This window comes from Streptomyces spongiicola, assembly GCF_003122365.1.
In the GTDB taxonomy this organism is placed as follows: Bacteria; Actinomycetota; Actinomycetes; order Streptomycetales; family Streptomycetaceae; genus Streptomyces; species Streptomyces spongiicola.
Window position 1 is genome coordinate 1713691 of record NZ_CP029254.1, and the last position, 56981, is coordinate 1770671.

Genomic DNA, 56981 nt, shown 5'->3' on the forward strand with positions numbered 1-56981 from the left:
CGCGCGGGCGGCGAGATGCAGCTCCTCGAACCGCTCCACGAACTGTCGCCGGCCCGGACGGCCGGACCGCGACCCCGACATCCCGAGACCACGACCTCCAGGAGGACCGGATGAGTGTGCAGCAGGAGCAGGTGGCCGAACTCGTCGACATCGTCGAGTCGGTCCCGTCCAGGCAGCTGGAAGCGGCCGTGGCGCAGCGGGAAGGCGGCCTGGACGGGGCGCTCAAGCTGATATTCGAGCTGCTGGTGTCGGAGTTCAACCCCGTCAAGGCGAAGGGGGAGAAGGGCGTCTTCCAGTTCGACATCGCCTCCGCCGAGGGGCAGAAGCTCCACTACGTGCACGTGGAGGACGGCGTCTGCCGGACCGACAAGGGGCTGCACGGGAGTCCGGACATCACCATCGGGATCAGGTTCCCGGACATGCTGGCGATGGGTGTCGGCAAACTCCCCGGCGCCAAGGCGTTCCTGACCGGGAAGCTGAAGCTGCGCGGCAGCCCGCTGATGGGCACCAGGCTCGGCGAGTGGTTCGACCACCCGGAGGTGTGAGGAGGGGGAGACTCGGAACCGCCGCCGAACCCGAGGGCCCGGCGGCGGTCCGGTCCCGGACGGGCGGCGGCGGCCGGCGTCAGTCGACCCCCAGGACGGACATGTGAGCGATCGACAGCATGGCCTGTTCGTGGACGAGGGTCAGATACGCGTCCGGGTGCACGGGCCGCCGGCTGTTCTCGAGGTAGGGCTCCAGCCACGCGTCGGCGTCCTGGCCGAAGCAGCGGTCCGTCAGGTAGCCGACGACGTCATAGGGGTGGCCGTCGTATTGGATCACCCGGACCAGAGCGTCCACGTGCAGGAACAGCGCCGTGCGGACGATCGTCGCATGGTCGTCCGAGAGGAGCAGGGACGCCTTGCGGTTGGCGGTGGCGCGTGCCTGGGCCAGCTCCGCACCCGCCCCCGGGCGCAGCGGAAGGCGGAGGGCGACGGTGCCCGCCGCCGGCCGCTCGTCGGGGCTGTGCTGCTCCAGCACGGTCATGAGACTGCGGTGGAAGTGCCGCCGGAAGCCCTCGGGGGTCTCGGTGTCGCGCGGCTCGGCGAGATAGGGCAGGATGGCCCGCTCCGCCTCGTGCACCCCCTTCTGCACCGACATGTGACGGGCGACTCTGGCGGCGCTGACCCCGTCGTGGTGGATCACCCTGACCAGGGTGTCCCCCTGGACGAACAGGCCGGTACCCAGGAGCATCCCGACGGTCTCACCCGCTTCGTCCCTGATCACCGGTGAATCGACCCGGGTGAAGTTGTGCGGCGAGAAGACCTCGGTCAGCTCGTCCTCATGTCCGGGGCGGACGCGGTAGGTGATGGCGTCCAATGGCATGGCGGTTCCTCCTCGGGAACGTCGGCTGGACTTCAGGGGGTGGCGAGCACCGCGACCGTGACCGCGGTGAGGGCGAGTCCGGCGAGCGCCGTGCGCAGTCGGTGCCAGGCGCGCCACCGGGGCCTCGGGTCCTGCCAGGGGCCGTTCTCGCCGAGAGCGCTCAGCGAGCGGTTGATCGGCACGTTCCCGAGGTGCGAGACCGCCTGGACCCCGACGAGCAGTACGGAGGCCAGCGGGAACAGTGCCCGGCCCGGCCCCTCGGCGAGCCAGCCGAGCGCGAGTCCGCAGAGGGTCACGACGTTGACCAGGATCGGCATCAGCGGGTGGTAGCCCCTGCCCAGCAGGGCATGGGCCCGCAGGTACTCGGCACGCCCCATCGCCGACATGGCGGGCGCCACGCTGACCAGGACGGCCACGAAGATCCCCGTGACGGTCCCTGTCCCGATCAGCACGACCCCGCTCAGCACTTCCTCAAGCATCACGACTCCCAATCCAGGTTGGATGTGCACGCCACGTTGCCGCCGCCTGCTCGATTCGCTGTGGAGGGGCGCTCGACGGCCTGCGCGGCCGCGCGGCCGGCCGGCTGCCCGCCGGGCTCCCCGCGGAGTCGTCCCCCGGTGGTCGAGCCGTCTTCGAGTCCGCTTCGACCTGCTGCTCCGACAGTCGGGGCAGTGGTCCCGCCGCGACGTGCGGCGGGAGGTCCGGGAAGGTGGATCGTGGTGGAACCGGTGCAGATACTGATGCCCGCGGCGCTGCTCGCAGGCGGTCTCGCGGCCGGGGGCCTCGCCGTCTCCGTGCTCGCGGCACCCCTGTTCACCACGCTGTCCACCGGGATGTACGTCCCGGTGCACAAGGGGCTCGTCACCCGGTTCGACCCGTTCATGCCCATCTCGCTGCTCAGCTGCCTGCTGTGCGACGTTGCCCTGGCCGCCACCGCCCCGGTGACCGCCGTACGGCTGCTCGCGGCTCTGGGGGCACTGCTGCTGGCCGCCGCCATGACCGTGTCGCTCACCAAGAACGTGCCGATCAACCGCTGGCTGTCGACGCTCGACCCGCAGCGGCTGCCCGCGGACTTCGAGCGCCTGGACCCGCGCGAGCGCTGGATCCGCTGGAACCGCGTCCGGGGCGCGCTCGCCGTCGCGGCGCTGCTGGCGAACGTCGCCTGCACCGCCGTACTCCTCTGACGCTCCATCCCCCGTCCCCCGTCCCCCATCCCCCGACCCCCGACCCCCGGCCTGAAAGAAGGTGTGGACACCATGACCGTGGACACCGTGACCGGTGTGGTGGGCCCGGCGATCACCGCCGCGCTGCCGCCGCACGTACGGCTTCTGCTGCTGACGGACGGCAAACGGATATCCCGGGTGCTGCACGTGCTCGCCGAACTGGGCATCGCCGACGAACTGGCCGGCGGCCCGCTCACGGTGCCGGAACTGGCCGAGCGGACCGGCACCCACGGAGACTCCCTGGGCCGCGTGCTGCGCGTCGCCGCCGCCTTCGGGGTGTTCGCCGAGCGGCCGGACGGAAGGTACACCCTCAACGACGTCGGCGAGGCCCTGCGCTCCGACGTGCCCGGCAGCCAGCGGGACATGGTGCTCTACAACGGCGACGAGATGCTGTGGCGCTCCTACGGCCAGCTGATGCACACGGTGCGCACCGGGCAGCCGGCCTTCGAGGCCGCCTACGGGCACGGGTTCTTCGAGCACCTGGAACAGGACCCTCGGGCCGGAGCCCTGTTCGACCGGGCGATGACCGGGATGAGCAGGGCCACGGCCCGGATGCTGCTCGACGGCTTCGACTTCGGGCGCTTCGGCCGGATCGCCGACGTCGGCGGCGGCCGGGGCTGGTTCCTCGCCGAACTCCTCGGGCGCCACCCGCGGATGCGCGGCACTCTCGTCGACCGCCCGGCGGTGGTGGAGGAGGCGCACAGGCTGTTCGACGAGGCGGGAGTCACGGACCGCGTGGAGGTGGTACCCGGTGACTTCTTCGGCGAGCTGCCGCGGGGCCGCGACGCCTATGTCCTGAAGGCGGTGCTGCACGACTGGGACGACGAGCGGGCTGCCGCGATCCTCGGCCGGGTCCGCGAGGCCCTCGCCGGCCGCCCCGAAGGGCGCCTGCTGGTCTGCGAGTTCCTGGTCGGCCCGGCCAACGAATGGGACCGGGGGAAGCTCCTCGATCTGGACATGCTCATCCGCTTCGGCGGACGCGAGCGCTCGGAGGAGCAGTGGCGGGCGCTGCTCGCGACCGCCGGCTTCGAGCTGGTGAACGAGCCGGTCGCCGGGCGCTGGGCGGTTCTCGAATGCCGCCCCGTCCCGGGGACCCGCTGAACGGAACCGGCGAAGCGGCGAAGCGACGAAGCGACGAAGCGACCGAGCAACGAACCGGCGAAGCGACGGGCTCGACGTGCCCGGCCGGCCTGAAGGGCCCCAAGGGCCCGGCTGGCCTGGCCGGGGCCCGCGGACCCCGGGAACGGGACGGACCTGCACCCGCGACCACGGTCGCGAGAAGACGGAGGATTGGCATGGAACTCCAACTGGTCGGCAAGAACGCGCTGGTCACCGGCGGAAGCCGAGGTATCGGGCGGGCGGTCGTGCTGGCGCTGGCCAAGGCCGGCGCCACCGTGGTGACCTGCTACCGGCAGGACGGCGAGGCGGTGGACAGCCTCAACCGCGAACTGAAGGAGATCGGCGGCGAGCACGCGCTGGTGCGCGCCGACGTGGGAACCGCGGAGGGAGCGGAACTGCTGCTGCGGGAGTGCCGGGACCGGTTCGAGTCGCTGGACGTACTGGTCAACAACGCGGGGGTCATCAGCCAGATACCCTTCGCCCAGCTGCCGTTCGAGGAGTGGGAGAGGGTGGTCACCACCAATCTCACCGGCCCCTTCATGGTGATCAGCAAGGCGCTCCCGCTGCTGCGCGAGGGCTCCTCGGTGATCAACATCGGATCCCGCGGCGCCATGGCGGGCATCCCGCTGCGCGGGCACTACACCGCGTCCAAGGCGGGCCTCGTCGGGCTCACCCGTTCGCTGTGCAAGGAACTCGGCGGCAAGGGCATCCGCTTCAACGTCGTCGCTCCCGGCGTCATCGACACCTCGGAGCCCGACGAACTCACCGACGAGCAGCGCGCGGCGTACAACGAGCGCTATCTGCGCATGATGGCGCTGGGGCGGTTCGGGCGCCCGGAGGAGATCGCGGGGGCGGTGCTGTTCCTCGCGAGCGAGCTGTCCACCTATGTCAACGGCGAGACCCTGCACGTCGACGGGGGTGTCTGAGGTGACCGAGCGGTCCGGAACGTTCCGGGTACTGCTGACCGTGCAGGTCAGACCGGGTATGGAGGCGGACTTCGAGAAGGTCTGGGCGGAGGGCGGCAAGGAGGTCACCGCCCAGCCGGCGAACCTGGGCCACACCCTGGCGCGCGGCGCCGGGGACGGTGAGGGCTCCGTCTACTACGTGGTGAGCGACTGGACGGACCGGGAGTCGTTCCTCGGCTTCGAGCGCAGCCCGGAGCATGTGCGGCACCGCGAGAAGCTGCACCCGTACCGCACGGGCGGTTCGCTCGCGACGATGCACCTGGTGGAGGTCGCGGGATGAGCGGGGCGCCGGGGCGGGTCCGGGTCCTGCTGTACCTGCGGGCCTCGCAGCAGGACGTGCCCGCGGTCGAGGAGGCGTACCACCGGATCAGCCGGGACCTCGCGGGAACCCCGGGCCTGCTGGGCAACGAGCTGCTGCGCGAGGTCACGGACCGGGGTGCCTACGCGGTGCTCAGCGAGTGGGAGAGCATGGCCGCCTTCCGCGGCTGGGAGGCCGGCTCGGCGCACCGCGGGACGACCTCCCCGCTGCGCCCCTACCAGGACTCCGAACGCCGCAGCCCCTTCGCCCTGTTCGAGGTGGGCGCGGAGTACTGACCCGGCACATCCGCCGGGCGCCCGGCAGCGCTGTGCCGTGGAGAGCGGTCGCTCTCCACGGCACAGCCGTCTGCGCGGTCTTCGGGCGTGCGCCCGGCGGGCGTCCGGCGGCACACGCCGGGGGGGCGCACACGGCCGAGGCGGCGCGCACACGGGGAGCCGGGCACCCGGCGACGGGCAGCCGGCGGCACGCCGGGCCGCGCACACGGCCGAGGCGACGGGCAGTCGGCGGCGGACGTCCGGCGACGGGCAGACGGGCCGCGCGCCCCCGGCGGCGGGGAGCCGGGCACCCGGCACCCCGGCCCCGGCCGCCCACGCACACACGGCGGCACGCCCGTAGACACACCTGTAGGCACACCCGGCAGGACGCGCCCGGCAGCCGGACGGCTACCCGGCCGCGCGCACACGGGAGCGGTCGCGTACCCGGCGTCCCGTCCCCGGCCGCACGCACACGGGAGCGGTCGCGTACCCGGCGTCCCGTCCCCGGCCGCACGCACGGCGGCGGGCACCCGGGGGCCGGAGGGGGCCGGCCGCCGGGTGCCCGCAGCGGCGCGCCGCGGACCGGCCGTCAGGGAAGGCGTACGACCTGGCCCGCGTAGACCAGTCCGGCGCCGAACCCGACGAGGAGTGCGAGGCCGCCGCTGGGCGCCCGGCCCGAGGACAGCAGTTCGTCCATCGCGAGGGGTATGGACGCCGCGGAGCTGTTGCCGCTGGCGGTGATGTCACGGGCGACCGCGGTCCGTTCGCCCAGCCCCAGCTCCCCGACGACGAAGTCGGTGATCAGCATGTTGGCCTGATGGGGGATGAAGGCGTCGAGCCGGTCGACGGTGACGCCCGCGAGGTCGAGCATCCGCCGGGTGGCGGGGACGAGTTCGGTCGTCGCCCAGCGGTAGACCTTCCAGCCCGCCATGGTGATGGCGGGCCGGTCGCCGGGCCGTACGCCGCTGCCGTCGTGCCAGGGCGAGGTCATCTTGAGGGCCGCGTTGCGGGATCCGTCGGCCCGCCACACCACGGGGCCGACGCCCGGTTCGTCCGACGGGCCGACGACCACCGCACCGGCGCCGTCGGCGAAGAGGAACGCGGTGTCCCGGTCCGAGTGGTCGAGGATGTCCGTCATCCGCTCCGCGCCGATCACCAGGACGTGGTCGGTGCGGGCCATCCGCACCAGGTCGCTCGCCAGCGCCAGCGCGTGGCAGAAGCCCGCACAGGCCGCCGAGACGTCGAAGGCGGCGGCCTCCCGGGCCCCCAGCCGGTGCGCGACCTCGACGGCCACGGCGGGCATCTGCTCCATCGAGGTGATGGTCGCCACGATGACCGCACCGATCCGGTCGGGGCCGACGCCCGCGGCGGCGAGTGCCTTCTCGGCGGCGGCGGTCGCCATCGCGGGCAGGGTCTCCTCCGGGGAGGCGTAGCGGCGGGAGCGTATGCCCGAGCGGCTCTCGATCCAGTCGGGGTCGAGGCCGGTGCGGTCGGCGATCTCGGCGTTGGGCACGGACCTCTCGGGTCGGTACGCACCGACTCCCAGGAGTCTGCTGTGACGCAGGACCCGGGTGTCCTGGATCGTGGTCGTCGTCATGGTGCCGGGGGTCCTTTCGGGGCGTTCGATCCGTATCGGGGGCCGTGTGCCGCGAGGGGTCAGCGGGCCGTGGTCCTGGCGGCGGCCGGATTCCGGCGGCCGCGGCGGGTGGGCCCCCAGGGCTTGTAGGTGGACACGGCCGTCATGAAGACGAGGCTGAGCAGGGCGAGGGCCGAGGCGCCGGACATGGACCAGCCGACGGTGTCCAGTTCGCCGCCGCGTACCGGGGCCTGCTCGTCGACCAGTTCGTTCGCCCTGAGGATCAGCTGGTGGATGACGGCGAAGCCGAGCAGCATGACGCCCATCGTGGTGAAGAACTTGACGGCGACCCATTTGCGTTGCAGCAGGCCCCACTTGGTACCGGCCCCCACGACGATCCCGGTGATGAGGGCGAACATGCTGGTCATTCCGAGGAAGATCTCGTCGAGCATGGACATGGTGCGGTACATCGCGGCCTGCTGCTCGGCGCTGCTCGTGGTGGCGCCGGCCACCGACATGGCGAACATCCCGGTCACCAGTCCCAGCCAGCCGACCGAGATGGCGACATGCGCGGTGAGGACCGCCTTGCGGAGGCGCTGCGAGATCATCCGGTCGCGGTCGCGGCCCTCCGCCATCCACCGGTTGACGGAGGGGACGTAGAGCAGGACGAGTCCGGCGACGGAGGGCACCAGGCTGGCGACGGCGAGGCTCGCCTGGAGCGGACCCACCAGCGGCCGCCCGCCGAGTCCCGCGAGGCCGAGGCCGGTGAAGAGCAGGCCCAGGGCGGTGAACACGGTGAGCATCACCCGGCCCCACTGGCGGCCCGCCCGCAGCATCTCGGCGAAGAAGCCGAACAGCGCGCAGAACGCGATGGTCAGCACCAGGTCGCCGGTGGTCGAGGCGCCGGCGACACCGGTCTCCACCTGGTGGGCGATCTCGAAGACGTTGCTCGCGATCGCGGCGAGTGTCGCCGCGATCACCATGGCGTAGGCCCAGCCGACGGCTGCCGGGGGGCGGGCGAGTGCCGCGGCCCCGGCACGGGTGGGGCGGGTGGCCCTGGCGGGCGGGCGGGCCTCGCCTGCCTCCCCGGCGGCTCGCAGCTGATCGGTCCGGTCTGTGGTGGTCACCGTCGCGCCTCCTCGTGGACAGGCGCGTGCGCCCCACGGCTGCGGGGCTCTGATGCGCCGTCGGTAGCGGGGTCATGGCGCGATCAGCGTCACCGGGCGGCCTCGAAGGCGGCTCGAAGGCCGGTGGACCGCCAACCGGCGTGTACGGATCAGACCGGGGCCGGCGTGTACGGGATCGGACAGATCGGCGGGTACGGGCTCAGCCCGGTCGGCGTGTACGGGCCCGGGCCCGGGCCGGGGTAAACGGGCCCAGGCGCGGTCGGCGTGTACGGGCCAGGGCGAACGGGCTCAGGCCCGGGCGTACGGGCTCAGGCCCGGTCGGCGTCGTCCAGGCAGTGCACGAACTTGGTGAGCAGCCGCGCGAAATCCCGCTGCTCCTCGCCGCTCCAGCCGTCGAGCACGGCGGAGTAGAAGCGCTGCCGGGTGATATGCGCCGCCGCCACGGCGTCCCGGCCGGCCGCGGTGAGTTCCAGGCAGCTGCGCCGGCCGTCCTCCTGTGAGGCGACCCGCCGGACGAAGCCGGACCTGACCGCGTCGGCGACGATCCGGCTGGCCCGCGACGGGTCGATGGCGAGCCGGTCCGCCACGAACCCCACGGTGACGTCCCGCCCGTCCTCGCCGGCGCCCTCGTCGACCGCGTCCACGACGGCGAGGGTGTTGAGGTCGACCGGCTCCGCCATGCCCCTGACGACGGGCCTGGCCAGGCTCCGCCGGGACTGCCTGCGGCGGATGCGGATCATCGCCAGCTCGACGGCGTCGAGCACGGCCGGGTCCGCGGCGCCGCTCTTCTCCGGGCCGCTCTTCTCCGGGCCGCTCTTCTCCGGGCCGCCCCGGGGACGGCTCCTCTTCTGGATCGGGTCTGAGGTGCTCACCTTTTCCAGGTTACCCGCATGTGACTGGACGGGACATTTCCGGGTGTGGCACCATTATGTGCGTGAGTCACGCATGTGTGACGGGCATGCATGACATGCGTGAGCGGACATGCGCAGTGGGCGCGGACGCCCGTGCGAGCTGAAGGAGGCCCGAGATGTCCACACTCCCCACCGTCCCCGCACGCGCCGGCAGCGGCGGCCCGGTGCGCGTCCGCGCTCTCGCCGTCGCCGGCGCCGTGCTGGCCGACGCACTGATCTGGCTGGTCGCCCACTCCGCCCTCGGAATCGACCTGAGGATTCCGGACGGCCCCGGCTCGACGACCACCAGCGAGCTCCTCCTCCCGGCCGTGATCATCGGGTCGGCGGTGGTCTCGCTGCTGGGATGGGGCCTGCTGGTGCTGCTCGAGCGGCTGACCGGTCGCGCCCCGGTCCTGTGGACCGGCGCCGCGTCGCTGGTGCTGGCCCTCTCGCTCTTCGCGCCGCTGTTCGGCGCGGGCCTGACCACCGGAAACCGGATCACCCTGGTGCTGCTGCACCTCACCGTCGGCGCCGTCCTGATCCCGGCCTTCCGCCGCGGTTCCGTGCCGGACCGAGGTCCGGTCCCGTGACGGAACCGGAGCCGGAAACGGTCCAGCGGCCCTCCACGCGGCTTCGAGCGCCCGGGGGGAGCTTTGCGGCCAGCGCAACCGACAGGCCATGGAAGGAGATCCCGAATGTGCGGCATCGCAGGCTGGGCCGGCCGCTGGGGCAGCCCGGTCCGGGAGGACCCCGGACTCGCCGAGGGCATGGCGCGGACGATGGCCTGCCGCGGCCCGGACGACCGGGGCATCCGGGCGGACCGGCACGCCACGCTGATCCACACCAGGCTGGCGGTCATCGACGCGGAAGGCGGCCGCCAGCCGATGGAGGCCGCTCCGGAGGCGGGACGGCAGGACGGCGAACCGCGGGCGGTGCTCGCCTACAACGGGGAGGTCTACAACTTCCGGGAGCTGCGCACCGAGCTGGCCGGCCTCGGACACCGCTTCCGCACCCGCAGCGACACCGAGGTGGTACTCCGGGCGTACCTGGAGTGGGGCGAGCGGTGCGTCGAGCGGCTGGAGGGCATGTTCGCCTTCGCCGTGTGGGACCCGGGCCGGCGCACGGTGCTGCTGGCCCGCGACCGCTTCGGCATCAAGCCGCTCTCCTACGCGCGGACCGCCGAGTGCCTGGTGTTCGGATCCGAACCGAAGACCCTGCTCGCCCACCCCGCCGTCCGCCCGGACGTCGACCTCGACGGCCTCCGGGTGCTCTTCTCCATGGCCCGCGCCCCCGGCGAGAGCGTCCACCGCGACATCCGCGACCTGCCGCCCGGTCACACCCTGACGTACGGGCCGGACGGCGAGGTGTCCCTGCGCCGCTACTGGCAGCTGGAGGCCCGCCCGCACGAGGACGGCCTCGACGGCACCGTACGGACGGTGCGCGAGCTGCTGGAGAGCAGCGTCGCCCGCGAGCTGGTCTCCGACGTGCCGCTGAGCGTGCTGCTCTCCGGCGGCCTCGACTCCAGCACCGTCGCCGCGCTCGCCGCCCGCGCCCTGGCCCGCGAGGGCGCCGGCCCGGTCCGCACCACGACCGTCACCTACAGCGGATACAGCGACAACTTCCAGCCCGATCTGGTGCGCAGCGCCCCCGACGCCCCGTACGCCCGGGCCGTCGCCGGGCACATCGGCGCCGACCACCTGGAGATCGAGCTGACCACGGCGGACCTGACCGCCCCGGCGGCGCGCCGCGCCGTGCTGCGCGCACAGGACGTCCCGGCCCCTTTCGGGGACATGGACACCTCCACGTACCAGGCGTTCGCGGGAGTGAGCCGCCACTCCAGGGTCGCGCTGACGGGCGAGAGCGCCGACGAGATCTTCGGCGGCTACAGCTGGGTGCACATCCCCGACCTGGCCGACGAGGAGCAGTTCCCCTGGGTCGCCTTCGAGCAGTGGCACCCGGGAACCCGCGCGGGCCTGGGGCGGGGGCTGCTGTCCGCGGACTTCGCGTCCCGCCTCGACATGCCCGCCTACTACGCGGAGCGCTACTCCCAGGCCATGGCGGGCATCCCCCGGCTGGCCGGCGAGGACCCGCAGGAGCGCCGTGCCCGGGAGGTGTGCCATCTCCACCTGACCCACTGGCTCCCCCGGCTGCTGGAGCGCAACGACCGGCTCAGCATGGCCTCGGGGCTGGAGGTGCGGGTTCCGTTCTGCGACCACCGGCTGGTCCAGTACGCGTACAACATCCCCTGGGAGATGAAGACCTTCGACGGCAGGGAGAAGAGCCTGCTGCGGGCGGCCGCCGCGGACCTGCTGCCCGAGCAGGTGCTGGAACGCCCCAAGGCCCCCTTCCCGGTGAGCCAGGACGCGACATACACCAAGGCCCTGCACCAGGAGTTCGCGGAGGTGCTGGCCGACCCGTCCTCGCCGGTGCTGCCGCTGCTGGACCTGGGGAAGGCGCGCCGGGTCACCGGTCCGGCGGGAGAGGCCGAGGCGCGGGACTGGCTGCACCGGATGAACGTGGAGATGGCCCTTCAGGTCAACCGCTGGCTCCTGGAGCACGGCGGCCGCGTGGAGCTGTGAGGGTCCGCCGGTACGCGGGCAGGGGGCGCCCGGTCAGCCACCCCCTGCCCGCCTCCGGTGCGGCGCCGCCGCACGCCCGGCCGGTACGGAACGGGTCAGGCCAGGGCACGCACCGGCGTCGTGCGCAGGGCCATCCGGAGCAGCGGCGGCAGCCGGTACCTGAAGAACCGCTCGGAGGACCCGTCGCGCACGAGATCCACCTCCAGGAGGAGGAACTCGAGCAGTTCCTCCAGCAGTTCCTCGGTGTCGTCCGCCTCCAGCCCCAGGATCCGGGACGCCTCCTCCACCGTCAGCGCGCCGTCCCCCTCGCAGGCCAGCTTGGCCAGCGTGTCGTACTGGCGGTGCCCCAACCCCCCGCAGCGCCGGAGCACATGGTGGAACGGGTGCGGCCGCTGGTGCGGGACCCCGGTGTGCCGGTCGCGGTTCATCCAGTCGACGAGCTGCCGCAGCGACCAGTGCGGCCGCAGCGCCAGCATGCCCACGGCCTCGACCATCGGGCCCGGCAGGCCGCCGAAGAGGTCGAGCACCCGGTGCAGGCACGCGCCGCCGCCCGGGAGCCGGTCCCGGCCCAGTGCGCCCAGGAAGAGTTCGTGCGACTGGTCTGGGCCGATCGGCAGCAGGTCCATGGACGTCCCGAACCCGCCGCCGTACAGGCGCCGGTAGCCGGCGGCCAGGACGGCCGAGCCGGCGTGCGCCGGCACCAGGTCGGTGACCTGGTGTGCCGCCGCCACGTCGTCGACGACGAGCAGCACCCGCCGCCCCGCGGTCCAGCACCGGAACATCCGGGCCCGGTCCGCCCGGCCCGCGGGCAGCTCGGAGCGCCGGTGGCCGACCGCCTGGAGCAGGTCGGCCAGCACCTCGTCGACTCCGCGCGGACCGGCGGGATCCCCGAAGGACACATAGAGCCGGCCGTCGGGGAAGACGTCGCCCAGGCGGTGGGCGAGGGCGACGGCGAAGGCCGTGGTGCCCACGCCGGGGGCACCCGCCACCGAGACGCACCGCGGGCGGTCCCGGCCCGCGGACTCCGTCAGCGCCCGGCGGGCCCGGGCGAGTTCGGCCTCCCGGCCGATCAGCGGGACGTCGGCGGGCAGGGTCACGGGAGGCTGCCCGGACGGCGGCCCCTGCACCGCCGTCCCCGCGGGGAGGTCGAGCCCGGGGTCGCCGGCCAGTACCTGCTGGTGCAGCCGCTGGAGCTCGGAACAGGGCTCCAGGCCCAGCTCCCGGCTGAGGACCTGGCGTATCCGCTGGAAGACCTCCAGCGCGTCCGGCCGCCGGCCAGCCCGGTAGAGCGCCAGCATGAGCTTGGCGTGCAGCCCCTCCCGGGTGGGGTTGTCCGCGGCCAGTGCGGTCAGCTCGCTGATCAGGCGGTGGTGGCGGCCGAGCAGCAGATCCGCGTCGATGCGCTCCTCCAGGACCTCGTAGCGCTGCTCCTCGAGCCGCAGGGCGTCGATGCCCGCGATCGGCCCCGGGGCCAGGTCACAGAGAGCGGGCCCCCGCCAGACGGCGAGGGCCCGATGAAGCGTGGCGGCGGCTTCGCTGACCGCTCCCTCCTCCATCGCTCGTCTGCCGCGGGTGGCGAGGTCGGCGAACCTCCGGCTGTCCAGACAGCCCTCGGGGACCGACAGCCGGTAGCCGCCGGGGGTGGTCAGCAGCGCTCCGAGGGGCGCGCCGGGGTCGGCACGCCCCGACTCGCTCAGCCCCGGCAGCTTGCGCAGTTGGTAGATGTACGTCTGGAGAGTGGTGGCCGCACTGGACGGCGGACGCTCTTCCCATAGTTCCTCGACCAGTTGATGCAGCGGAACCGTACTGTTGGCCCGCAGCGCGAGCAGGGCGAGGACCTGACGGACCTTCGGAGCGGACGGCGTGACGTGCGTGCCGTCGTGCACGACTTGCAGGGTTCCAAGTAACCCGATCTGCAGCACTGACCCTCCCGTGGATTGCATCTGATACGGCCTGATGCACGTCGTGAGCGTGAGGTCGATCACTTGACTTCTGCTTGAGCGGCACTCGACCGAAGGTGTCGATCATCGAGCGGTCACACAAATCCCCCGATGGAGAACGGTTTTCGCCGTTACCCTACAGAAGACATTCACATGCCGAAAGCATATGATTGCAAAGTCACCTTATCCTTCCCCAGGAGTGACCGATGACCGGACCCGCCGCCGGCCGTCCGCCGGGACAGGCCCCCGCCACCCCGCCACACGGTCCACTGCCACCCCGCTTCCCCCTCCTGCTCGGGTCCCTGCTGCTCACCAGCGCGATGTCGATGACGGACCAGTCGATCACCGCGACCGCCGGCCCCAGCCTCACCGCGGATCTGGGCGCGCTCGACCTGTACAGCTGGACCTTCACCTCGTACATGCTCACCTTCAGCGTGGCCATGCCCGTCTACGGCAAGCTCGGCGACCTCTTCGGCCGCCGGGCGGTCTACCTGTCGGCCGTCGTGGTCTTCCTCGCCGGATCGGCGGCCTGCGGTACGGCCGACTCCATGGGCCAGCTCATCGCCTTCCGCGCGCTTCAGGGGCTCGGCGGCGGAGGGCTCCAGGTGAGCGCGTTCGCCGTGCTCGGCGATCTGCTGCCGCCCCGGCAACGCGCCAGGTACCAGGGGTGGTTCGCGGCGGTCATGGTCGTCGCCAACCTCGCGGGCCCGCTCGTCGGCGGCGCCCTGACCGACCAGCTGGGCTGGCGGTGGATCTTCTACGTCAACATTCCGCTCGGCCTGCTCGCACTGGCCGGCATCCGGCTCCTGCTGCCCGGCACCACCGGCCCCCGCACGACCCGCCCGCGCGTCGACCACGCCGGTATCGCGCTCCTCGCCGGACTCATCGCCTGCCTGGTCCTCGCGACCGACCTGGCCGGCCGCCACGGGTGGGGCCGGCCGGCCGTCGTCGCACTCGGCGCCGGGGCACTCGTACTGGCCGCGGGATGGCTGCTCCGGGAGCGGTCGGCGGCCGAACCGGTCGTCCCCCTGAAACTGTTCGGGGACCGGACGTTCACGATCTGCACGGCGGTGGCCTTCACGGTCAGCTTCGCCTTCTTCGGCTGCGTCAACTTCGTACCGCTCTACCTCCGGACGGTGGCCGGGGTGAGCGCCTCGCGGATCGGACTCCTGTTCCTTCCCGCGATGCTCTGCATGGCGGCGGCGACCGTGGTGGCGGGGCAGGTCATCGCCAGGACGGGGCGGTACAAGTGGTTCCCGGTGGCCAGCACCGCGCTCGCCGCCGCTGCCGCCGCGTCCATGTCGCTGACCGCGGCGGACGGCGGGGCCGCGGCCATCGCCCTGCTGCTCGCCGTCATGGGCATCGGCGCCGGCCTCTCCGCCCAGGTGACCACGCTCGTCGCCCAGAGCACGGCGCCCAGGGAGCACATCGGGGTCAGCACCTCCACCGTGGGGCTCGCCCGGAACCTGGGCACGGCCTTCGGCGCCACGGTGTTCGGCTCGGTCCTCAACGCCCGGCTCGGAGCCGAAGCCGCCCGGCTGCTGCCGGCGGACACGGCGGACAGCGTCGTGGAGGGCACATGGGACCCGGCGCGGGCCGCCACCCTCGACCCCGGGACCGCCGGAGCGGTGGCGGAGGTCTACGGAAACGCGCTGTCGACCGTCTTCCTCTGCGCCGTGCCGGTGCTGCTGGCCGGTCTGGCGGCGGCGCTGCTGATGAAGGACGCCCGCCTGGAGGCCCGGGGGCCCGGCGGGCCGGGCGCGCCGGAGGGGCCGGAGGGGCCGGGCGGCTCCGGCCGATCCCTCGGGGAGGGCGGACCCGACGGGCCGCTGGTGGGAACCGGCCGCCCGGAATAACCCCCGAGCCGGGGTCGATCCGGCGGCGGCAGCCCTTCGGCCGTGAGCAGCGCCCCTCCGCCGGGCGCCGATCCCACGACAGCCCAGCCAGCCCAGCCAGCCCAGCGGATCCCGAGCCACCGCGGGCACCCTGCGACCCGGGGTACCCGCCACGGCCTGCCGGGCCACGAGGGTGGGCGGAGCACCGCGTCCTCCCCCGTGGCGCAGAACTCCGCCCGCCGCCCCGTACCGGTCAACCACCCCGTACCGGTCAACCACTTCGTGCCGGTCAACCACTTCGTGCCGGCGCCCTGTGCCGGTCAACCACCCCGTACCGACGCCCCGTACCGGTCAACCACCCCGTGCCGGTCAGCCGCCCCGTGCCGGTGAACCACTTCGTGCCGGCGCCCCGTACCGGTCAGCCGCCCCGTACCGGTCAGCCGCCCCGTGCCGGTCAGCCGCCCCGTGCCGGTCAGCCGCCCCGTGCCGGTGAACCACTTCGTGCCGGCGCCCCGTACCGGTCAGCCGCCCCGTGCCGGTGAACCACTTCGTGCCGGCGCCCCGTGCCGGTCAGCCGCCCCGTACCGGCGCGCCACCCGATACCGGCCCGGCAACGCCGCAGCGCTCCGGGCCGCCTTCGGCACCGGGCCGGGTCGGGCCGGGTCCGGAGCCGGGGTGTCCCGCACTCAGGGCGCACCCCCGGACGAACAGGCCGATCTGAGGTTAGGCTAACCTATCTTCGAATCTGCCCGATGGCCGAACCCGGCACGTCAGAAAGCGACTCCGCCATGCCCGATGCCAGAGCCGTAACCCTCACCCGCCGTGGACTGCTCGCCGCCGGAGGTGCCCTCGGGATCGGCGCCGCGCTCACCGCGTGCGGGGGCGGAAAGGACGCCGAGACGACTGCCGGAGCGACGTCCGGCCCCTGGCAGTTCAAGGACGACCGCGGCCAGGTCGCCAAGACCGAGGCCACGCCGGAGAACATCGTCGCCTTCACCGGCATGGCGGCCGCGCTCCACGACCTCGGCATCGAGGTGAAGGGCGTCTTCGGCCCCACGTACGTCGAGGACAAGGCCAAGGGCACCAGGACACCGGACGTCCAGGCGGGCGACCTCGACATCGACAAGGTCAAGGTCCTCGGCAACGTCTGGGGCGAGTTCAACGTCGAGCAGTACGCGGCGCTGGCGCCGGACGTGCTCATCACCGACATGTGGGAGAAGGGCTCCCTCTGGTACGTGCCGGACGAGTCCAAGGACAAGATCCTGAAGCTGGCCCCGAGCGTCGCCCTCTCGGCCGCCGACCAGACGATGCCGAAGGTCCTCCAGCGCCATGTCGAACTGGCCGAGTCCCTCGGCGCCGACGTCGGGACCAAGAAGATCACGGACGCCAAGGCCGCCTTCGAGAAGGCCGCGGCCCGGCTGCGCGCCGCCGCCAGGGCCAAGCCGGAGATCAGGGTGCTGGTCGGCTCCGCGAGCGCCGAGCTGTTCTACGTCTCCAGCCCGGCGCGGCCGACCGACACGCTGTACTTCAAGGAACTCGGCGTCAACTTCGTGACGCCGGGGAGCCTCGACGAGGGCGGCTGGTTCGAGGGCCTCAGCTGGGAGAACGTCGACAAGTACGAGGCCGACGTCATCATGATGGACAACCGCGCCTCGGCCCTCCAGCCCGACGCGCTGAAGTCCAAGCCGACCTGGGCCCAGCTGCCCGCCGTCAGGGCCGGCCAGGTCGTCCCGCGCGTCACCGAGCCGGTCTACTCGTACGAGAAGTGCACGCCGATCCTCGACGACCTGGCCCAGGCCATCGAGAACGCGAAGAAGGTCGCCTGACCCATGCCGGCAGCCGCGGCCGCACCGTTTCGCTTCTTCCCCCTCCAGGTCGTGCGGACGCGCCGGCTCGGCCCGTCGCTGATCCGGGTCACCTTCGGCGGGGGCGCCTCCCGGTCCGAAGGCCCCGGAGGGGAGGCCCTCCGGGCCTTCGCCTCCGGAGGGCGCGACCAGTCCCTCTCGCTCTTCCTGCCGCACCCGGGGCAGGAGGAGCCCGTCATCCCGCTCCCCGGGGAGCGGGACATGTACGCGCGCCTCGGCGCCTGGCGGGCGCTGCCGGAAGGCGAACGGGCCGTGATGCGCTCGTACACGGTCCGCGCACAGCGCCCCGACGCCGGTGAACACGGCGAGATCGACATCGACTTCGCGGTGCACGAGGACGGCGGCCCGGCGTGCCGCTGGGCGCAGCGGGCCTCCGCTGGAGACCGGGTGACGGTCCTCGGCCCGGCGGTCGCCGACAACACCGCGGTCCGCTTCCGGCTGCCCGGGGACGCCGACTCCGTGCTGATCTGGGCGGACGAGACGGCGCTGCCCGCCGCCTCGGCCGTCCTGGAGTGGCTGCCGCCCGGGATCCGCGCGCAGGTCTGGATCGAGGTGCCGCACGCCGGGGACCGTACGGAGTTCGCGACCGCGGCCGAGGCCGCGGTCACCTGGCTGGTGCGGGACGAGGGGGCGCCCCGGGCGGTGGAGGCCGTGCGCGCCGCCGAGTTCGCCGGTAGCTCACCGTATGCGTGGATCGCGGGCGAGTCGGGTTCGGTGAAGGCGCTGCGCCGGCATCTCGTCGGCGAGCGCGGACTCGACCGCCGCCGGGTCACGTTCGTCGGCTACTGGCGCAGGGGCCTCAGCGAGGACGCCCTGCGGGAGGCCCCCGACGACGGCGAGTAGACCCACAAGGCCCCACCGGCTCACGGCAGTCGGCCCCTGCGTCGGACTCTGCGTCGGCCAGGGCGGGTTGGCCGCGGCGCCGGCCGGCGCGGTTGGCGCGGTTGGCGCGGTTGGCGCGGTTGGCGCGGTTGGCGCGGTTGGCGGAGCCCACCGGGCGCCCCCGGCCGCCGCCTCCCCGTCGCCGTCGGCTGCGGCCCCGTCGCACCAGCGACGGGGCCGCAGCGCCGTGTGCCGCTTCCGCGGGCCCGCCGGGTGTGAGCCAACTCGCCCTCCCGTCCGTGCCGTAGGGGCCGACAGAAGCAGCACTTCAGGTTAGGCTAACCTAAGTTCCAGTCGCCCCACCGCCCGCCACCGCCCCCAGGGGCGGGCCCTGCCACGTCCCCGCACCGGGAGGACCACCACGATGCGCTCGCACCTGCTCAACGGCACAACGGCGGAGCACTACCGCAGCCTGGTGACCGAAGGAGTCGAGCGGGTGGCGGACAAACTCGCCACGACCACCCGGCCGTTCACCGGGATCTCCCCGGACGGGCTGGCCCCGGCGATCGCCGCGGTCGACCTCGACCAGCCGCTCGGCGACCCCTCCGCCGCGCTGGACGAACTGGAGCGGGTGTATCTGCGCGACGCGGTCTACTTCCACCATCCCCGCTACCTCGGCCACCTCAACTGCCCCGTGGTCATCCCCGCCCTGGTGGCCGAGGCGGTCCTCTCCGCCGTCAACTCCTCCCTGGACACCTGGGACCAGAGCGCCGGCGGCACGCTGATCGAGCGCAGGCTCGTCGACTGGACCACCGGGCGGATCGGCCTCGGCCCGGCCGCGGACGGCGTGTTCACCAGCGGGGGCAGCCAGTCCAACCTGCAGGCGCTGCTGCTCGCCCGCGAGGAGGTGAAGCCCGCTGACCGGGAGGACCTGTCGAAGCTGCGCGTCCTCGCCTCCGAGTGCAGCCACTTCAGCGTCCAGAAGTCCGCCGGCCTGCTGGGGCTCGCCCCGGACGCGGTGGTGTCCGTGCCCGTCGACCGGGACCGGCGGATGCAGACCGTCGCCCTCGCCGCCGAGCTGGACGGGTGCCGGCGCGCCGGACTGGCCCCCATGGCGGTCGTCGCCACCGCCGGCACCACCGACTTCGGGTCCATCGACCCGCTTCCCGAGATCGCCGCACTGTGCGAGGAGCACGGCGCCTGGATGCACGTCGACGCCGCCTACGGCTGCGGGCTCCTCGCCTCACCGACCCGCCGCGGGCTCCTGGAGGGCATCCAGCACGCCGACTCGGTGACCGTCGACTACCACAAGTCCTTCTTCCAGCCGGTGAGTTCGTCCGCCCTGCTGGTCCGCGACGGGGCCACGCTGCGGCATGCCACCCACCACGCCGACTACCTCAACCCCCGGCGCACGGTGGAGGAGGGGATTCCCAACCAGGTCGACAAGTCCCTCCAGACCACCCGCCGCTTCGACGCCCTCAAACTGTGGATGACCCTGCGCGTCATGGGCGCGGACGGAGTCGGCCGGCTCTTCGACGAGGTGTGCGACCTCGCCGCCGAGGGCTGGCGGCTGCTCGCCGCCGACCCCCGCTACGACGTCGTCGCCGAGCCCCGGCTGTCCACCCTGGTGTTCCGCTGCATCCCGGGGCGGGTCGCCTCCCCCGCGGAGATCGACCGCGCGAACCTGTACGCCCGCAAGGCCCTGTTCGCCTCCGGGGAGGCCGTCGTCGCCGGAACCAGGGTCGACGGCCGCCAGTACCTGAAGTTCACCCTGCTCAACCCCGAGACGACCGCGTCCGACATCGCCGCCGTCCTCGACCTCATAGCCGGCCACGCCGAGCAGTACCTGGGAGAGAACCTTGTCCACGCCTCCTGAGCACCGAGACATCCACGACTTCATCGGTATCGGGCTCGGTCCGTTCAACCTCGGCCTCGCCTGCCTCACCGAGCCCGTCGAGGAGCTGAACGGCCTCTTCCTCGAGTCCAAGCCGGACTTCGAGTGGCACTCCGGCATGTTCCTCGACGGCGCCCATCTGCAGACCCCGTTCATGTCGGACCTGGTCACCCTCGCCGACCCGACGTCGCCCTACTCCTTCCTCAACTACCTCAAGGAGCAGGGCCGGCTCTACTCCTTCTACATCCGCGAGAACTTCTACCCGCTGCGCACCGAGTACAACGACTACTGCCGCTGGGCCGCGGCGAAGCTGCGCAGCATCCGCTTCGGCACCACGGTCACCCGGGTCGAGTTCGAGGCGGCGGACGAGGTCTACGCGGTGCACACGGCCGCCGGCGAGACGTTCCGCGGACGCAGGCTCGTCCTGGGCACCGGCACCCCTCCGTACGTCCCGGACTCCTGCCGCGGCCTCGGCGGCGACTTCATCCACAACTCCGGCTACCTCCAGGCCAGGGAGGAGTTGCAGCGCAAGGAGTCGATCACCCTCGTCGGCAGCGGCCAGAGCGCCGCGGAGATCTACCAGGACCTGCTCTCCGGGATCGACGTGCACGGCTACCGGCTCAACTGGGTCACCCGCTCCCCGCGGTTCTTCCCGCTGGAGTACACCAAGCTGACCCTGGAGATGACCTCCCCCGAGTACGTGGACTACTTCCACGCGCTGCCGGAGGCCACCCGCTACCGGCTGGAGAACCAGCAGAAGAGCCTCTTCAAGGGCATCGACGGAGAACTCATCAACGAGATCTTCGACCTGCTCTACCAGAAGAGCCTCGCCGGCCCGGTGCCGACCCGACTGCTCACCAACACCGCGCTGCGCACGGCCTCCCACGAGGACGGCACGTACACGCTGGGGCTGCGCCAGGAGGAGCAGGAGAAGGACTTCGAGATCCGCACCGAGGGCCTGATCCTCGCCACCGGCTACCGCTACGTCGTCCCCGGCTTCCTCGAACCCGTGCGCGACCGGCTGCGCTGGGACGGCCGGGGCCGCTTCGACGTCGCCCGCAACTACTCCGTCGACACCACGGGGCGCGGCGTCTTCCTCCAGAACGCGGGGGTGCACACGCACTCCATCACCTCGCCCGACCTGGGCATGGGCCCGTACCGCAACGCCTATCTCATCGCCGAGATGCTCGGCAGCGAGTACTACCCCGTGGAGAAGACCATCGCGTTCCAGGAGTTCGCCGTATGAGCACCACCACCCCCGCCCTGGGGACGTTCTCCTTCCGTCCCCTCGACCTCTCCCCCGCCGCCGGCGGGGAGACCCCGGCGCCCGCCCCCTCCGGCGGCCGGACCCCGAGCGACGCCGAACTGCTGCACCGCTGGGTCACCGACCCCAAGGCCGCGTTCTGGATGATGCAGAACGCGGGACTCGAGGACGTCGAGCGCGAGTACCGGAGGATCGCCGCCCACGAGCACCACGAGGCGTTCATGGGGCTGCACGACGGCGAACCGGCCTTTCTGATGGAGCGCTACGACCCCCGCCATGTGGAGCTGGTCGGTCTGTACGAGCCCGAGCCGGGCGATGTCGGCATGCACTTCCTGGTCGCCCCGACCGGCACCCCGATCCACGGCTTCACCCGGGCCGTGATCACCGCGGTGGTGCGGGAGTTGTTCGCCGACCCGGCGACCCGGCGGATCGTCGTCGAACCGGACGTCGGCAACAGGGCCGTGCACGCGCTCAACGAAGCGGTCGGCTTCGTGCCCGAGCGGGAGATACGGAAGCCCGAGAAGAAGGCGCTGCTGAGCTTCTGCACACGTGAGCGGTTCGAGGCGGCCACCGGCGGTACGGAGGTGCCGCGATGACCACGGCGATCGACAGCGTCTCCCACCTCACCCCGGAGCTGTGGGCCGAGGCCGACCGGCAGCTGGTCCGCAAGGGCCTCGCCGAGTTCTCCCACGAGCGGCTGCTCGCGCCGAGGGACCTCGGGGACGGCCGCTGGTCCGTGTCCAGCGACGACGGCAGGACCGAGTACCGCTTCACCGCCGGGCGGCTGGCCCTCGACCACTGGCAGGTCGAGGCGGACTCCGTGACCCGCCACCGCGACGGCACCGAACTCCCGCTGGACGCACTGGCGTTCTTCACCGAGCTGCGCGGCGCGCTCGGCCTGTCCGACGAGATCCTGCCGGTGTACCTGGAGGAGATCTCCTCCACCCTGTCCGGCACGGCGTACAAGCTCGCCAAGCCCGAGGTGTCCGCGGCCGAACTCGGCCGCGCCGGGTTCCAGGACATCGAGACCGGGATGACCGAGGGCCACCCCTGCTTCGTCGCCAACAACGGACGGCTCGGCTTCGGCATCCACGAGTACCACCGGTACGCGCCGGAGGCCGCGGCCCCGGTCCGGCTGCTGTGGGTCGCCGCCCACCGCTCGCGCGCCGCGTTCACCTCCTGCGGCGACCTCGGCTACGAGAACCTGATGCGGGCCGAACTGGGGCAGCAGGCGCTCGACCGGTTCGACGCCCGGCTGCGCGACCTCGGGCTGGACCCCGGGGACTATCTGCTGATGCCCGTGCACCCCTGGCAGTGGTGGAACAAGCTCTCCGTCACCTTCGCCGCCGAGGTGGCCCGGCGGCGGCTGGTCCTGCTCGGCGAGGGCGACGACGAGTACCTCGCCCAGCAGTCGATCCGCACCTTCTTCAACACCGGCGACCCGTCGAAGCACTATGTGAAGACGGCCATGTCCGTGATCAACATGGGCTTCATGCGGGGACTGTCCGCCGCGTACATGGAGGCCACGCCCGCCATCAACGACTGGCTGGCCGCCCTGATCGCGAGCGACCGGGTACTGACGGCGGCGCGCTTCTCGATCATCCGCGAGCGCGCCGCGGTCGGGTACCGGCACCTGGAGTACGAGGCCGCGACGGACCGCTTCTCCCCCTACCGGAAGATGCTGGCGGCCCTCTGGCGCGAAAGCCCGGTGCCCGCCCTTCAGGACGGGGAGCGGCTGGCGACGATGGCCGCACTGCTGCACACCGACCGCTCCGGGAAGTCCCTCGCCGGTGCACTGATCACCGGGTCGGGCCTGACCCCCGAGCAGTGGCTGCGCCGGTATCTGGACGCCTACCTCCTGCCGGTGCTGCACTGCTTCTACGCGTACGACCTGGTCTACATGCCGCACGGGGAGAACGTCATCCTGGTGCTCGACCGGGACGGCACGGTGAACCGCGCGATCTTCAAGGACATCGCCGAGGAGATCTGCGTGATGGACCCGGACGCTGTCCTTCCGCCCGCGGTCGAGCGGGTGCGCGCCGAGGTCCCCGAGGACATGAAGCTGCTGTCGGTCTTCACCGACGTCTTCGACTGCTTCTTCCGGTTCCTCTCGGCGGCGCTGGTCACCGAGGGCGTGCTGGACGAGGACGCGTTCTGGCGGACGGTCGCCGAGTGCGTCACCGGCTACCAGGAGTCCATGCCGCACCTGGCGGAGAAGTTCGCCCGGTACGACATGTTCGCGCCGGAGTTCGCGCTGTCCTGCCTCAACCGGCTCCAGCTGCGCGACAACAGGCAGATGGTGGACCTGGCCGACCCGTCGGCCGCCCTCCAGCTGGTGGGCGACCTGGAGAACCCGATCGCGCGGTTCCGGTAGGCCGGGAGGGCGGAGGCGCGGGCGGGCGGAGGAGCGGGCGGACCGACGGCCAGGCGGGCGGAGGCGCGGGCGGACGGAGGAGCGGGCGGCCGGACCGACGGCCAGGCGGGCGGAGGAGCGGGCGGGCGCCCTGCGGAGCACGGTCCTTCGCGGGGCGCCCGCCCCGCCGCGGCCCGTCCTCGTGCCCGGTGTTCCACGGCGGCGCCGGCGGTCTCTCCCCGCGGGTGCCGGGCCGGGTCGCCGGGGGACTTCCGGGGTTCCGGGGGCTCCCGGGGGACTCCCGGGGGACTTCCCCGGGGCACGGACCGCGTCCGACCCATGGCGGGGCACCCCGGCCGCGTCGACCGCGAGCACCGGGCGGAGTTCCCGTCGCCCGGCGCCCGGCGAGGGTGCCCGCAGGGACCGGGCGGCGGACGGCTCTCCGCAGCCCGGCGAGGGGTCCGCGCCCGCGTCCGAACGGCCCGCGGAGCGGCCCGCGGGACAGGCGCAGGACAAGCACAGCGCAGGCGCAGCGCAGGCGCAGGGCAGGTGCCAGGACAGGTGCCAGGACAGGCGCAGGACAGGCGCAGGACAGGCGCAGGACAGGCGCAGGACAGGCGCAGACAGCGGCTGTAACCATGATCACGCGGGTTCATGCCCGAAAACGGGCAGGAATCTTGCGTTTCACCCCGGCGGCACCCCAGTATCTACGGGTGCTCGAACGCCGTACGTCGCATGACGACCTCATCGACCATCTGGTGCGCAGCACCGCGCTCCGGCGCGGTGAGGCCGCCCGGGTGGTGCTGGACGTGCTGGCGTTCTTCGACGAGACGACCGAGGAGTTCGTCCGCCGCCGCCACCGGGAGCTACAGGCCGGCGGCGGCGTGAACACGGAGATCTTCGAGCGGATCGCAGCCGAGCTGCCGTACCGCGCGGTGGCTCCCCCGGAACTCTCGCTCCGGCAGCTGCGCCGCATCGTCTACGGCTGAGCCGCCGCGGAGACCGCGTGCGCCGCGCACCCCGCGTGCGGCGCGGCCGGGCACACACACAGGAACGTCGTTGGAGGGGCAGAGTCTCTATGTGCGGAATCGTCGGTTACATCGGGAAGCGCGATGTCGCGCCGCTGCTGCTGGAGGGGCTGGCGAGGCTGGAGTACCGGGGCTACGACTCCGCGGGCATGGTGATCACCAGCCCCAAGGGCACCGGCCTGAAGATGGTCAAGGCCAAGGGGCGGGTCCGCGACCTGGAGGCCCGCGTCCCCAAGCGCTTCGCCGGTACCACCGGCATCGCCCACACCCGCTGGGCCACGCACGGCGCCCCCAGCGACCACAACGCGCACCCCCATATGGACCCCGAGAACAAGGTCGCGGTCGTCCACAACGGCATCGTCGACAACGCGTCCGAGCTGCGCGCCAAGCTGGAGGCCGACGGCGTCGTCTTCGCCTCCGAGACCGACACCGAGGTCCTGACCCACCTGATCGCCCGCTCCCAGGCCGAGTCCCTGGAGGAGAAGGTCCGCGAGGCGCTGAAGGTCGTCGAGGGCACCTACGGCATCGCCGTGATGCACGCCGACTTCAGCGACCGCGTCGTCGTCGCCCGCAACGGCTCCCCCGTCGTCCTCGGCGTCGGCGAGAAGGAGATGTTCGTCGCCTCCGACGTCGCCGCACTGGTCGCCCACACGCGCCAGGTCGTCACCCTCAACGACGGCGAGATGGCCACCCTGAAGGCCGACGACTTCCGTACGTACACGACCACGGGCACGCGGACCACCGCCACGCCCGAGACGGTCGAGTGGGAGGCCGCCTCGTACGACATGGGCGGCCACGACACCTACATGCACAAGGAGATCTCGGAGCAGGCCGACGCCGTCGACCGCGTGCTGCGCGGCCGGATCGACGACCGGTTCTCCACGGTGCACCTGGGCGGCCTGAACCTGGACGCGCGTGAGGCCCGCGGCATCCGCCGGGTGAAGATCCTCGGCTGCGGCACCTCCTACCACGCGGGACTCATCGGTGCCGGGCTCATCGAGTCCCTGGCCCGCGTCCCCGCAGACTCCGAGCCGGCCTCCGAGTTCCGCTACCGCAACCCGGTCGTGGACCCCGACACCCTCTACATCGCCGTCTCCCAGTCCGGTGAGACCTACGACGTGCTCGCGGCCGTCCAGGAACTCAAGCGCAAGGGCGCCCGCGTCCTCGGCGTCGTGAACGTGGTCGGCTCCGCGATCGCCCGGGAGACGGACGGCGGCGTGTACGTGCACGCGGGACCGGAGGTCTGCGTCGTCTCCACCAAGTGCTTCACCAACACGGTCGTCGCCTTCGCGCTGCTCGCGCTGCACCTGGGCCGGATCCGCGACCTGTCCGTCGCCGACGGCAAGCGGATCATCGAGGGCCTGCGCAGGCTGCCCGCCCAGATCTCGGAGATCCTCGAGTCCGAGGACGAGATCAGGAAGCTGGCGGACGAGTACGCCGACGCCAGGTCGATGATGTTCATCGGCCGGGTCCGCGGCTATCCGGTGGCGCTCGAGGCCTCCCTGAAGCTCAAGGAGATCTCCTACATCCACGCCGAGGCCTACCCGGCCTCCGAGCTGAAGCATGGTCCGCTGGCGCTGATCGAGCCGGCGCTGCCGACGGTCGCGATCGTCCCGGACGACGAGCTGCTGGAGAAGAACCGCGCCGCGCTGGAGGAGATCAAGGCCCGCAGCGGCCGGATCCTCGCGGTCGCCCACCAGGAGCAGGAGAAGGCCGACCACACGATCCTCGTCCCCAAGAACGAGGACGAGCTGGACCCGATCCTCATGGGGATCCCGCTCCAGCTCTTCGCGTACCACACGGCCCTGTCCCTCGGCAGGGACATCGACAAGCCGCGCAACCTGGCCAAGTCGGTCACCGTGGAGTAGTTCGCGCGCGGCCCGGCTCGGGGCGGGGCAGTCCGGGGCGGCTCGGAGCTGGGCAGTTCGGGGCTGGGCAGTTCGGAGCTGGGGGGCTCGGGGCTGGGCGGGGCGGCCCCGGTCCGGCCCCGCCGTGACCCCGCCCCGGAAGGGACGGCGGCCCCCTCGCGCACGCCACCTGTGCCGCGAGGGGGCCGCCTCTTTCCGTCGCCGGCGTCCGACGGCCCGTGCCGGCGACCCGCCGCTCAGCCGGTGGCCGTCACACCCCGGCCCGCGGCTCGCCCGGTGAAGGTCGGCCAGTGCGCCAGCGCCGCGGTGGCGCCGTACCAGGCCGCGAGGCCCGCGACCGCGCCGGCCCAGCCGCCGGCCTTGGCCAGCCCGTCGTTCCCGGCGAACGAGGCGATCGCCAGGAGCAGCATCGACACACACAGCAGGCCGTACACGCCCTGGCCGAGGATGCCGGAACCGGACGCACCCAGGGTCAGGGTGAGCGCCAGGAGCGCGAACAGGAGCATGAACAGCCCGGCGGCCTCCGCCGAGACCTCGGCGCCGGTGCCCATGCCCCAGGTGAACCAGAAGGCGCCGAGGCCCGCGAAGGCCGTGCCCGCACCGCCGTCGCCCGCCCGGAACTCGAGCATCCCGACGACGAACAGGGCGACCCCGCCCACCCAGGTGGCGAGGGCTGCGGCGTCGGACGCCGCGACATTGTCGATCACACCGGTGTTGCCGACCCCGAAGGCCAGCAGTGTCAGGCCCAGTGCGAGTTGGCCGAGAGTGGTTGTCGTGGCGCTTCCCGCGGAGACGTCCTTGTCCACGGCGGGCTCCCTTCGTGCGCGTGTGGTGCTGATTCCCAGCCACCCTTATCTACCCTTCACAAGCGCACAATCCACCCCGTACGACCGAGTAGCCATGACGGTCGTCAAAAAGTTACCAACAGGCCTCGACCTGCGAGAACGCTGGTACGCAAGGGACTCGTGCGCCCTCTGAGAGCTGGGGCGCGTCATGAAGGCCCCTCCTGGCCTGCGGCGGACGGAACCGCTCTCGCGACACGCCCCGGGGGACGCCGAGCAGAGGATGGCGACCAGGGGATGACGGCTAGGGGATGACGACGACGGGGCGCTGCGCACGGCGGGCCAGCCGCCCGGCGACCGAGCCGAAAATGCGCCCCACGATGCCATGGGTGGAGCCGACCACGATGGCGTCCGCCGAGTACTCCCGGCCGACCTCCTCGAGTTCGTTGCAGATGTCGCCGCCGCGCTCGACGAGGATCCACGGCACCTCGGAGAGGTAGTCCGCACAGGCGAGTTCGAGTCCCAGCACCTCGGTGCGGTGGTCCGGGACATCGACGAAGACGGGCGGTTCGCAGCCGGCCCACACCGTGGTGGGAAGGCGGTTGGCGACATGCACGATGATCAGGCCGGAGCCGGAACGGCTGGCCATGCCGATCGCGTAGGCGAGCGCCCGCTCACTGGAGGTCGATCCGTCGAAGCCGACCACGACACCGTGCCGGAAGGCGGGATCGCAGGCGCGGCGCGACTGGTCCGCCGCCTGCAGATCCGACAGGGGGTCGGCGACCTGCTTGCGGTCCGCGGGTTCGGGAGTTTCGTGACCGGCCATCGGTTGTCTCGGCGTTCAGATCCTCATGGGAGGGTGATGGTTGGCGGCGGAGCTCTGTCCGGGAATCATCTTCCCAACCCCCTACCCCCAAGGGTACGGCGTCACTCCTTGCCTGCCCAGAACTCGTCCTCGCCCGCCGGGAACTCGCGTGTCCGCTCCCGGCAAGCCAAGAAACATACGTCCCAGGGAGCATGCACGAGCACACTCCGTATGGCAATGGCGCCTGCACCGTACAGGCTTCACCCCGGAGGCCCGCCGGGGCCCCTCGCGGGCCGCGCATTCCCGGCGGGCGGCACGGAGCCGCGGAAGAGCGGCAGGCACCGGAGAACCGCCGGAGCAGAGGACGTGCCAGTGACCGGGCGGCTGCGCTCCTCGTTGACCTGCCGGCGGCCTGCCGGCGGCCTGTCGGCGGTCTGCCGGCGAACTGCCGCTGACCCGGCCGACGTGTCGGCACCCGCACCGGCGAACCCCCGCCCCCCGCCGGTGAATCGGAGCCGCTGCCCCGGCCTCCCGCCCGTCACCCGCCGCTCCTCCACTCTCCACTCTGCCCTCCACTCCGCCCTCCGCCCTCCGCCCTCCGCCCTCCAGGAGCTTCCGTGCCCGCATCCCCGGCCGCCCCCGCCCTCGCCCCGCCTCCGCGCCGGACGCCCCCACGGGGCCAGCGCAGAGCGCCACGGACGACGGCCGCACGCCGGGCGGCGGCCACCGCACCCCGCGAGCCCGCGTTCCGCGCGCGCGGCGGCGGAACGGCCGGCCGCAGCGCCCCCTTCACCCGCACCACCCCAGACGCCCGCGCCGCCGGGATCGACCCCGGGAGACCCGCCACCGCCACCGCCCGCACCCCTGCGGGCGACGCCGCGGCCGAAATGGTTCGATGGGCAACTTTCGGCTGCGCGGTCGTCCCGGCCGTTCTTGTGGCGTACGGCACATCCGCTCGCGGCGCCATCGTGATCGCGGTCGGCCTGGCAGCCGTGACCGGGGCCTGCGGCGCGCTGACGCGTCGGTCCCGGCGGGCGTCCCCGCGCCCCGCCGGACCGCGGGGACGCCAGGGCGGAAGCCGCCGGCGCAGGGGCCGCCGGGCACGGCGCACCACCCGGAACTGACGGATTCGCACGCGCGCACCCATATGTTTTCAGCCAACTTCACCGGCATGGGCCTTCCTTGCGGAAACGGCCCGTCAACCCCCGTGCCACCTGGGGAGAAAGGGCCGAGTGCGCCCCGCGCACCCTACGGGGATGGGCCATGCGCGCATCGCACACTTCCCAGCACGGCCTCGGGATGCAACGCTTCGTGATCGAATGCTTTACGCCAAGTTGCCTTGTCGACAATGTGCCGATTCCGGAACTTGTCACGCCGGCACCACGGGACGCAGTAGATTCGATCATGAGTATCGCAGTCTGGGGACTCGTGCAGAACCGAGGGGAAACGTGCAGGAGCGACAGGCCCGACAAGAACGGGGAGACGCGAACACCGAGGGGGGCTTAGCGTCATGAGTCAGGACTCCGCCGCGCCGGAGGCCGTAAGGAAGCTGTCCGGGCGCCGCCGCAGGGAAGTGGTGGCGGTGCTGCTGTTCAGCGGCGGTCCCATCTTCGAGAGTTCCATTCCGCTCTCGGTGTTCGGAATCGACCGGCAGGACGCCGGAGTTCCCCGCTACCGGCTGCTCGTGTGCGCCGGCGAGGAGGGCCCCCTGCGGACCACAGGGGGACTCGAACTCACCGCGCCCTACGGGCTGGAGGCGATAGGCAGAGCGGGCACGGTCGTCGTACCGGCCTGGCGGTCCATCACCTCACCACCACCACCGGAGGCGTTGGACGCCCTGCGCCGCGCCCATGAAGAGGGCGCCCGCATCGTGGGGCTGTGCACCGGGGCTTTCGTGCTGGCCGCCGCGGGGCTGCTGGACAGCCGCCCGGCGACCACGCACTGGATGTACGCGCCGACGCTCGCCAAGCGCTATCCGTCGGTCCACGTGGACCCGCGGGAGCTCTTCGTCGACGACGGCGACGTCCTCACCTCCGCCGGTACCGCGGCCGGCATCGACCTCTGCCTGCACATCGTGCGGTCGGACCACGGTGCCGAGGCCGCCGGGGCACTGGCCCGCCGGCTGGTCGTCCCGCCGCGGCGCAGCGGCGGGCAGGAGCGCTACCTCGACAGGTCTTTACCCGAGGAGATCGGCTCCGACCCGCTCGCCGAGGTCGTGGCCTGGGCGCTGGAGCACCTCCACGAGCAGTTCGACGTGGAGACCCTGGCGGCCCGTGCGTACATGAGCAGACGGACCTTCGACCGCAGGTTCCGCTCGCTCACCGGGAGCGCTCCCCTGCAGTGGCTGATCACCCAGCGGGTGCTTCAGGCGCAGCGGCTGCTCGAGACCTCCGACTACTCGGTCGACGAGGTCGCGGGTCGCTGCGGCTTCCGCTCCCCGGTGGCGCTGCGCGGGCACTTCCGCCGCCAGCTGGGCTCGTCGCCGGCCGCGTACCGGGCGGCCTACCGGGCCAGACGTCCGGGGGGCGAACCGGTGGCCTCCGCGGTGGAGCAGCCCGTCGTACCCGACCGGATGCCCCCGGGGCACCCGAGAAGGCCCGCGGCGGCGATGGGCGCGTCCCACGGTTCACCGGAACCGGGCAGGCCCGGACCGGACGCCTACACCCCGGGACGTCCGGCGCTCCCCGGCCAGCGGAGTGCGCCATAAGGTAGGACGCATGAACGATCGCATGGTGTGGATCGACTGCGAGATGACCGGGCTCTCGCTGGCCGACGACGCACTCATCGAGGTGGCCGCGCTGGTCACCGACTCGGAACTGAACGTGCTCGGTGAAGGGGTGGACATCGTGATCCGCCCCCCGGACCAGGCGCTGGAGACCATGCCCGAGGTGGTGCGGCAGATGCACACCGCCTCGGGCCTCCTCGGCGAACTCGCGGCCGGGGCCACCCTGGCCGAGGCCGAGGACCAGGTCCTCACCTACGTGCGTGAGCACGTCAAGGAGCCCGGCAGGGCTCCGCTGTGCGGGAACTCGGTCGGCACCGACCGCGGTTTCCTGCTCCGCGACATGCCGAGGGTGGAGGAGTACCTCCACTACCGGATCGTGGATGTCTCCTCGGTGAAGGAGCTGGCCCGCCGCTGGTACCCGAGGGCGTACTTCAACAGTCCGGAGAAGAACGGCAACCACCGGGCGCTCGCCGACATCAGGGAATCGATCGCCGAGCTGCGCTACTACCGAGAGGCGATCTTCGTCCCGCAGCCGGGCCCCGACTCGGACACCGCGAAGACGATCGCGGCGCGCCATGTGACGGCCGCGCCGCAGTGACCCGCCCGCGCCGGGCGGGGCAGCGCGGACGCTGCCCCGCCCGGCGCGGTCCCGTTCCCGGGACCGGGAACGGGAACGGGACCGTGTGCAGGGGCATCCCTGCCCGGTCGTCCCGGCGCCCCTCCGGCCACGTCCCCGACCCGGCCCCGCCGGGCACCTCCTCCCGACGGGCACCTCCTCCCGCCGGGATCGTCCGCGCCGCCCTGGAGGACCCGGGCGGCATCATGGCGCCTCTCGCGCGCGATCCGGGCGGACGTCCGGCACCGGCCCACTCGCACCCCGGTGCGGCGAACCGTGCACACTCCCGCCTGATCCGGGCGCGGATCCGGGCGCGCGGACCGCCTGCACCCGTACGTGAGACCCCGGTGTCGGCGCGCCTCCCGGCACCCCGCGCCCAGACCGCGCGGCGCGCCCCCGACGGCCTGTCGCCCTCACACCCGCCCCCACACCCGCCCCCACACCCACCCCGCACCGGCCTCCCCCGGCACCGCGCCCGCACCGCGCCACGCACGAGTCGCCGCCTCGGCGCTCGCGTACCGGGGTCCGTACGGAGGAGGCGCGCACGGGCCGTGCGTCCCGCGTACGGCGGAGTGCCCTGCGGCCCCCTACGGCCAGGCGGAGGGGCTCGCACCGAACCGCCGGAAACACGGGCGCGAGCACCCTCTCGGACCCTGTACACTTTTTCTCGGCCGGTCGGGAGAACGACCGGTCATGGTGGGTGTAGCTCAGCTGGTAGAGCACCTGGTTGTGGTCCAGGATGCCGCGGGTTCGAGTCCCGTCACTCACCCTGGACGATCAGCCGGTGACCGTGGAAGCGGGTCACCGGCTGATCTTGTTTCCCCTCGGACGCTGGTCGAGTGCGGTTCCGACCGGCTTGCCCCGCAATGCCATGACAAGCTGCGGAAGGCGTCGAAAGACCGGCGGTGCCGCCTCACGCTGCCGGCTTCGGGGCAGCACCCTCCTGGCCCCTGAGCAGAGCGGTTCGCACTCCCCCGGCATGGACACGGTCCCGTGGCCCGTCCTCGGGCCCGGCCGGATCCCGCGCGGGCTGCCGCCCGGCGTGCGCGCACCGCCGCCTCCCCCTCGCCGAGCAGGGTTCCAGCCGCGGCACCGCCTCTTCCGAGCCGCGGGATCAGGAGGATCTCCTTCTTCATCGCCGCAGCAGAGCGCCGAAGCGGATGGCTCGTGTGATCCTCGGGCGCGCGGAAGGGCTACCGGGCGACCCGGCGACCTCTGAGCAAGCAACACACGCCGACAGTCAGCCGCTGGACTCGAGCAGTTCCGCGGCCGCGGCGAGTGCGCGGTCCCACGGGTAGGCATCCGGCCGCCCCTGACCCGGTTGGTTGGGGACGAACCCGCCCTCGCCGTACAGCACCGTCACACCCATGGAGCGAAGCTCTGCCACGCTTCGCCCGAACGCCCGGTGTTGCACGTAAGCCGCGTTCACACACGGCATCGTCGCGATCGGAATGCCCTTGCCGACGCCCTCTGCCACGACACCGACGACGAAGCGTTCGGTGAGGCCCAGGGCCCACGCGTTGATCGTGTTGAAGGTGGCCGGCGCAACCAGGATGGCGTCGGCCTTCGGCCAGGCGTCAGGTTGCCCGGGCAGCTTGTACTCCGACCGGACCGGGTGGCCGGTCAGCGCCTCGAGTCCACTGAGACTGTCCCCGAGCCAGCGTGCCGCCGTGGGCGTGAGGCCCAAGCACACGTCCCACCCCCGGCCGTGGGCGTCTTCGACGACTCGCGCGACGTCGAAAACCGGCGGGGCCGCGCTTCCGAACAGGTACAGGGTCCTCGTCATGCGCACATCCGATCACACAGGACCGTCGCCGAACCGGGTGGAGCGGGAGGCGGAAGCGCTCACCAACACCGATACGTACGAGTACCGTGCCGAGTGCCTGCAAGGAACGGAGCCTGGTATGGCCGATCTGGATGCCGACAGCACGGGTGACCGCATCAGGGAGCAGCGGAGACTGGCCAGGCTCACGCAGAAGCAGCTTGCCGACCACCTCCCTTACTCGTACAGCCTGCTCAACCAGGTAGAGTGCGGCGCCCGACCCGCCACCGTGGACTTCGTCGCGGCCGTAGCCCATGCCCTACGCATCGACGTCACAGCGCTCACAGGACAGCCCTATGGGACCGATCTCCAGCGGGACCGTCTGGCCGAACTGGTGCGCCCGATCCGCGAGGCCCTCGACCTGTACGACCTCGGGGACGACCCGCACCTCACCACCCGGGCCACCGGGCGCCTAATGGGCGCCGCCGACCAACTGTGCGCGGACATTCGCGCGACCCACTTGAGGAAGGCCGCCCGGGCCCTCCCCGGCGTCATCGCCGAACTCACCACCACCGCCTACCGCGCCCCAGGCCGGGATGTGTGGCAAGCCCTCGCCTCCACGTACCGCACGGCCCACGACATCTCCGTCAAGCTCGGCTACTACGACCTCAGCGCCGTCGCCCTCGACCGCATGGACTGGGCCGCGCAGCGCGCCTCCGACCCGTGCCTCGGCGCCGTCCGCCAGTACATGCGCGCGCTGGTGTACTTCCGCGAAGGCGAGTACGTCATCGGGCAGCGGCTTATCCGTTCCGGTCACAGCGCGCTCGACCAGGCCGACCAGGACCGAAAAGCCCTCGCAGTCGCAGGCCAGCTGCACCTCGGTGCGTCGGTGATCGCGGCCCGGGCCGCCAACGGGACCGCTGTCGACACCCACCTCGGCGAAGCCGAGGCGTACGCCAAGCGGACGGGCGACGCCTCGGACGCGTACTGGCTCTCCTTCGGCCCGACGAACGTCGCCCTGCACAGGATGTCCGCGGCAGTGGAGATGCGCCACTACGACGACGCAGTACAGCAGGCCCGACACATCAAACTGCCGGCGAGCACGGCCACCTCTCGGCGAGCGCACTTCCTCATCGACCGAGCCCGTTCGGAGATGGAGACCGGCCGAACCGAGGCCGCACTCAAGTCCGTCGTCGAGGCGCGCCACGCAGCTCCGGAACAGACGCGGTATCACCCGGGTGCAAGGGAGACCGTCAGAGGCCTGGTCCACCTTTCCCGCCGTACCTCCGACAGCCTCGGTCATCTGGCCGCGTGGATCGGTCTCTGACACCTGCATGCTCGCCGGCAACGCTCACAAATCTGTGAGCGTTGCACCCTCCGCCCAGCGCCATTCTGGTCACCAATCCGACCAGCGAGGGAGCCGGGAGCATGACGAACCGCAGATCGAGGGCTGAGGCCGCCGCAACCACCGCGGAGCCGGGGCTCGATGTCCATTCGATGCGGGAGGCCGCGCGGCGCGTCATTCTCATGGACGGGCCGCAGCCGCAGCTGGACGAGCTGACCGCCGAAATGCGCGGCTACGTCGAGCGCCTGGTCCCCGAGATCCGCACACTCATCACTCACCAGCCCGCCGGGGACATGCCCGCCGAGGTCGCGCAGGTCGGGGTGGACGAGGCGTGGCGCAGGTTGCACACCACGGCAGGCTCCGGCGCCTACGCCGCGTACCGCCGGGCGCGGAAGCCGGCGTCGTCGGTGTCGTCCCTGTGTGACCACTACGAGAACCTCTCCGCCCCGCGAAAGCGGTGAGCGCATTGACTCCGCCCCCTGCATCGGAGAAACCCGCATCGCCCCAGAGTGGGCCGATCCGCAAGGACGTGACCGACGACGTTCTCGCCGACCTCGAGTGGCTCCAGGCCACGCGCGAGATGCGGCTGGACGGCGCGCGCGAGTAGCCCGCCAGGTGGCCCTGCCCGCGTCCGTTGCCGCGGCGGCGCCCAGACGGCACGGGGCAGGCCCCGCGCCGAGCACACACCGAAGGAGCATCACATGACCGCTGTGACCGTGGACCCGCGCCGAGGCCGTGACCTCGTCGAGCCCGAGTTCTTCGACCGGCTCGTCGACTTCTGCGCGAGCGAGTACGGCCTGGAACGCATCGTCGCCGAGCGGGTCCAGGACCAGGCCATCGCCCTCCTCTACGTCATGGGCACCACCAAGTCGGGTGACGTCATGGCACCGTCCGCGTCCGTGGACCCGGGCTGGCACACCTTCCTTCTGCACAGTGTCGAGTACGCACGGTGGTGCGAGCGTAACTTCGGCTACTTCCTGCACCACGCGCCCAACAGCAAGCTCCGCACCCAGGGGCTGATGGTGGACGTCGTCGCCCGGATCCGGGAGGCCGGCTTCCTCGTCGACGACCGCCTGTGGGGCAGGGCCGGAGAGTGCAACCCGCCGACGTGCTGCGGCGACGGGCCCTGCTGCTGACCCATCCGACGGGAGCGGGCCGCACAGCACGGCGGTCCGCCCGCTCGACACAGAACGGAAAGACCGGTGCCGAAGCAGCCCTCCCCCATCAGCACCCGCTCTCGCGTGACGCTCTTCCCCCTCGAAGGGCTCACGGTCGCGTACACCACCCGGTCCGGTGACGCCCGCGGCCTCGGTGACATCGCCATCGTCGCCGTCACCGCCCCGGACATGAACCCCGCGGCCGCCGGCGCCGCTCTGTGGCTCCTCGCCCGCACCAGCTGGGCCGGTACCCCCGGCGAGCAGCAACAGGCCCGGTGGATCCTCACGCAAGCCGTACGCGCCCGCATCGTCCGCGCCCACGATCACCAGGACCTCCCCGACGCGAAGTGGACCGCCGACCTCGACCGGCCTTTCCGCCTCGACGCCCTCTTCGCCAACCACGAGACCCTGCTCACCGGCCGCCTCACGGTCCTGTGAACGACGTGACACCGCCCCGGCCGGCCCGTGAGTTCTGCTGGCCGTTGCAGCGGCCGTTGTCGGTGGCGGCGTCTACCGTGTCCGTCACGATCAGGCAGAGCGGATGGTGTCGGCATGGGTGGGGATCAGGACCCGGTGACGGTCATCGAGGCGGCGTACGCGCAGGCGTGGGACCTTGAGGCGCGGGCGCCGTGGTGGCAGCTGACGGCCGAGGCGGCGCGGGAACGGGATCGCGCGGGGCTGCCGTACGTCGTGGTGTACCGGATCCCGGGGAGGCGGGTTCCGCTGGAGGTCCGGCTCGTCTCCTGGCGGGACCACTACGTCGGCCTGTGGCTCTACGACGACCAGGGCCGCCGCACCGACGAGCTGGACCTGCGGCTGCTGGACGACCAGAGCCGGCTGCTCAGCCGCCGTATCCGCGCGTGGCGGTACACCGGCCCGGAGATGGCGGAGTTCGACGAGTGGTGTCCCCGCTCCAGTATGGAGCTGTTTCCGGACGGCAAGGGCTCCGTTTCGCAAGAACCGCAGGGTACGCGGGGACGGAGGTTCGTCACGTTACCGGGCGCTGACGTGCAGCGTTGGCAGGACCGCCCCGGGTTCGGGAATTGGCCGCTCGTCTCCGTCCTCTGGCAGAGGGTGCCGGGGCCGGTGACGCTCCGGCCCGCGCCGCTCGGCCCGGGTGCGGGCACCGAGGGCGCCGGCGACGACGTCTCCGTCCCCCCTGCATCCTGCTGGCGGCCACCGCAGCCCGGGCGCCCCGGGCCGATCGACGCGCTCTTCCGGCCCGGGACGCGCATGACCGACGGATACCACCCCGAGATGACCGTCGTGGAGCCGCGCCGGTCCGGGACTCTGCGTGTGCCGAGTGGCCTGCTGGCCGTCTCAGGACCGGACGGCCTCTCCGACGACGGGCCCGCCATCACGGTCTCCGTCTCGCCCGGGGAGTACGTGCTCGAAGAAGGCCGGGTTCGTGTGGGCTACGACTGCGAGTGGAGCCAGGGCCGGGTCACCCGTACGGACACCACGGCGGTCCGGCTGCGCATCAGCGAGTCCCCCGCCTTGTCGTGGGAGATGGGACTCGGTCCGGATGACGACCCCCGTCTGCTCGGGGAGCACGAGATCTTCGGCTTCGGTACCGACGGTGCGACTGGCTGCTTCGCCGACGCGGGCGCCTGGGAGTCGCTCCACCGGCTCTTCGAGCGACACCTTGCCCACGGGGAGCCGGATGTCGGCCCGGACGTACCCGACTCCATGTACTTCCTGCGCACTCAGGACGAGGCCTCGGGCGGCGAGCTGGTCGCCTTCGCGACGACCGGCGACGGCATTCACCCCGTATGGGTGGGGCGCTCCGCGGACGGAGACCTGGCCGAGGTGGTGGTGCTGGTGGACGGGATGCCGGCGGTGCTGCAGGACGCCGGTACCGACGCTGCGGAGACGGCACCGGTGTGAGACCGGTGTCCCGGTGGCTCGGCTTCCTGACCGGGCCCGGTCGCGCCGTCGCGCGGCCCGCGCCGGGACACTCGGCCGCTGACCCAAACCGCGGGCCCGGGCCGCCGGCTTCGGGCCGCGCGCTTCGGCCGCTGACCGGGACCACGGGAGATCGCACGTCGCGGGAAGATCCGAGGCCGCGGGAGACCGCATGTCGCGGGGCATCCCGGCCGCTACGAGGAGTCCCTGACCACCAGCTCGGTCGGCAGGACGATCCTCGGCCGCTCCGGGCCGCCGCGGTCGGCGATCTCCCTCAGCAGCAGGCCCGCCATCGTACGGCCCATCTCCTCGATGGGCTGACGGACGCTGGTGAGGGCCGGATCCATGTGGCGGGCCACGGCGGAGTCGTCGAAGCCGACCAGGGCCACGTCGTCCGGAATGCGCCGGCCCGCTTCGCGCAGCACCTGGCGGGCACCCGCGGCCATGACGTCCGAGGCGGCGAAGACCGCGTCCAGCGAGGGGCAGCGGTCCAGCAGTGCGCGCATCGCACGGCGGCCGCCCTCCTCGGTGAAGTCGGCGCGCTCCACCAGCCGTTCGTCGGGCGGCGCGCCGGACTCCGCGAGCGCCTCCCGGTAGCCTTCCAGGCGGCACTGGGCTGCGTAGACGTCGAGGCGTCCCGTGATCGTCGCGATGGTCCGGCGGCCACGGGCCAGCAGGTGGACGACGGCGGCGCGGCCGCCTCCGGTGTTGTCGGAGTCGACGGCGGCGAGGGGGTCGTCGGCCGAGCGGCGGCCGCTGATCACTGCGGGGATGCCCAACTGCTCCAGCAGATCGGGCAGCGGGTCGTCGGCGTGCACCGACACCAGCAGCACACCGTCGACCCGGCCGGCCGCGAGGTAGCCGGCCAGCCTGCGGCGCTCCCGGTCCGAACCCGCGAAGGTGAGCAGCAGTTGCATGTCGGTGTCGGCGAGGGCCGCGCCGACACCGCGCACGATGTCGGAGAAGTACGGCTCGGCGAAGAACCGCGCCTCGGACTCGGGGACGACCAGTGCGATGGCGTCGGTGCGGTTGGCGGCGAGCGCGCGGGCGGCACGGTTGGGTACGTAGCCGAGTTCGGCGACGGCGGCCTCGACGGCGGCGCGGGTCGTGTCACTCACCCGTGGCGAACCGTTGATCACCCGGGAGACCGTGCCCCGGCCCACGCCTGCCCGGGCGGCGACCTCCTCGAGGGTCGGCCTGCCCCCGCCGCGTCCCGAGCCCCTGGCCCCGCCCGGGGAGACCGTGCGCGCCCCGCCCCCCGCGGGGGTACCGGAATCCCGGCGACCCACCATGATCCGCCTCCCGTCCTCCCTGTCCCGAGAACACTACGCGCAGGAAGTCTTGACAGTCCCGCGTGAAGCCGCAACCCTTCAACCCATCACAGATGGGAGCGCTCCCACTCTCCCCGGCCCCTTCACAACCCGTACGTTCCGGCCCGAGCCGCAGCTTCACCCCATCGGCACAGCACACCGGAGGAGTCGGCGGGGGTCGGCACGTCAGGGCACTAGGAGGACGCAATGCGCAGGACCGTAATCCTGGCGGTCGTCGCGGCACTGGGCGCCGGGCTGCTCGCCGGCTGCGCCGAGGACGGCGAGACCACCGGCAGATCCGCCGACGGCGGGGGCGGCGGCAAGGGCAGGACCACCCTCACCGTGGGAGTCTTCGGGGCCTTCGGCTTCAAGGAGGCCGGGCTCTACGACGAGTACATGAAGCTCAACGAGCACATCGAGATCAAGCAGACCTCGATCGAGCGCAACGAGAACTACTACCCGCAGCTGCTCACCCACCTGGGCACCGGCAGCGGCCTCGCGGACATCCAGGCCGTCGAGGTCAACAACATCGCCGAGATCACCGCCACCCAGGCGGACAAGCTCGTCGACCTCGGCGGGACCGAGGGCGTCAGCAAGGACGCGTTCCTGCCGTGGAAGTGGGCGCAGGCCACGTCCGGGGACGGGAAGACCGTCGGGCTCGGCACCGACATCGGCCCACAGGGCATCTGCTACCGCAAGGACCTCTTCGCCGAGGCGGGACTGCCGACCGACCGCGAGGCCGTCGGCAGGCTCTGGGCCGGTGACTGGGGCAAGTACCTGGCGGCAGGCAGGCAGTTCAAGGCCAAGGCGTCCAAGGGCACCGCCTTCGTGGACTCCGCGTCCGGGATCATGGCCGCGGTCACCGGCGGCAGCGCCAAGCGCTTCTACGACGAGAACGGCGAGGTCGTGTACAAGACCAGCCCTGCCGTGAAGGAGGCCTGGGACATCGCCGCCGCCTTCGCGACCGAGGGACTGACCGGCAGGCTCCAGCAGTTCACCCCCGCCTGGGACCAGGGCTACGCCAACGGCACCTTCGCCACGGTCTCCTGCCCGGCGTGGATGCTCGGCTACATCCAGGACAAGAGCGGAGCGGCCGGGAAGGGCAAGTGGGACGTCGCGCCCGCGCCGAAGCCCAGCAACTGGGGCGGTTCGTTCCTGACGGTGCCCAAGGCGGGCAGGAACACCACCGAGGCGGCGAAGCTCGCGGCCTGGCTGACCGCACCCGAGCAGCAGGCGAAGCTCTTCGAGAAGCGCGGCAGCTTCCCCAGCGCCAGGGCCGCCTACTCGCTGCCCGCCGTGTCCGGCGCCACCCACGAGTACTTCGGCGGCGCCCCGATCGGCGAGATCTTCTCCCGGGCCGCCGAGGGCATCCCCGTCACGATCCTCGGCCCCAAGGACCTGGTGATCGCCCAGAACCTCGCCGACATCGGGATGCTCCAGGTCGACCAGAAGGGCCGGTCCTCCGAGGAGGGCTGGAAGGCCGCCGTGAAGGCCATCGACAACGCGCTGGACCAGTGACCGGACGGATGACACCAGTGACCGGCACGGCCAGTGGCACCGCTGCCACCGCGCCCTCCGCGGAGGGGGGCGCGGCCCCGGAGCGGCGGCCCGGGACCCGGGGCCTCGCCGCGGCGGAGCGCCGCCGGGAGCGGCGCAGCCGCTGGTACCGGCGGGATGTGCGGTGGAGCCCGTACGCCTTCGTCGCACCCTTCTTCCTGTTCTTCGCGGCCTTCGGGCTGTTCCCGCTGCTCTACACCGGCTGGGCGTCGCTGCACCGGGTGGAGCTGACGGCCCCGACCGACATGGAGTGGGTGGGCCTGCGGAACTTCGCGCGGCTGCTGGAGGACGAGTTCTTCTGGAACGCGCTGAAGAACACCTTCACCATCGGGGTCGTCTCCACTGTCCCTCAGCTGCTGATCGCCCTGGGCATCGCCCATCTGCTGAACTACAAGCTGCGCGGCTCGATGTTCTTCCGGGTCGCGGCGCTCACCCCGTACGCGACGTCCGTCGCGGCTGCCACGCTCGTCTTCGTCCTGATGTTCGGGCGGGACTACGGCATGGTCAACTGGGCGCTGGGGCTGGCCGGGGTGGAGCCGGTCGACTGGCAGAACGGCGAGTGGACCTCGCAGATCGCCGTCTCGACGATCGTCGTCTGGCGCTGGACCGGCTACAACGCCCTGATCTATCTGGCGGCGATGCAGGCGGTCCCGAACGACCTGTACGAGTCCGCGGCGCTCGACGGGGCCTCCCGCTGGCAGCAGTTCGTGCATGTGACCATCCCGTCGCTGCGGCCGACGATCCTGTTCACCTGCGTCGTGTCGACCATCGGCGCCACCCAGCTGTTCGGCGAGCCGCTGCTGTTCAACGGGGGCGGCGGCGCCACGGGCGGGGCCGACCACCAGTTCCAGACGCTCGGGCTGTACCTGTACGAGCAGGGCTGGGTGAACCTCCATCTCGGCCGGGCCTCCGCCATCGCCTGGACGATGTTCCTGATCCTGCTGCTGATCGGCGCGGTGAACTGGCTGATCGTCCGCCGGCTCCGCAAGAGCACCTAGGGGGCTGACATGCCGACGACCACCGGAGAACCGACCACCACCGGGCCCACGGCCACCGGGCCCGCCGCCGTCCGGCGCCCCCGGATCCGCGCCGGCAGGCAGCTGCACGGCGGACGCGTCACCTACGCCGTGCTGACCCTGTTCACCCTGGGTTCGCTCTTCCCGCTCGTGTGGACGGCGATCGCGGCGTCCCGCACCAACGGCCGCCTCGCCCAGACTCCCCCGCCCTTCTGGTTCGGCGGGAACCTCTTCAAGAACCTCCAGATCGCCTGGACCGACGCCAACATGGGCACGGCGCTGCTCAACACCACGGTCGTGGCGGGAACCGTCGCCGCCGGCACCGTGGTCTTCTCGACCCTCGCCGGGTTCGCCTTCGCCAAGCTCCGCTTCCGGTTCAAGAACCTGCTGATGCTGCTGGTGATCGGCACGATGATGGTGCCGCCGCAGCTCAGCGTCGTCCCGCTGTACATGCTGATCGCGGAGCTGTCCTGGACCGACCGGCTGCAGTCCGTCATCCTGCCCACGCTCGTCAGCGCCTTCGGCGTGTTCTTCATGCGGCAGTACCTGAGCGAGGCGCTGCCGAGCGAGGTGATCGAGGCGGCCCGGGTGGACGGGGCGAGCAGCTGGCGCGTCGTGTGGCACGTGGTCTTCCCCGCCGCCCGGCCCGCGATGGCGGTCCTCGGCATGCTCACCTTCGTGATGGCGTGGAACGACTTCTTCTGGCCGATCATCGCGCTCACCCAGAACGGCAGCCCCACGGTCCAGGTGGCGCTCACCGGACTGGGCCGCGGCTACATCCCCGACCAGTCCGTGATCATGGCCGGTGCGCTGCTGGGCACGCTGCCGCTGCTGCTCGCCTTCGTGGTCTTCGGCAGACAGATCGTCGGCGGCATCATGCAGGGCGCGGTCAAGGGCTGACAGCCGCATCCGTTTCCCTTTCCCCTCCCTTTCCCTTCGCGTCTCCCTCGCGCCTCCCTCGCGTCTCCCTCGCACCTCCATCCCTTCTCCTTCGCGTCTTCTTCGCGTCTCCTTCGCGTCTCCTTCGCACACAACGGGAGCTTCTTCATGTCCGTCAGCTTTCCGCCCGGCTTCCTGTGGGGCACCGCCACCGCCGCCTACCAGATCGAGGGAGCCGTGCGGGAGGGCGGCCGCACACCGTCGATCTGGGACACCTTCAGCCACACACCGGGCAAGGTGGAGAACGGGGACACCGGTGACGTGGCCGTGGACCACTTCCACCGCCGCGCGGACGACGTCCGGCTCATGTCCGGGCTCGGCGTCAACGCCTACCGCTTCTCGGTCTCCTGGCCGCGGGTCCAGCCGACCGGCCGGGGCCCGGCCGTCCAGCGGGGACTCGACTTCTACCGGGCGCTCGTCGACGATCTGCTGGACCACGGGATCACGCCCGTACTGACCCTGTACCACTGGGACCTGCCGCAGGAGCTGGAGGCGGTCGGCGGCTGGCCGGAGCGGGACACCGCGCACCGGTTCGCCGACTACGCCCGTATCGTCGCCGAGGCGCTGGGCGACCGGGTGGATCGCTGGACCACTCTCAACGAGCCCTGGTGCAGCGCCTTCCTGGGATACGCCTCCGGGGTGCACGCCCCGGGCCGCACCGACCCGGTGGCCGCCCTCCGCGCCGCGCACCATCTGAACCTGGGCCACGGGCTGGCCGCCCAGGCCCTGCGCACCGCCCTGCCCGCCCGCGGCAAGGTCTCGGTGAGCATCAACCCCAGCGCGGTCAGGGCCAGAACGGACTCCGAGGCGGACCTGGACGCCCGGCGGAGGATCGACGCGCTGGCCAACCGCGTCTTCACCGACCCGATGCTGCACGGCGCGTACCCCGCCGACCTGCTGTCGGACACGGAACACCTCACGGACTGGTCCTTCGTCCACGGCGACGACCTGGCCGTCATCCGGCACCCCCTCGACTCGCTGGGCATCAACTACTACTCACCGTCAGTTGTATCGGCCGCCACTGACAGTGACGTCCCGCCCGAGCGGAACGACGGCCACGGCGGCACGCGGTCCCCCTGGCCGGGCGCCGACGGGGTCGCCTTCCACCAGGCGCCGGGGGACGTCACGGACATGGGCTGGCCGGTCGACCCGACGGGCCTGTACGACCTGCTGATGCGCTACACCCGGGAAGCACCGGGGCTGCCGCTCGTGATCACCGAGAACGGCGCCGCGTACCCCGACAAGCCCGGGTACGACGGGACGGTCCACGACCCGGAGCGGATCCGCTACCTCCACGGCCACCTCTCCGCCGTGCACCGCGCGATGACCGACGGCGCCGACGTCCGGGGCTACTTCCTGTGGTCCCTGATGGACAACTTCGAGTGGGCGTACGGCTACGGAAAGCGCTTCGGCGCGGTGTACGTCGACTACGACACCCAGGCACGCGTCCCGAAGTCCAGCGCCCGCTGGTACGCCGAGCTGGCGCGGACGGGCGTCCTCCCCGACTGCTGACCCCCGGCACCGCGGCGCGCGCCCCGGCCGGGAGGAGTCCGAGTCGCGCGCCTGCCGGGAGGAGCCACCGGCCGGGGCGCACTGCGGGAGGAGCCACCGGCCAGGGCGCGCTGCGGGAGGCATGCCGTACGGGGCGCACTGCGGGAGGAGTGCCGTACGGCCGCGTGGGTGAGCGCCCGCCGTGCTGCCGCGCACACGCTGCACGGCCCCCCCGCACCGGAACGCGATACGGCGCCGCACCCCCGGCACCCCCGGCACCCCCGGCACCCCCGGCACCCCCGGCACCCCCGGTACCGCGCCGTCGCGTCCGCACCCCGGCACCGCGCCGTCGCGTCCGCACGGCCTCACACCGACGCGCCCCTCCGGCCCCCGGAACCGCCCCTGCCACGCCGCCTGGCGCGCTGCCCGAGCCGGCCCTCAGAGCCTTTCACGGGGCTGCCGAGCCCGATCCAGACCCGGACCTCCGTACCGCCCAGCACCGAGTGCCCGATGCGCACATCGCCACCGGTCGACTCGGCGACCCGCCGCACGATGTCCAGGCCGAGCCCCGTCGACCCGGCCGTGGCACCGCTGTTGCCGCGGGTCAGGGCCGCCTCCGGGTCCGCTATGCCGGGGCCGGCGTCCGAGACGAGCACGATCACGGCGTCCTCGCCGTTGTGCACGTCCACCGAGAAGGCGGTGCCCTCCGGTGTGTGGCGGAAGACGTTGCCGAGCAGCGCGTCCAGGGCGGCGGCGAGTTCGGGCCCGGCCACGGGCACCCGCACCGGGCGGTGCACGCCCGCGAGGCGCACCCTGCGCTCCTCGTCCTCGGCGAGGGCCGACCAGAACCCCATGCGCTCCCGCACGACTTCGGAGACGTCGCAGCCCGCGCCCGGTCCGGCCGCCCGGGTCTGGGGCTTGGCCTCGCGCGCCGTACGGATGATCGTGTCGACCTCGCGCTCCAGCTGCTCGACGGCGGCCCTGGTCTGGTCGGCCGCCGGTCCCGTGCCCAGCGAGGCGGCGTTGAGCCGGAGCACCGTCAGCGGGGTGCGCAGCCGGTGCGACAGATCGGCCGCCAGCTCGCGTTCGTTGGCGAGCAGCTGCACGACCTGGTCGGCCATGGAGTTGAACGCGACGGCGGCGGAACGCAGTTCGGTGGGCCCTTCTTCGGGCACCCTGGCCCCCAGCCGCCCTTCGCCGAGGTCGTGCGCGGCGCCCGCGAGCCGCTGGGCCGGGCGCACCATCCGCGCCCCGAGCCGGTCGGCCACGGCGACGGAGCCGACTACCAGCGCCGCACCGACGCCCGCGAGCACCAGCCAGGCGGTGGCGACGCCGGTGCCGACCTCGGACTCCGGAACGTACACCTCGACGACCGCGATCCTCCCCGACCCGAGCGCGGTGGGCTGGAGCAGCGCGGAGCCGTCGGCGACGTCCGTGACGGAGGCGCGGCCGATCCGCTGGGTGGTGGCGAGGTCCCTGACGGCGGCCCGCCGGGTGCCGATCTCCAGCTTCCGGCCGCCGGTCTCGTCCGAGGCGGGGACGTGCACGGCCATCCGCCCGGCCGCCCCGGCCTGTGTGGAGGCCACGGCCCGCTCCAGCTGGTCCCGGTCGGTGGTGATGGACAGCGTCGGGCCGATCGCGGCGGCCTGCCGCTCGGCGTTGGCGAAGGCCCGGTCCCTGGCCATCTCCTGGATGACGAGTCCGAGCGGTACGGCGAAGGCCAGCACGACCATCGTGGTGACCGCCAGGGAGACCCTGACCAGGGCCCACCTCATGCCGGCGGCTCCAGTTTCACCCCGACGCCGCGAAGGGTGTGCAGATAGCGGGGGCGCGCCGCGGTCTCCCCCAGCTTCCGCCGCAGCCAGGACAGATGCACGTCGATGGTCTGGTCGTCCCCGTAGGACTGCTGCCACACCTCGGCGAGCAGTTCCCTGCGGGGCACCACGACGCCGGGGCGCCCGGCGAGGAAGGCGAGCAGGTCGAACTCGCGCCGGGTCAGGTCGAGCCGGTTGCCGTCGAGCTCCGCCTGGCGGCGGAGAGGGTCGACGGACAGACCGCCGACCCGGATGGCCCTGCCGGGCGGGGCCTCGCCGGCGGCGGCACGCGACCGGCGCAGCACGGCCGACACCCGCGCCGACAGGTGCTCCACCGAGAACGGCTTGGTGAGGTAGTCGTCCGCGCCGTCGTTGAGGAGCCGCACGATCTCCGCCTCCTCGTCCCGCGCGGTCGCGATGATCACCGGTACGTCGGTGATGCCGCGGAGCATCTTCAGCGCCTCGGCACCGTCGAGATCAGGCAGCCCGAGGTCGAGAATGACCACGTCGAACCGGAAATGGGCCACTTCGCGCAGCGCCTCCAGGGCCGTCCCGACGCTCCTGACGCTGTGAGAGGCCTCGGTCAAGTGCCTGATGAGGGCGGAGCGCACGAACTGGTCGTCCTCGACCACGAGCACACTTGCCATGGGCCGCACCGTACGCCATCCGGAGTAACGGAGTCCCCCGGGACAGGAGCCGGGGCCGTAGTGCACTATGGCCCGGATGCGAAGAGCACTCCTGCACGTCGCGGCGTGGGCGCTCGCCACGGGCGCGGCGGTCACGCTCTCCTGGTGGGGTGTGCACACGGTGATGGTGGGCACGGCGTACGACCGGCCGCGCGCCCTGCCCATCGCGGCCGACGCACTCACCCCGCGGACCTCCGCTCCCCGGCCGTCGCCCACGCGGGACCCCGGCGCGCCGAAGCCGTCGCCCAGCCCGCCGTCGGAGCCGCCGTCAGAGCCGCCGTCGGAGCCGGGGCCGTCGCCGAGTGGCGAGCCGGGAGGAGGCGGCGGATCCACGGCGGGGACCCCGCCGGCCGGGAAGCCGGCGGCGACACCCGGCCGGAGCACGAGTCCACCGCCCCGGCCGCCCTCGGGCACGGTGAGGAGTTACACGGTCGAAGGCGGACGGGTCGCCTTCGACATCGGTCCCGTCTCCGCCGAGCTGGTCTCGGCGACCCCGTCGGGCAGCTGGACGATGCAGATCTGGAAGCAGCCGACCTACATCAGGGTGACGTTCTCGCAGAACGGCCGGGAGATCGACGTCTTCTGCACCTGGCACGACACCGCTCCGCGCGTCGAGATCGAGGAACGCTGAGGCCCGCGGGGCGGACGCCCCGCGGGCGGGGCGGGATCGGAGAACCCTCATGGTCGGGGCACGGGGCACGGCGGGCGGGGCACGGCGGGCGGGGGCGACGGGACCGCCCGGCGGGACGCCGGCGGGCGGTCGGCACGGCGCGGGCGCGGCGCGGGTCGGCGGGACGCCCCGGCGGAACCCGGCGCGGGCAGCGGCCCCGGCGCGGGCGGGTAGGGGGCTGGGGGCGGCCGTCCCGTCCCCCTTTCCGGCACCGTCTTCGGCACCGGCACCGGCACCGGCACCATCTTCGGAACCAACAGTCGGAACGCGGCGCGGGCAGCGGCCACAGCGCGGGTGGGCGGGACTGGGCGTCAGCGGAAGACGGAGGACGGCGGTACCGGCGAGGGCTTGGCCGCCGCGTCGGTGACGGCGACCGCGCCGCCGGTGAAATCCCTGAGCGCCTTGCCGTGTTCGACCCGTCCGGCGTGCGGGTCGCCGGCCACCCGGCGGCTCAGTTCGGCCACGGGTAGCGGCCGGTCCGAGCCCGCCAGCACGGCGTTCCCGAAGCGCCGGCCGCGCAGCACGGCCGGGTCGGCGACGAGGGCGAGTTCCGGGAACACGGTCGCGGCCGTGGCGATCTGCCCCCGCAGATGGGTGAGCGGCGGGCCGTCCGCGAGATTGGCGGCATAGGTTCCACCGGGCTTCAGCACCCTGCGCACCTCCGCCAGGAACTCGGTGCTGGTGAGGTGCGCGGGAGTACGCGCACCGCTGAAGACATCGGCGATGACGAGGTCGGCCCAGCCGTCGGGGAGCCTGCCGAGCCCGGCCCGGGCGTCGACGGAGCGGACCCGTATCCGGGCGCCCGGGTCGAGCGGCAGCCGGTCCCGGACGAGCTGGACGAGGCGTCCGTCCACCTCGACGATCTGCTGGGTGGAGCGCGGACGGGTCGCCGCGAGGTACCGCGCGAGAGTGAAGGCGCCACCACCGAGGTGGACCGCGTGCAGCGGCCGGCCGGAAGGTGCGGCGACGTCGGCGACGTGACCGAGGCGGCGCTGGTACTCGAAGGCCAGCAGGACCGGGTCGTCCAGGTCGACATGGGACTGCGGGGCTCCGTCGATCAGCAGGGTCCAGCCGCGGGGCCGGTCGCGGTCGGGTATCAGCTCCGCGAGCCCGCCGTCCACGGCCTCGACGACCCCTTCCGCCGCCCCGGACCGGCCGCGCTGTCTGTTTCTCGCCACCCGCTCATTATCGGCGGACACCGAGTCGGACGCGTACGCACGGTGCGGCGGTCAGCCGCGGGACCCGACGGCCGTCGTCATGCGCGGGGACCGAGCGGCGGCCGACCGCGGCACTCACACCACGACTGCCGGTGTCCGCCCGCCGGCATCCGCCCGCCGGGGAGAGTCGGCCGGGGATGCGCGTGCCGGGGAGAGTCGGCCGGGGATGCGCGTGCAAGGCCGGCGGAGGCTCGCACGGCGGAGACACCGGGCTCCCGGCCCACGCCGGCGAGGAGTGCGCGCCGGGCACGGCTCGACACGGCCGGTTCCGCCTCGAGCGGCGAGCCGCCGGGGGCCTTCGGGCGCGTTGCGAGAGTAGCTCCGTCCGCCCGCGGCCGGGGCGGACTCCCACAACACGCCCACGACCGTCCCGAGTCCGCACAGCCCTTGATGATCACGTGGTGGCCGTACCCGTCCCCGGCGTCCACGCCAGGATCGCGAAGTCACACCGGAGTGCCAGGGCTAGGCCGCGTCAGGCGACGTTCGCCCCGTCGCGACGGTCGCGTCCCGCGAGGTGGTGCAGGCGATCATGCACCTCGCCGTCCGGCACCCAGCTCGCGATGATGTCCATGCCGGGCGCGGTACGCGAAGTAGCCCGGTCAGGCGCCGGGAGTGCCCCAACCGGCCGAAGTGCTCGGCGTGATGTGCGAGTGCCGGTCCCTGATCGGCTACACCGCCCGGCGGAACGCCACCGTCGCGACGCCCGGCACGGCGACTCGCCGCGTCGCCGAACCAACCGGGCAGGCCCACCACGAGGCCGATCCGGCGCCCTGCGCCGCACCGCACCGCACCGAACGCCGCACCGCACCGCCGCCGACGGGCAAACCCCGCCTGACGCGGCACTACTAGATGCTGTCCGCCGCCTCGATCATGCGGGCCGCCTCACCCAGGGCCTCGCGAAGCATCACCGGGTCGGTGAGCGGAACCCGGTCCGCGTCACCGGGGGGCAGCAGCCAGTCGGGGCCCGCAGGCGAGGGCTCCGAGGCGGGCCCCACCGGCGCTTCCGCGGAGGCGCCGGGGATCCGGATGCCGCGGCCCGACGTCTCGGTGCACGCACTGCCCGGCATGTCCCAGCCCGCGGCCGTACCGGGCGGCACCAGGAAGCCGAGGGTGTCGCAGCTGCCGTCGTGGAGCACGGGGCCGACGACGGGGGCGCCGCCGCGGCGCAGGATGTCGACGGCCTCGAGGCCCTGCCGGGCGGGCACCGTCACCAGGTCGCAGGGCCCCTCGGCTCCCCCTGGTCCCGGTACGTCCGCGCCGGGTGCCACGCTGTACTCCCGGGTGGGCAGGTGCTGGGCACTCGTCCGTGAGCCACCGCTGGTCTCCACGCCAACCTCCAACAAGGGAAACCTCCTCGCCGAGCAGGGGCGCGTACCGCGTGCCCGGGTGGTTCAACGCACGTCGGCGTCAAGGGCTACGGCGGCACGCCGCCGCAAAGGGTGGCAGTTCATGGCAGATCACGGGGGAGATATCCCGTTTGCGGCAAAACGCTGCGTGGTGGATCCGTCACAGCAGGTACGTTCTTCCTCCGCCGGAGCCAGGCATCCCGCATCCCAAATGACCGGGAGGACTCCGGGAGTGGCACAGGAGAGGGCTCGGCCATGGCGTCGTCACGGGCAGTTCCCAACCTCAGATTCAAGCAGCTGCGGGGACAGCGCTCGCCAGGCGAGTTCGCCGCACTGGTCCGCCGGGCGGCGCGGGAGATCGGCGAGCAGGTCGCCTGTGACGCCCGTTACGTCGGCCGGGTCGAGGCGGGTGAGATCCGCTGCCCCAACTACGCCTACGAACGGGTCTTCCGCCATATGTTCCCCAGCCTGACGCTGGCGGATCTGGGGTTCTCGGCCCGCGAAGCGGTACGGGGCCGCGCAGGCCGCGGGCGAACGCCTCGGCCTCCGGAGCCGTACAGGACCACTGACAGCACCGGCACCACCGGCACCACTGACACCACCGGCACCACCGGCACCACCGGCACCACCGACAGCACCTTCAACACCTTCAACACCTACAGCGACGAGGAGAGCGACGTGCTGCGTCGCGCGTTCATGACCGGCGGAACAGTCACCCTGGCGTCCGCATCCCTGGGGTTCGGTCCCCTGCCCGGCGCCGAAGCCCTGCGCTCCGACCTGCCCCGGCAGCGGGTCGGCGCCTCCGAGGCGAGTGCCGTGGAGGCCGCGGTGCGGCAGATCCGGCTACTCGACGACCGGCACGGCGCGGACGGGCTCTACCGACGGGCGGCACAACCGTTGCGCGCCGCCTTCGCGCTGCTCGACGCCGGTGCCACCACCCGCGGCTCGACCGCGGACCGACTGGCCGCGGGCGCGGGCGAACTCGCCATCTCCGTCGGGTGGCTCGCCCATGACTCGGGCCGGCTCCAGGACGCGCGCTCCCACTACGCGGAGGCACTGGCGACCGCACGCCTCGCCGGCGACGCGGCACTGGAGGCGCACGCCTTCTGCAACACCTCCTTCCTCGCCCGGGACGCCGGCCGGCACCGGGAGGCGGTGCGCGCCGCCCAGGCGGGGCAGCGCGCGGCGGGGCCGCTCGGCTCGGACCGGCTGCTGAGCCTGCTCTCCCTGCGTGAGGCGGGTGCCTGGGCCGGTCTGGGCGACCGCGCCGGCTGCGAGCGCGCGCTGTCCCGTGCCCATAGGCACTTCGGCCGCGGCCCCTCGGACAGGGACCCGGAGTGGATGTCCTTCTTCGGCGAGCCGGAACTCCAGGCCCTGGAGGCGCAGTGCTGGTCCGCGCTCGGCGACTGGGCCCGCGCCGCCCGGCACGCGCAGCGGGCGGCGGCGCTCCAGGACCCGCACTTCGCCCGCAACCTCGCCCTCTACCGGGCTCAGCTGGCGGCGGACCTCGCCCGCTCCGCGGCCCCCGCCGAGGCGGCCTCGGTGGGCGAGCAGGTGCTCGACGCACTGGAGGGCGATCTCGAGTCCACCCGCATCCGGGCGATGCTCGCCGACACGGCGCGGGTGCTCGGGCCGCGCCGGAACACGGCCGGTGTGGCGGCGTTCCTGGACCGCCACACGGCCGCCGCCCGGTCCCGGGCATGAGGGCGGCTCAGGTGCCGAGGTGGCCGGTGTCGTTCCAGCGCTCGACCGCCGGGGCTCCGTAGGCCCAGCCGAGTACCGAGAGACTCGCCGGGCTCAGCTTGATACGGGCCGCGAAGGAGACGTCCTCGCCGATCCAGCGGGCGCACAGGACGCGCAGGATGTGGCCGTGCGCGAAGGCCAGTACGTCGCGGTCGGCCGAGCGCACGTACTCCACGATCCCGTCGGCGCGGTCGGAGAGCTCCGCCAGGGTCTCCCCGCGCGAGGGCGCGCCCGGCACCCCGACGGGGACGCCGTCCCGCCAGATGAACCAGTCGGGGTCCGCCTCCCGGATCTCCGTCTGCGTCCTGCCCTCGTACGCGCCGTAGTCCCACTCCATCAGCGCGTCCCAGTCCCGCGCCCGGTCACCGAATCCGGCGAGGTCGCAGGTCTCGCGTGCGCGTGAGAGCGGGCTGGTGCGCACCTCGGCCCCCGGGAGGCCGTCCCAGGGGCGCCGGTGCAGCCGCTCCCCCAGGAGCTTCGCCGAGCGGCGGCCCTCGTCGAGGAGGGGGATGTCCGTCCGGCCGGTGTGCCGGCCGAGCAGGGACCATTCGGTCTGGCCGTGTCGGCCCAGGAATATGCGCGGTGCCATGAGTCCATCATCACCGGCGGCCGCGGTGTGCGCCCGGCGGTGAAGCGGGGCGGCCGCGGGCACCGGCGGCCCGGTGGGGGCCCGGCGACCCCGCTCCCGACGCCGGACGCCCCACTCCCGACGCCCTTGGCCGCACCCCCACGCCGCTGACCCCACTCCCGACGCCGTTGACCACAACCCCAAGCCGTTGACCGCACCCCCAAGCCGTTGACCCCGCTCCCGACGCCGTTGACCACACCCCCAAGCCGTTGACCCCGCTCCCGACGCCGTTGACCACACCCCCACGCCGCTGACCCCGCTCCCGACGCCGTTGACCACACCCCCACGCCGTTGGCCGCACCCCCACGCCGTCGGCCACTCCCGACGCCGGACGCCCCGCTCCCGACGCCGTTGACCGCGCCCCGATGACGTTGACCGCGCCCCCGATGTCGGCGGCGGATGCAAGACTTCCGCGGGTGAGCACATCCCTCGACAGCGGACCTCCCCCGCAGGCGCCGGCGACCGCGCTCCGGCAGCGTCTGGCACAGCTGCGCGGGCCGTCCACCGCGCCGCACCCGCTCGACGCGCGGGCGCTGGCCGCCCTTGCCGCGAACCCCGGGTGCAGGCGGCGTGCACTGCTGGACGGCGCGGGAGTGGACAAGGCGGCGCTCGCCCGGGCTCTGGGGTCACCCGCCGTCTTCGGCCAGTCCCAGTTCGCCTTCATGCGGGGCAACGCGTTCGAGGCGAGAGTCAAGGCCGAGGGCGGTGCGGCGCTGCTGGGGCTGCTCGGAGTCGCCGACCCGCGGGCGGCGCTCGTTCCCGACCTGGCTGCGGCCGGCCCGGACGGGCGGGCGGCGCGCACCGCGCTGGCCCTGCGCGAGGCCACGGGAGCCGGGGCCTGGACGCTGCTGGACCATCCGATGCTGGCGCTTCAGGTCGCGGGATCACCCGCGTACCTCGAGCCGGACGCGGTCGTCGTGCACCCCGACGGCCGGTGGACGGTGGTCGAGATCAAGTCCTTCCCGATGGTCGACGGCTCCGCCGACCCGTCGAAGGTGGGTGCGGCCGCCCGCCAGGCCGCGGTGTACGTGCTGGCGCTGGAGCACGTCGCGGCGGTGACGAAGGACGCGTCGGTGGACCACTCCGTCCTGCTGGTCTGCCCGAAGGACTTCTCCAACCTGCCGACCGGGTCGGCCGTCGACGTGCGCAAGCAGCTCTCCGTCACCCGGCGGCAGCTGGCACGGCTGACCCGGGTCGAGGAGATCGCCTCGGTGCTGCCCGACGGGCTCAGCTTCGACATGGAGTCGCGCTCGCCGGGCGAACTGGCGTCGGCGGTCGAGTCGGTCCCCTCCGCCTACGCCCCGGACTGCCTGTCCGCCTGCGAGCTGGCCTTCCACTGCCGCGAGCGAGCCCGTTCCGCCGGCGCGGTCGAAACCCTGGGCCGAGCGGTGCGGGGCGAGCTGGGCGGGCTGAGCGCCGTCGCCGAGGTCCTCTCGGCGGCCCGCGGCGAGTCAGGCGATCCGGACGACCCCGCGGTGGCCGCGCTGCGCCGTGCGGCGCGCCTGCGAGCCGAGGCGCTCGGCGCCAAGGCGCCGGACGTCGCCGTGGGGAGGCCGGGATGTCGCTGATCGGTGCGCTCGCCCGGCTGGAGGCGGTCGAGCGCGGGCGGGCGCAGCCGCTCGCCACCGTGCGGCACCGGCATCTCTCGCCGCGCCCGATGGTGTTCGTCCCCCTCACCACCGCCGGTGAGGCCGGCGCCCCGCTCGGGGCGCTCGTGGGCACCGACCGGGACGCGCCGCACCTGCTGGCCGTCGCCCAGCCCCGGGACCGCGAGCTGCGGTTCGCCTTCCTCGCCGAACTCGCGGAGACGCTGCTTCCGTATCTCGACGGATACGCCGACGACGTGGAGGCCGCCGAGCGCGGCGAGACGGACCCGGAGACCGGCAGGCGCGTCAAGGTCGAGGTGGAGCTCTGCGCGGACGCGCCGCAGCTCATCGTGCCCAGCAGGCCCGGCGTCGACTTCGTGCGCCTGCTCGGCCGGTCGATGCGGTTCCGGCGGACCGCCGAGCAGGACCCCGACACCCCCTATCCGGCGCCCCCGCGCGTGCCGCTGCTCGGCCGCTGGCTGACGCACTACGGCGAGCGGGCCCGGGTGCCCGGCTCCTCGCTGCTGCTCGCGATGACGGATCTGCTGGGGCGGCACTGGGCGACCGGGCAGTCCCGTCTGGAGGACCAGCACCTGGGTGCCCTGCTGGCCTGGATCGCCCCGCCGGAGGGCGGATCCGGCGCCGAGGCGGCGTTCCGGGCGGAGGTGGAGCGCGACCGCGGGGGCCAGTTGGTGTGCCCGCCCGCCGGGCCCGCCACGGACCCGGCGTTCGACAACAAGCTCCTGGCACCCGTGATGGAACGGCACGACCGGGCCCGCCAGGCACTGGCGGCCGCCGCCGACGGGGCCGCGGCCGACGAGCAGCTGGCCCGGCTCACCTCTGCCGAGCGGGAGATCCGCTCGCTGCTCGACGGGGTGCTGCGCCCCACGTGGGACGCGGTGTGGGACGGGATCGGCCTGCTCCGGGGGCTGCCCGAGGGACCTCACGTCGCCGACCGGTGGACGCGTGACCGCTGGTCGTACACGGGTCACCGGGACCGGGTGCGGGCCGGTGAGCCCCCGCAGCCGCGCCGGGACGACGCGGTGACCGCCGCGCGGAAGCTGGCCGCACGCGAGACCGCCCAGGCACAGCTCGAGGCGCAGGAGGCTCTCGACGACCCGCTGGTGCTGGCGGGGCGGCGGCTGGCGGGCGAGGCGTTCGCCGGCGTGGTCACCGGCGTCGCGATGGCCTGGTCCGAGTCGAAACGCCCCTCGCCCCGGCCGCTGGTGACGGTGCGCACGGACGACACCCCGCATCTGGGCGCCGGGGTGAGGGCCTACCGCTCGCTGGAGGGCAGACCGCAGTCCGCCGAGTTCGTGCGGTACGAGGAGGGCGGCGCGATCGTCCTTCGGCTGCTGGACCGGATGGGCCGGTCCAGGGATCCCGCGGAGGGATCCGTGCCGGACGTGGGCGAGTCCGTCGCCTGGACCCTGTTCGAGCACGACCAGCGCGGCGGGCCGAAGCTGCCCGAGCCGGAGGAGACGCCGTGGACGCACGGCGGTCCGCCGCGTACCGACACCGCCGAGAGCCCCGACGCCGTGACCCCGGAGGACCTGCTGTGACCGGGACCGTGATCCCGCTGTTCGACCCCGGTGCGGAGGCCGCCCGTGCCACCGCCGCCATCCTGGAGGACACCCTCGGCGGTGATGCGCGCGGTGTCGTCGTGGACTCGCCTCCGGGTGCGGGGAAGTCCACGCTCGTGGTGCGGGCGGCACTGGAACTCGCCGCGGCCGGGCGCCCGTTGATGGTCGTGGCGCAGACCAACGCGCAGGTGGACGATCTGGTGGTGCGGCTGGCGGAGAAGGAGCCGGGGCTGCCGGTCGGCCGGCTGCACAGCAACGACGCGGACCCGTACGACAAGGCGCTCGACGAACTGCCCGCGGTGAGGAAGTCGGCGAAGGCCGGCGATCTCGCCGGGCTGGACGTGGTGATCTCGACGGCCGCGAAGTGGGCGCACGTCAAGGACGTGGAACCCTGGCGGCACGCCATCGTGGACGAGGCCTACCAGATGCGGTCGGACGCGCTGCTCGCCGTGGCCGGGCTGTTCGAGAGGGCGCTGTTCGTCGGGGACCCGGGGCAGCTCGACCCGTTCTCCGTGGTCGGGGCCGGGCAGTGGGCGGGGCTGTCGTACGACCCGTCGGCGAGCGCGGTGTCCACGCTACTCGCCCACAACCCGCGGCTGCCGCAGCACCGGCTGCCCGTGTCCTGGCGGCTGCCTGCGTCGGCCGCGCCGCTGGTCTCCGCCGCGTTCTACCCGTACACGCCCTTCCGCAGCGGTACGGGCCCGGACGACCGGCGCCTGACGTTCGGGGTCCGCTCGGACGGCTCGGGGCCCGACCGGGTGCTGGACGAGGCGGCCGAGTCCGGCTGGGGTCTGCTGGAGCTTCCGGCCCGGCACACCCCGCGCACGGACCCGGAGGCGGTGCGGGCGGTGGCCCAGGTGGTCCGGCGGCTGCTGGACCGCGGAGGCACGTCGGTCTCGGAGCGCTCCGCGGACCCGGTGCCGCTGACCGCGGACCGGGTCGCCGTCGGCACGGCCCACCGCGACCAGGCCGCCGCCGTGCGGTCGGCGCTCGCGGAGCGGGGCGTCGCAGGTGTGACGGTCGACACCGCCAACCGGCTCCAGGGCAGGGAGTTCGACGTCACGGTCGTGCTGCACCCCTTGTCGGGACGCCCGGACGCGACGGCCTTCCACCTCGAGACCGGCCGCCTCTGCGTGCTGGCCTCCCGCCACCGCCACGCCTGCGTCGTGGTGTGCCGGGCGGGTGTCGCCGGGCTACTGGACGAGCACCCGTCCACGGAGCCGGTGCAGCTCGGCGTCACCATGAAGTTCCCGGACGGCTGGGAGGCGAACCACGCGGTGCTCTCTCACCTGGAGGAGCACCGGGTGAGCTGGGCTCTGTAGCGGGAGCCCGGAGCCGGTCCCCGGTACCGGGCGGAGGGGTCGTGCCGCCGGCCGGTTGCCCTCTTGTGCGGGGCGGGACAATGGGGTGGTCCGGAAGCACGAGGAGGAGACGCGCATGGCGGAGTCGTCGGGGCGGAGCGAGCGGCGGGTACGGCCTTCGCCGCTGCTCTTCGAGCCTGCGGAGGTCGCCTCCGATCCGGAGCACTTCTTCGATCTGGAGTCGATCGAGGACCCCCGGGAGCTGCTCTCCCGTGCGACGGAACTCACACAGGCGTTCCAGGCCGCGACTGATCGCGCCCTGGAGTACCAGGCGATCGCCGCCGCGCAACTCGCCGACCCGCGGCGCTTCGACCGGCTGACACCGGCGGAGATCGCGCGCAGGGCCGAATGGAGCGAGGACTACACCAGGCGCATGATCGATTTCGGCCGCGATCTGCTGCGTGGTCCGGACCCGAGGCCGGCGCGCCGGCCGTAGCAGGGCGGGTGGCGAAAGCAGTTCCGTCCGCCCGCAGGGCGGGGCCCGAGGCGTCCGGCGAGTGCGGCCACAGGGCGGAGGGCCGTCCTCGCACTGGACGCACCCGGACGCACTCGGGGGCACTCACATGTAATCGGATGACATCGGATGAATCCGATGTCGCGGGCCAGGGGCGCCTCCGATACCCGAAGCGCGACGGGGAAACGCGTGCCGGG

Annotated in this window: 52 protein-coding genes and 1 tRNA gene (1 of these 53 running past the window's edge); 38 read left to right on the top strand and 15 right to left on the bottom strand. The window is 72.9% G+C overall.

Annotated elements, in window-relative coordinates; genetic code table 11:
• Together DDQ41_RS07370 and DDQ41_RS07375 are read left to right on the top strand one after the other, a co-directional pair.
• Window positions 1–114, top strand: partial view of an antibiotic biosynthesis monooxygenase family protein gene (locus DDQ41_RS07370; protein ID WP_109293756.1) — the final stretch only. The gene continues 261 nt to the left of window position 1, outside the view; the window shows 114 of its 375 coding nt (coding positions 262–375); its start codon lies off the left edge, out of view; it ends in the stop codon at window positions 112–114.
• Window positions 111–545, top strand: coding sequence for an SCP2 sterol-binding domain-containing protein (locus DDQ41_RS07375; protein ID WP_109293757.1), 435 nt, complete (start codon window positions 111–113; stop codon window positions 543–545). Before DDQ41_RS07370 ends, DDQ41_RS07375 begins: the two co-directional genes overlap by 4 nt.
• A 79-nt stretch (window positions 546–624) precedes the next feature.
• Here DDQ41_RS07375 and DDQ41_RS07380 read toward each other — a convergent pair whose 3' ends face one another.
• Window positions 625–1365, bottom strand: a complete 741-nt coding sequence (locus tag DDQ41_RS07380; RefSeq protein ID WP_109293758.1) for a SchA/CurD-like domain-containing protein — start codon at window positions 1363–1365, stop codon at window positions 625–627.
• Between the two features lie 32 nt (window positions 1366–1397).
• Entirely contained in the window at window positions 1398–1844 is a 447-nt protein-coding gene (locus DDQ41_RS07385) for a DUF1772 domain-containing protein (protein ID WP_109293759.1), read from the bottom strand.
• A gap of 237 nt (window positions 1845–2081) precedes the next feature.
• Here DDQ41_RS07385 and DDQ41_RS07390 point away from each other — a divergent pair, with 237 nt between their 5' ends.
• The 5 genes from DDQ41_RS07390 (at window position 2082) to DDQ41_RS07410 (ending at window position 5266) form a co-directional block, all read left to right on the top strand.
• A complete protein-coding gene (locus DDQ41_RS07390) occupies window positions 2082–2549 on the top strand; it encodes an anthrone oxygenase family protein (protein WP_245990947.1) in 468 nt (155 codons plus the stop codon).
• 72 nt (window positions 2550–2621) lie between these two features.
• Window positions 2622–3689: a methyltransferase gene (locus DDQ41_RS07395; protein WP_109297594.1), complete on the top strand. Its 1068-nt coding sequence runs from the start codon at window positions 2622–2624 to the stop codon at window positions 3687–3689.
• A gap of 194 nt (window positions 3690–3883) precedes the next feature.
• The gene (locus DDQ41_RS07400; RefSeq protein ID WP_109293761.1) at window positions 3884–4633 is read left to right on the top strand and encodes an SDR family NAD(P)-dependent oxidoreductase; all 750 of its coding nucleotides are present in this window, start codon (window positions 3884–3886) and stop codon (window positions 4631–4633) included.
• A 1-nt stretch (window position 4634) separates the two neighbouring features.
• The gene (locus DDQ41_RS07405; RefSeq protein WP_245990944.1) at window positions 4635–4952 is read left to right on the top strand and encodes an antibiotic biosynthesis monooxygenase family protein; all 318 of its coding nucleotides are present in this window, start codon (window positions 4635–4637) and stop codon (window positions 4950–4952) included.
• Window positions 4949–5266, top strand: a complete 318-nt coding sequence (locus DDQ41_RS07410) for an antibiotic biosynthesis monooxygenase family protein (RefSeq protein ID WP_109293763.1) — start codon at window positions 4949–4951, stop codon at window positions 5264–5266. Before DDQ41_RS07405 ends, DDQ41_RS07410 begins: the two co-directional genes overlap by 4 nt.
• A gap of 568 nt (window positions 5267–5834) precedes the next feature.
• Here the strand turns inward: DDQ41_RS07410 and DDQ41_RS07415 are convergent.
• The 3 genes from DDQ41_RS07415 to DDQ41_RS07425 all read right to left on the bottom strand — a co-directional run bounded on the left by DDQ41_RS07415 (window position 5835) and on the right by DDQ41_RS07425 (window position 8820).
• Complete coding sequence (locus DDQ41_RS07415; RefSeq protein WP_109293764.1) at window positions 5835–6842, bottom strand: beta-ketoacyl-ACP synthase 3; 1008 nt, start codon at window positions 6840–6842, stop codon at window positions 5835–5837.
• A 59-nt stretch (window positions 6843–6901) separates the two neighbouring features.
• Window positions 6902–7948, bottom strand: coding sequence for a hypothetical protein (locus DDQ41_RS07420; RefSeq protein ID WP_262508382.1), 1047 nt, complete (start codon window positions 7946–7948; stop codon window positions 6902–6904).
• A 308-nt stretch (window positions 7949–8256) separates the two neighbouring features.
• Complete coding sequence (locus tag DDQ41_RS07425; protein ID WP_245990939.1) at window positions 8257–8820, bottom strand: MarR family winged helix-turn-helix transcriptional regulator; 564 nt, start codon at window positions 8818–8820, stop codon at window positions 8257–8259.
• A gap of 155 nt (window positions 8821–8975) precedes the next feature.
• On the opposite strand from DDQ41_RS07425, the gene DDQ41_RS07430 reads away from it, so the two are divergent.
• Entirely contained in the window at window positions 8976–9428 is a 453-nt protein-coding gene (locus DDQ41_RS07430; RefSeq protein WP_109293765.1) for a DUF6069 family protein, read from the top strand.
• A gap of 105 nt (window positions 9429–9533) precedes the next feature.
• A complete protein-coding gene (asnB, locus tag DDQ41_RS07435) occupies window positions 9534–11417 on the top strand; it encodes an asparagine synthase (glutamine-hydrolyzing) (protein WP_109293766.1) in 1884 nt (627 codons plus the stop codon).
• 95 nt (window positions 11418–11512) lie between these two features.
• Here asnB and DDQ41_RS07440 read toward each other — a convergent pair whose 3' ends face one another.
• Window positions 11513–13303 carry an AfsR/SARP family transcriptional regulator gene (locus DDQ41_RS07440; protein ID WP_162602631.1) on the bottom strand — a complete coding sequence of 597 codons (1791 nt, stop codon included), beginning with the start codon at window positions 13301–13303 and terminating at the stop codon, window positions 11513–11515.
• A 260-nt stretch (window positions 13304–13563) separates the two neighbouring features.
• On the opposite strand from DDQ41_RS07440, the gene DDQ41_RS07445 reads away from it, so the two are divergent.
• From DDQ41_RS07445 to glmS, 9 genes are all read left to right on the top strand, one after another.
• Window positions 13564–15213, top strand: coding sequence for an MFS transporter (locus DDQ41_RS07445; protein WP_109293768.1), 1650 nt, complete (start codon window positions 13564–13566; stop codon window positions 15211–15213).
• A gap of 767 nt (window positions 15214–15980) precedes the next feature.
• A complete protein-coding gene (locus DDQ41_RS07450) occupies window positions 15981–17018 on the top strand; it encodes an ABC transporter substrate-binding protein (RefSeq protein ID WP_109293769.1) in 1038 nt (345 codons plus the stop codon).
• Between the two features lie 3 nt (window positions 17019–17021).
• Window positions 17022–17900 (top strand): siderophore-interacting protein, encoded by an 879-nt coding sequence (locus DDQ41_RS07455; protein WP_109293770.1) that lies wholly within the window; start codon window positions 17022–17024, stop codon window positions 17898–17900.
• A 403-nt stretch (window positions 17901–18303) separates the two neighbouring features.
• On the top strand, window positions 18304–19755 hold the full coding sequence (locus tag DDQ41_RS07465; protein ID WP_109293771.1) for a pyridoxal phosphate-dependent decarboxylase family protein: 1452 nt from the start codon (window positions 18304–18306) through the stop codon (window positions 19753–19755).
• Window positions 19739–21019, top strand: a complete 1281-nt coding sequence (locus tag DDQ41_RS07470) for a lysine N(6)-hydroxylase/L-ornithine N(5)-oxygenase family protein (protein WP_109293772.1) — start codon at window positions 19739–19741, stop codon at window positions 21017–21019. The genes DDQ41_RS07465 and DDQ41_RS07470 overlap by 17 nt, the downstream gene beginning before the upstream one ends.
• Entirely contained in the window at window positions 21016–21633 is a 618-nt protein-coding gene (locus DDQ41_RS07475) for a GNAT family N-acetyltransferase (RefSeq protein ID WP_109293773.1), read from the top strand. Before DDQ41_RS07470 ends, DDQ41_RS07475 begins: the two co-directional genes overlap by 4 nt.
• Window positions 21630–23411: an IucA/IucC family protein gene (locus DDQ41_RS07480; RefSeq protein WP_109293774.1), complete on the top strand. Its 1782-nt coding sequence runs from the start codon at window positions 21630–21632 to the stop codon at window positions 23409–23411. Before DDQ41_RS07475 ends, DDQ41_RS07480 begins: the two co-directional genes overlap by 4 nt.
• A 692-nt stretch (window positions 23412–24103) precedes the next feature.
• A complete protein-coding gene (locus DDQ41_RS07485) occupies window positions 24104–24379 on the top strand; it encodes a hypothetical protein (RefSeq protein ID WP_109297597.1) in 276 nt (91 codons plus the stop codon).
• A gap of 89 nt (window positions 24380–24468) precedes the next feature.
• A complete protein-coding gene (gene glmS / locus DDQ41_RS07490; protein WP_109293775.1) occupies window positions 24469–26286 on the top strand; it encodes a glutamine--fructose-6-phosphate transaminase (isomerizing) in 1818 nt (605 codons plus the stop codon).
• A gap of 236 nt (window positions 26287–26522) precedes the next feature.
• Here the strand turns inward: glmS and DDQ41_RS07495 are convergent, their stop codons facing one another.
• Window positions 26523–27092, bottom strand: coding sequence for a GPR1/FUN34/YaaH family transporter (locus DDQ41_RS07495; protein ID WP_109293776.1), 570 nt, complete (start codon window positions 27090–27092; stop codon window positions 26523–26525).
• 280 nt (window positions 27093–27372) lie between these two features.
• The gene (locus DDQ41_RS07500; protein ID WP_109293777.1) at window positions 27373–27894 is read right to left on the bottom strand and encodes a universal stress protein; all 522 of its coding nucleotides are present in this window, start codon (window positions 27892–27894) and stop codon (window positions 27373–27375) included.
• Between the two features lie 1489 nt (window positions 27895–29383).
• Here DDQ41_RS07500 and DDQ41_RS07510 point away from each other — a divergent pair.
• From DDQ41_RS07510 to DDQ41_RS07520, 3 genes are all read left to right on the top strand, one after another.
• Window positions 29384–30580: a GlxA family transcriptional regulator gene (locus DDQ41_RS07510; RefSeq protein WP_109293779.1), complete on the top strand. Its 1197-nt coding sequence runs from the start codon at window positions 29384–29386 to the stop codon at window positions 30578–30580.
• Between the two features lie 10 nt (window positions 30581–30590).
• Entirely contained in the window at window positions 30591–31196 is a 606-nt protein-coding gene (gene orn / locus DDQ41_RS07515) for an oligoribonuclease (RefSeq protein WP_109293780.1), read from the top strand.
• 714 nt (window positions 31197–31910) lie between these two features.
• A tRNA-His gene (locus tag DDQ41_RS07520) sits at window positions 31911–31983 on the top strand.
• 471 nt (window positions 31984–32454) lie between these two features.
• Here DDQ41_RS07520 and DDQ41_RS07525 read toward each other — a convergent pair.
• Window positions 32455–33000 carry a flavoprotein gene (locus DDQ41_RS07525; RefSeq protein WP_109293781.1) on the bottom strand — a complete coding sequence of 182 codons (546 nt, stop codon included), beginning with the start codon at window positions 32998–33000 and terminating at the stop codon, window positions 32455–32457.
• Window positions 33001–33118: 118 nt separating this feature from the next.
• Between DDQ41_RS07525 and DDQ41_RS07530 the strand changes: the two genes are divergently transcribed.
• The 6 genes from DDQ41_RS07530 to DDQ41_RS07550 all read left to right on the top strand — a co-directional run bounded on the left by DDQ41_RS07530 (window position 33119) and on the right by DDQ41_RS07550 (window position 37365).
• Window positions 33119–34303, top strand: a complete 1185-nt coding sequence (locus DDQ41_RS07530) for a helix-turn-helix domain-containing protein (RefSeq protein ID WP_109293782.1) — start codon at window positions 33119–33121, stop codon at window positions 34301–34303.
• 101 nt (window positions 34304–34404) lie between these two features.
• Window positions 34405–34782 carry a DUF6415 family natural product biosynthesis protein gene (locus DDQ41_RS07535; RefSeq protein ID WP_109293783.1) on the top strand — a complete coding sequence of 126 codons (378 nt, stop codon included), beginning with the start codon at window positions 34405–34407 and terminating at the stop codon, window positions 34780–34782.
• A 5-nt stretch (window positions 34783–34787) separates the two neighbouring features.
• Window positions 34788–34928: a hypothetical protein gene (locus DDQ41_RS31190; protein WP_162602632.1), complete on the top strand. Its 141-nt coding sequence runs from the start codon at window positions 34788–34790 to the stop codon at window positions 34926–34928.
• Between the two features lie 94 nt (window positions 34929–35022).
• On the top strand, window positions 35023–35457 hold the full coding sequence (locus DDQ41_RS31635; protein WP_167450242.1) for a glycine-rich domain-containing protein: 435 nt from the start codon (window positions 35023–35025) through the stop codon (window positions 35455–35457).
• 105 nt (window positions 35458–35562) lie between these two features.
• On the top strand, window positions 35563–35916 hold the full coding sequence (locus DDQ41_RS07545; protein ID WP_262508383.1) for a hypothetical protein: 354 nt from the start codon (window positions 35563–35565) through the stop codon (window positions 35914–35916).
• 114 nt (window positions 35917–36030) lie between these two features.
• Window positions 36031–37365 carry a DUF4241 domain-containing protein gene (locus tag DDQ41_RS07550; protein ID WP_109293785.1) on the top strand — a complete coding sequence of 445 codons (1335 nt, stop codon included), beginning with the start codon at window positions 36031–36033 and terminating at the stop codon, window positions 37363–37365.
• 212 nt (window positions 37366–37577) lie between these two features.
• On the opposite strand, the gene DDQ41_RS07555 is transcribed toward DDQ41_RS07550, so the two are convergent.
• On the bottom strand, window positions 37578–38675 hold the full coding sequence (locus DDQ41_RS07555) for a LacI family DNA-binding transcriptional regulator (protein ID WP_394342129.1): 1098 nt from the start codon (window positions 38673–38675) through the stop codon (window positions 37578–37580).
• Window positions 38676–38900: 225 nt separating this feature from the next.
• On the opposite strand from DDQ41_RS07555, the gene DDQ41_RS07560 reads away from it, so the two are divergent.
• The 4 genes from DDQ41_RS07560 (at window position 38901) to DDQ41_RS07575 (ending at window position 43717) form a co-directional block, all read left to right on the top strand.
• Complete coding sequence (locus DDQ41_RS07560) at window positions 38901–40211, top strand: ABC transporter substrate-binding protein (RefSeq protein WP_109293786.1); 1311 nt, start codon at window positions 38901–38903, stop codon at window positions 40209–40211.
• 8 nt (window positions 40212–40219) lie between these two features.
• Window positions 40220–41248 (top strand): carbohydrate ABC transporter permease, encoded by a 1029-nt coding sequence (locus DDQ41_RS07565; RefSeq protein ID WP_167450243.1) that lies wholly within the window; start codon window positions 40220–40222, stop codon window positions 41246–41248.
• Between the two features lie 9 nt (window positions 41249–41257).
• Entirely contained in the window at window positions 41258–42166 is a 909-nt protein-coding gene (locus tag DDQ41_RS07570; protein WP_109293788.1) for a carbohydrate ABC transporter permease, read from the top strand.
• 147 nt (window positions 42167–42313) lie between these two features.
• Window positions 42314–43717, top strand: coding sequence for a GH1 family beta-glucosidase (locus DDQ41_RS07575; RefSeq protein ID WP_109293789.1), 1404 nt, complete (start codon window positions 42314–42316; stop codon window positions 43715–43717).
• 344 nt (window positions 43718–44061) lie between these two features.
• On the opposite strand, the gene DDQ41_RS07580 is transcribed toward DDQ41_RS07575, so the two are convergent.
• Window positions 44062–45471: a sensor histidine kinase gene (locus tag DDQ41_RS07580; protein WP_109293790.1), complete on the bottom strand. Its 1410-nt coding sequence runs from the start codon at window positions 45469–45471 to the stop codon at window positions 44062–44064.
• Window positions 45468–46157 (bottom strand): response regulator transcription factor, encoded by a 690-nt coding sequence (locus DDQ41_RS07585; protein ID WP_109293791.1) that lies wholly within the window; start codon window positions 46155–46157, stop codon window positions 45468–45470. Before DDQ41_RS07585 ends, DDQ41_RS07580 begins: the two co-directional genes overlap by 4 nt.
• Before the next feature lie 67 nt (window positions 46158–46224).
• On the opposite strand from DDQ41_RS07585, the gene DDQ41_RS07590 reads away from it, so the two are divergent.
• Window positions 46225–46827 (top strand): hypothetical protein, encoded by a 603-nt coding sequence (locus tag DDQ41_RS07590; RefSeq protein ID WP_109293792.1) that lies wholly within the window; start codon window positions 46225–46227, stop codon window positions 46825–46827.
• A gap of 350 nt (window positions 46828–47177) precedes the next feature.
• On the opposite strand, the gene DDQ41_RS07595 is transcribed toward DDQ41_RS07590, so the two are convergent.
• The gene (locus DDQ41_RS07595) at window positions 47178–48044 is read right to left on the bottom strand and encodes a spermidine synthase (RefSeq protein ID WP_109293793.1); all 867 of its coding nucleotides are present in this window, start codon (window positions 48042–48044) and stop codon (window positions 47178–47180) included.
• Between the two features lie 651 nt (window positions 48045–48695).
• Here DDQ41_RS07595 and DDQ41_RS07600 point away from each other — a divergent pair.
• On the top strand, window positions 48696–48932 hold the full coding sequence (locus tag DDQ41_RS07600) for a hypothetical protein (RefSeq protein WP_162602633.1): 237 nt from the start codon (window positions 48696–48698) through the stop codon (window positions 48930–48932).
• Here DDQ41_RS07600 and DDQ41_RS07605 read toward each other — a convergent pair.
• On the bottom strand, window positions 48929–49423 hold the full coding sequence (locus DDQ41_RS07605; RefSeq protein WP_245991003.1) for a hypothetical protein: 495 nt from the start codon (window positions 49421–49423) through the stop codon (window positions 48929–48931). The two genes, DDQ41_RS07600 and DDQ41_RS07605, sit on opposite strands and share 4 nt — an antisense overlap.
• Before the next feature lie 261 nt (window positions 49424–49684).
• On the opposite strand from DDQ41_RS07605, the gene DDQ41_RS07610 reads away from it, so the two are divergent.
• Window positions 49685–51133, top strand: coding sequence for a transcriptional regulator (locus DDQ41_RS07610; protein ID WP_109293796.1), 1449 nt, complete (start codon window positions 49685–49687; stop codon window positions 51131–51133).
• Window positions 51134–51140: 7 nt separating this feature from the next.
• Here DDQ41_RS07610 and DDQ41_RS07615 read toward each other — a convergent pair whose 3' ends face one another.
• Window positions 51141–51761 (bottom strand): histidine phosphatase family protein, encoded by a 621-nt coding sequence (locus tag DDQ41_RS07615; RefSeq protein ID WP_109293797.1) that lies wholly within the window; start codon window positions 51759–51761, stop codon window positions 51141–51143.
• A 455-nt stretch (window positions 51762–52216) separates the two neighbouring features.
• On the opposite strand from DDQ41_RS07615, the gene DDQ41_RS07620 reads away from it, so the two are divergent.
• The 4 genes from DDQ41_RS07620 (at window position 52217) to DDQ41_RS07635 (ending at window position 56766) form a co-directional block, all read left to right on the top strand.
• Window positions 52217–53368, top strand: a complete 1152-nt coding sequence (locus DDQ41_RS07620) for a hypothetical protein (protein WP_109293798.1) — start codon at window positions 52217–52219, stop codon at window positions 53366–53368.
• Window positions 53359–54948 (top strand): hypothetical protein, encoded by a 1590-nt coding sequence (locus DDQ41_RS07625; RefSeq protein WP_109293799.1) that lies wholly within the window; start codon window positions 53359–53361, stop codon window positions 54946–54948. Before DDQ41_RS07620 ends, DDQ41_RS07625 begins: the two co-directional genes overlap by 10 nt.
• Window positions 54945–56291, top strand: coding sequence for an AAA domain-containing protein (locus DDQ41_RS07630; RefSeq protein ID WP_109293800.1), 1347 nt, complete (start codon window positions 54945–54947; stop codon window positions 56289–56291). Before DDQ41_RS07625 ends, DDQ41_RS07630 begins: the two co-directional genes overlap by 4 nt.
• A 115-nt stretch (window positions 56292–56406) precedes the next feature.
• Window positions 56407–56766, top strand: a complete 360-nt coding sequence (locus tag DDQ41_RS07635; protein WP_109297600.1) for a hypothetical protein — start codon at window positions 56407–56409, stop codon at window positions 56764–56766.
• The last annotated feature ends 215 nt before the right edge of the window (window positions 56767–56981 follow it).

Bases quoted from the DNA above. Each gene is read 5' to 3' on its own strand.
- DDQ41_RS07375 (WP_109293757.1), top strand. From the start codon at position 111: ATGAGTGTGCAGCAGGAGCAGGTGGCCGAACTCGTCGACATCGTCGAG.
- DDQ41_RS07380 (WP_109293758.1), bottom strand. From the start codon at position 1,365: ATGCCATTGGACGCCATCACCTACCGCGTCCGCCCCGGACATGAGGAC.
- DDQ41_RS07385 (WP_109293759.1), bottom strand. From the start codon at position 1,844: ATGCTTGAGGAAGTGCTGAGCGGGGTCGTGCTGATCGGGACAGGGACC.
- DDQ41_RS07395 (WP_109297594.1), top strand. From the start codon at position 2,622: ATGACCGTGGACACCGTGACCGGTGTGGTGGGCCCGGCGATCACCGCC.
- DDQ41_RS07400 (WP_109293761.1), top strand. From the start codon at position 3,884: ATGGAACTCCAACTGGTCGGCAAGAACGCGCTGGTCACCGGCGGAAGC.
- DDQ41_RS07410 (WP_109293763.1), top strand. From the start codon at position 4,949: ATGAGCGGGGCGCCGGGGCGGGTCCGGGTCCTGCTGTACCTGCGGGCC.
- DDQ41_RS07415 (WP_109293764.1), bottom strand. From the start codon at position 6,842: ATGACGACGACCACGATCCAGGACACCCGGGTCCTGCGTCACAGCAGA.
- DDQ41_RS07430 (WP_109293765.1), top strand. From the start codon at position 8,976: ATGTCCACACTCCCCACCGTCCCCGCACGCGCCGGCAGCGGCGGCCCG.
- asnB (WP_109293766.1), top strand. From the start codon at position 9,534: ATGTGCGGCATCGCAGGCTGGGCCGGCCGCTGGGGCAGCCCGGTCCGG.
- DDQ41_RS07445 (WP_109293768.1), top strand. From the start codon at position 13,564: ATGACCGGACCCGCCGCCGGCCGTCCGCCGGGACAGGCCCCCGCCACC.
- DDQ41_RS07450 (WP_109293769.1), top strand. From the start codon at position 15,981: ATGCCCGATGCCAGAGCCGTAACCCTCACCCGCCGTGGACTGCTCGCC.
- DDQ41_RS07455 (WP_109293770.1), top strand. From the start codon at position 17,022: ATGCCGGCAGCCGCGGCCGCACCGTTTCGCTTCTTCCCCCTCCAGGTC.
- DDQ41_RS07465 (WP_109293771.1), top strand. From the start codon at position 18,304: ATGCGCTCGCACCTGCTCAACGGCACAACGGCGGAGCACTACCGCAGC.
- DDQ41_RS07475 (WP_109293773.1), top strand. From the start codon at position 21,016: ATGAGCACCACCACCCCCGCCCTGGGGACGTTCTCCTTCCGTCCCCTC.
- DDQ41_RS07480 (WP_109293774.1), top strand. From the start codon at position 21,630: ATGACCACGGCGATCGACAGCGTCTCCCACCTCACCCCGGAGCTGTGG.
- glmS (WP_109293775.1), top strand. From the start codon at position 24,469: ATGTGCGGAATCGTCGGTTACATCGGGAAGCGCGATGTCGCGCCGCTG.
- DDQ41_RS07500 (WP_109293777.1), bottom strand. From the start codon at position 27,894: ATGGCCGGTCACGAAACTCCCGAACCCGCGGACCGCAAGCAGGTCGCC.
- DDQ41_RS07510 (WP_109293779.1), top strand. From the start codon at position 29,384: ATGAGTCAGGACTCCGCCGCGCCGGAGGCCGTAAGGAAGCTGTCCGGG.
- orn (WP_109293780.1), top strand. From the start codon at position 30,591: ATGAACGATCGCATGGTGTGGATCGACTGCGAGATGACCGGGCTCTCG.
- DDQ41_RS07525 (WP_109293781.1), bottom strand. From the start codon at position 33,000: ATGACGAGGACCCTGTACCTGTTCGGAAGCGCGGCCCCGCCGGTTTTC.
- DDQ41_RS07530 (WP_109293782.1), top strand. From the start codon at position 33,119: ATGGCCGATCTGGATGCCGACAGCACGGGTGACCGCATCAGGGAGCAG.
- DDQ41_RS07535 (WP_109293783.1), top strand. From the start codon at position 34,405: ATGACGAACCGCAGATCGAGGGCTGAGGCCGCCGCAACCACCGCGGAG.
- DDQ41_RS31635 (WP_167450242.1), top strand. From the start codon at position 35,023: ATGACCGCTGTGACCGTGGACCCGCGCCGAGGCCGTGACCTCGTCGAG.
- DDQ41_RS07550 (WP_109293785.1), top strand. From the start codon at position 36,031: ATGGGTGGGGATCAGGACCCGGTGACGGTCATCGAGGCGGCGTACGCG.
- DDQ41_RS07555 (WP_394342129.1), bottom strand. From the start codon at position 38,675: ATGGTGGGTCGCCGGGATTCCGGTACCCCCGCGGGGGGCGGGGCGCGC.
- DDQ41_RS07560 (WP_109293786.1), top strand. From the start codon at position 38,901: ATGCGCAGGACCGTAATCCTGGCGGTCGTCGCGGCACTGGGCGCCGGG.
- DDQ41_RS07565 (WP_167450243.1), top strand. From the start codon at position 40,220: ATGACACCAGTGACCGGCACGGCCAGTGGCACCGCTGCCACCGCGCCC.
- DDQ41_RS07570 (WP_109293788.1), top strand. From the start codon at position 41,258: ATGCCGACGACCACCGGAGAACCGACCACCACCGGGCCCACGGCCACC.
- DDQ41_RS07575 (WP_109293789.1), top strand. From the start codon at position 42,314: ATGTCCGTCAGCTTTCCGCCCGGCTTCCTGTGGGGCACCGCCACCGCC.
- DDQ41_RS07580 (WP_109293790.1), bottom strand. From the start codon at position 45,471: ATGAGGTGGGCCCTGGTCAGGGTCTCCCTGGCGGTCACCACGATGGTC.
- DDQ41_RS07585 (WP_109293791.1), bottom strand. From the start codon at position 46,157: ATGGCAAGTGTGCTCGTGGTCGAGGACGACCAGTTCGTGCGCTCCGCC.
- DDQ41_RS07590 (WP_109293792.1), top strand. From the start codon at position 46,225: ATGGCCCGGATGCGAAGAGCACTCCTGCACGTCGCGGCGTGGGCGCTC.
- DDQ41_RS07610 (WP_109293796.1), top strand. From the start codon at position 49,685: ATGGCGTCGTCACGGGCAGTTCCCAACCTCAGATTCAAGCAGCTGCGG.
- DDQ41_RS07615 (WP_109293797.1), bottom strand. From the start codon at position 51,761: ATGGCACCGCGCATATTCCTGGGCCGACACGGCCAGACCGAATGGTCC.
- DDQ41_RS07625 (WP_109293799.1), top strand. From the start codon at position 53,359: ATGTCGCTGATCGGTGCGCTCGCCCGGCTGGAGGCGGTCGAGCGCGGG.
- DDQ41_RS07635 (WP_109297600.1), top strand. From the start codon at position 56,407: ATGGCGGAGTCGTCGGGGCGGAGCGAGCGGCGGGTACGGCCTTCGCCG.